The organism is Oceanobacter sp. 4_MG-2023 (assembly GCF_030689165.1).
Taxonomy (GTDB): domain Bacteria; phylum Pseudomonadota; class Gammaproteobacteria; order Pseudomonadales; family Oceanobacteraceae; genus Oceanobacter.
On sequence record NZ_JAUYVV010000027.1, the window covers coordinates 1 to 41,171 of the forward strand.

Annotated in this window: 45 protein-coding genes, 3 tRNA genes and 1 pseudogene; 10 read left to right on the top strand and 39 right to left on the bottom strand. The window is 53.3% G+C overall.

Annotation, left to right across the window (positions count from 1 at the left end; all coding sequences use genetic code 11):
- The 8 genes from Q8W24_RS14840 to Q8W24_RS14875 all read right to left on the bottom strand — a co-directional run.
- The coding region (locus tag Q8W24_RS14840; RefSeq protein WP_305475820.1) for a GTP-binding protein at window positions 1-545 on the bottom strand (545 nt) is incomplete at its 3' end.
- An 89-nt stretch (window positions 546-634) separates the two neighbouring features.
- A tRNA-Thr gene (locus Q8W24_RS14845) sits at window positions 635-710 on the bottom strand.
- A gap of 13 nt (window positions 711-723) precedes the next feature.
- Window positions 724-797 (bottom strand) — tRNA-Gly (locus Q8W24_RS14850).
- Window positions 798-870: 73 nt separating this feature from the next.
- A tRNA-Tyr gene (locus Q8W24_RS14855) sits at window positions 871-954 on the bottom strand.
- A 104-nt stretch (window positions 955-1,058) separates the two neighbouring features.
- Window positions 1,059-1,715 (bottom strand): hypothetical protein, encoded by a 657-nt coding sequence (locus tag Q8W24_RS14860; protein ID WP_303433691.1) that lies wholly within the window; start codon window positions 1,713-1,715, stop codon window positions 1,059-1,061.
- Window positions 1,688-2,401 carry a type III pantothenate kinase gene (locus Q8W24_RS14865; RefSeq protein WP_303433689.1) on the bottom strand — a complete coding sequence of 238 codons (714 nt, stop codon included), beginning with the start codon at window positions 2,399-2,401 and terminating at the stop codon, window positions 1,688-1,690. The genes Q8W24_RS14860 and Q8W24_RS14865 overlap by 28 nt, the downstream gene beginning before the upstream one ends.
- Complete coding sequence (locus tag Q8W24_RS14870; RefSeq protein ID WP_303433687.1) at window positions 2,382-3,338, bottom strand: biotin--[acetyl-CoA-carboxylase] ligase; 957 nt, start codon at window positions 3,336-3,338, stop codon at window positions 2,382-2,384. The genes Q8W24_RS14865 and Q8W24_RS14870 overlap by 20 nt, the downstream gene beginning before the upstream one ends.
- Window positions 3,339-3,548: 210 nt before the next feature.
- Window positions 3,549-4,676, bottom strand: a complete 1,128-nt coding sequence (locus Q8W24_RS14875; RefSeq protein ID WP_305415623.1) for a potassium channel family protein — start codon at window positions 4,674-4,676, stop codon at window positions 3,549-3,551.
- A gap of 165 nt (window positions 4,677-4,841) precedes the next feature.
- On the opposite strand from Q8W24_RS14875, the gene Q8W24_RS14880 reads away from it, so the two are divergent.
- Window positions 4,842-5,837, top strand: coding sequence for an adenosine kinase (locus Q8W24_RS14880; RefSeq protein WP_305415622.1), 996 nt, complete (start codon window positions 4,842-4,844; stop codon window positions 5,835-5,837).
- A gap of 950 nt (window positions 5,838-6,787) precedes the next feature.
- On the top strand, window positions 6,788-7,330 hold the full coding sequence (locus Q8W24_RS14885) for a flavodoxin (RefSeq protein WP_305415621.1): 543 nt from the start codon (window positions 6,788-6,790) through the stop codon (window positions 7,328-7,330).
- 339 nt (window positions 7,331-7,669) lie between these two features.
- On the opposite strand, the pseudogene clpX reads toward Q8W24_RS14885, so the two are convergent.
- From clpX to Q8W24_RS14980, 19 genes and pseudogenes are all read right to left on the bottom strand, one after another.
- A pseudogene (gene clpX, locus Q8W24_RS14890) lies at window positions 7,670-8,899 on the bottom strand (ATP-dependent Clp protease ATP-binding subunit ClpX); the annotation flags it as partial.
- A 58-nt stretch (window positions 8,900-8,957) separates the two neighbouring features.
- Window positions 8,958-9,827, bottom strand: coding sequence for a nitrogen fixation protein NifM (gene nifM / locus Q8W24_RS14895; RefSeq protein WP_305475822.1), 870 nt, complete (start codon window positions 9,825-9,827; stop codon window positions 8,958-8,960).
- Entirely contained in the window at window positions 9,824-10,312 is a 489-nt protein-coding gene (locus Q8W24_RS14900) for a nitrogen fixation protein NifZ (protein ID WP_303433676.1), read from the bottom strand. Before Q8W24_RS14900 ends, nifM begins: the two co-directional genes overlap by 4 nt.
- A 21-nt stretch (window positions 10,313-10,333) precedes the next feature.
- The gene (gene nifW, locus Q8W24_RS14905) at window positions 10,334-10,672 is read right to left on the bottom strand and encodes a nitrogenase-stabilizing/protective protein NifW (RefSeq protein WP_303433674.1); all 339 of its coding nucleotides are present in this window, start codon (window positions 10,670-10,672) and stop codon (window positions 10,334-10,336) included.
- A gap of 175 nt (window positions 10,673-10,847) precedes the next feature.
- Window positions 10,848-11,375: a hypothetical protein gene (locus Q8W24_RS14910; protein WP_305475823.1), complete on the bottom strand. Its 528-nt coding sequence runs from the start codon at window positions 11,373-11,375 to the stop codon at window positions 10,848-10,850.
- A 5-nt stretch (window positions 11,376-11,380) separates the two neighbouring features.
- On the bottom strand, window positions 11,381-12,130 hold the full coding sequence (gene cysE / locus Q8W24_RS14915) for a serine O-acetyltransferase (RefSeq protein WP_368501386.1): 750 nt from the start codon (window positions 12,128-12,130) through the stop codon (window positions 11,381-11,383).
- Between the two features lie 14 nt (window positions 12,131-12,144).
- Complete coding sequence (gene nifV, locus Q8W24_RS14920) at window positions 12,145-13,350, bottom strand: homocitrate synthase (RefSeq protein ID WP_303433670.1); 1,206 nt, start codon at window positions 13,348-13,350, stop codon at window positions 12,145-12,147.
- A gap of 26 nt (window positions 13,351-13,376) precedes the next feature.
- On the bottom strand, window positions 13,377-14,585 hold the full coding sequence (gene nifS / locus Q8W24_RS14925; RefSeq protein WP_305475824.1) for a cysteine desulfurase NifS: 1,209 nt from the start codon (window positions 14,583-14,585) through the stop codon (window positions 13,377-13,379).
- A 2-nt stretch (window positions 14,586-14,587) separates the two neighbouring features.
- Entirely contained in the window at window positions 14,588-15,508 is a 921-nt protein-coding gene (gene nifU, locus Q8W24_RS14930; RefSeq protein WP_305415618.1) for a Fe-S cluster assembly protein NifU, read from the bottom strand.
- Between the two features lie 67 nt (window positions 15,509-15,575).
- Window positions 15,576-15,899: an iron-sulfur cluster assembly accessory protein gene (locus Q8W24_RS14935; protein ID WP_303433665.1), complete on the bottom strand. Its 324-nt coding sequence runs from the start codon at window positions 15,897-15,899 to the stop codon at window positions 15,576-15,578.
- A 437-nt stretch (window positions 15,900-16,336) separates the two neighbouring features.
- The gene (locus tag Q8W24_RS14940; RefSeq protein ID WP_303433663.1) at window positions 16,337-16,747 is read right to left on the bottom strand and encodes a hypothetical protein; all 411 of its coding nucleotides are present in this window, start codon (window positions 16,745-16,747) and stop codon (window positions 16,337-16,339) included.
- A complete protein-coding gene (locus tag Q8W24_RS14945; RefSeq protein WP_303433662.1) occupies window positions 16,738-17,064 on the bottom strand; it encodes a ferredoxin in 327 nt (108 codons plus the stop codon). Before Q8W24_RS14945 ends, Q8W24_RS14940 begins: the two co-directional genes overlap by 10 nt.
- Before the next feature lie 5 nt (window positions 17,065-17,069).
- A complete protein-coding gene (gene fdxB / locus Q8W24_RS14950; protein ID WP_303433660.1) occupies window positions 17,070-17,375 on the bottom strand; it encodes a ferredoxin III, nif-specific in 306 nt (101 codons plus the stop codon).
- A 190-nt stretch (window positions 17,376-17,565) separates the two neighbouring features.
- Window positions 17,566-17,787, bottom strand: coding sequence for a CCE_0567 family metalloprotein (locus Q8W24_RS14955; RefSeq protein ID WP_303433658.1), 222 nt, complete (start codon window positions 17,785-17,787; stop codon window positions 17,566-17,568).
- 61 nt (window positions 17,788-17,848) lie between these two features.
- A complete protein-coding gene (locus Q8W24_RS14960; protein ID WP_303433656.1) occupies window positions 17,849-18,316 on the bottom strand; it encodes a NifX-associated nitrogen fixation protein in 468 nt (155 codons plus the stop codon).
- A 36-nt stretch (window positions 18,317-18,352) separates the two neighbouring features.
- Window positions 18,353-18,826 (bottom strand): NifB/NifX family molybdenum-iron cluster-binding protein, encoded by a 474-nt coding sequence (locus tag Q8W24_RS14965; RefSeq protein ID WP_303433654.1) that lies wholly within the window; start codon window positions 18,824-18,826, stop codon window positions 18,353-18,355.
- A gap of 28 nt (window positions 18,827-18,854) precedes the next feature.
- Window positions 18,855-20,291 carry a nitrogenase iron-molybdenum cofactor biosynthesis protein NifN gene (gene nifN / locus Q8W24_RS14970; protein ID WP_305452067.1) on the bottom strand — a complete coding sequence of 479 codons (1,437 nt, stop codon included), beginning with the start codon at window positions 20,289-20,291 and terminating at the stop codon, window positions 18,855-18,857.
- A complete protein-coding gene (gene nifE / locus Q8W24_RS14975) occupies window positions 20,288-21,715 on the bottom strand; it encodes a nitrogenase iron-molybdenum cofactor biosynthesis protein NifE (protein ID WP_305452069.1) in 1,428 nt (475 codons plus the stop codon). The genes nifN and nifE overlap by 4 nt, the downstream gene beginning before the upstream one ends.
- A gap of 393 nt (window positions 21,716-22,108) precedes the next feature.
- Window positions 22,109-22,567 carry a hypothetical protein gene (locus tag Q8W24_RS14980; protein WP_305475826.1) on the bottom strand — a complete coding sequence of 153 codons (459 nt, stop codon included), beginning with the start codon at window positions 22,565-22,567 and terminating at the stop codon, window positions 22,109-22,111.
- Window positions 22,568-22,794: 227 nt separating this feature from the next.
- Here Q8W24_RS14980 and Q8W24_RS14985 point away from each other — a divergent pair, with 227 nt between their 5' ends.
- From Q8W24_RS14985 to feoB, 3 genes are read left to right on the top strand one after another with little or no spacing between them, the layout of a single operon-like run.
- The gene (locus Q8W24_RS14985) at window positions 22,795-22,929 is read left to right on the top strand and encodes a hypothetical protein (RefSeq protein ID WP_303433648.1); all 135 of its coding nucleotides are present in this window, start codon (window positions 22,795-22,797) and stop codon (window positions 22,927-22,929) included.
- 23 nt (window positions 22,930-22,952) lie between these two features.
- Complete coding sequence (locus Q8W24_RS14990) at window positions 22,953-23,189, top strand: FeoA family protein (protein WP_303433646.1); 237 nt, start codon at window positions 22,953-22,955, stop codon at window positions 23,187-23,189.
- Window positions 23,186-25,486: a Fe(2+) transporter permease subunit FeoB gene (gene feoB / locus Q8W24_RS14995; protein ID WP_303433644.1), complete on the top strand. Its 2,301-nt coding sequence runs from the start codon at window positions 23,186-23,188 to the stop codon at window positions 25,484-25,486. The genes Q8W24_RS14990 and feoB overlap by 4 nt, the downstream gene beginning before the upstream one ends.
- Window positions 25,487-25,504: 18 nt before the next feature.
- Here the strand turns inward: feoB and Q8W24_RS15000 are convergent, their stop codons facing one another.
- The gene (locus tag Q8W24_RS15000) at window positions 25,505-26,116 is read right to left on the bottom strand and encodes a flavin reductase family protein (protein WP_303433643.1); all 612 of its coding nucleotides are present in this window, start codon (window positions 26,114-26,116) and stop codon (window positions 25,505-25,507) included.
- Between the two features lie 191 nt (window positions 26,117-26,307).
- Between Q8W24_RS15000 and Q8W24_RS15005 the strand changes: the two genes are divergently transcribed.
- The gene (locus tag Q8W24_RS15005; protein ID WP_305452072.1) at window positions 26,308-27,258 is read left to right on the top strand and encodes a bile acid:sodium symporter family protein; all 951 of its coding nucleotides are present in this window, start codon (window positions 26,308-26,310) and stop codon (window positions 27,256-27,258) included.
- On the opposite strand, the gene Q8W24_RS15010 is transcribed toward Q8W24_RS15005, so the two are convergent.
- On the bottom strand, window positions 27,246-28,130 hold the full coding sequence (locus Q8W24_RS15010) for a class I SAM-dependent methyltransferase (RefSeq protein ID WP_305475828.1): 885 nt from the start codon (window positions 28,128-28,130) through the stop codon (window positions 27,246-27,248). The genes Q8W24_RS15005 and Q8W24_RS15010 overlap by 13 nt on opposite strands.
- Before the next feature lie 443 nt (window positions 28,131-28,573).
- On the opposite strand from Q8W24_RS15010, the gene Q8W24_RS15015 reads away from it, so the two are divergent.
- Both Q8W24_RS15015 and Q8W24_RS16955 read left to right on the top strand, forming a co-directional pair.
- Window positions 28,574-28,783, top strand: a complete 210-nt coding sequence (locus Q8W24_RS15015; RefSeq protein WP_303433637.1) for a cold-shock protein — start codon at window positions 28,574-28,576, stop codon at window positions 28,781-28,783.
- A 185-nt stretch (window positions 28,784-28,968) separates the two neighbouring features.
- Entirely contained in the window at window positions 28,969-29,391 is a 423-nt protein-coding gene (locus Q8W24_RS16955) for a DUF1289 domain-containing protein (protein ID WP_370693339.1), read from the top strand.
- Window positions 29,392-29,420: 29 nt separating this feature from the next.
- Here Q8W24_RS16955 and Q8W24_RS15025 read toward each other — a convergent pair whose 3' ends face one another.
- The 9 genes from Q8W24_RS15025 to Q8W24_RS15065 form a co-directional block, all read right to left on the bottom strand.
- A complete protein-coding gene (locus Q8W24_RS15025) occupies window positions 29,421-30,164 on the bottom strand; it encodes a hydroxypyruvate isomerase family protein (RefSeq protein ID WP_303433635.1) in 744 nt (247 codons plus the stop codon).
- Between the two features lie 31 nt (window positions 30,165-30,195).
- The gene (locus Q8W24_RS15030; protein WP_305475830.1) at window positions 30,196-31,086 is read right to left on the bottom strand and encodes an NAD(P)-dependent oxidoreductase; all 891 of its coding nucleotides are present in this window, start codon (window positions 31,084-31,086) and stop codon (window positions 30,196-30,198) included.
- A gap of 267 nt (window positions 31,087-31,353) precedes the next feature.
- Window positions 31,354-32,406 carry an alpha-L-glutamate ligase-like protein gene (locus tag Q8W24_RS15035; RefSeq protein ID WP_370693340.1) on the bottom strand — a complete coding sequence of 351 codons (1,053 nt, stop codon included), beginning with the start codon at window positions 32,404-32,406 and terminating at the stop codon, window positions 31,354-31,356.
- Window positions 32,399-33,928: an inactive transglutaminase family protein gene (locus Q8W24_RS15040; RefSeq protein WP_303433632.1), complete on the bottom strand. Its 1,530-nt coding sequence runs from the start codon at window positions 33,926-33,928 to the stop codon at window positions 32,399-32,401. The genes Q8W24_RS15035 and Q8W24_RS15040 overlap by 8 nt, the downstream gene beginning before the upstream one ends.
- On the bottom strand, window positions 33,925-34,593 hold the full coding sequence (locus Q8W24_RS15045) for an ATP-dependent zinc protease (protein WP_305475831.1): 669 nt from the start codon (window positions 34,591-34,593) through the stop codon (window positions 33,925-33,927). The genes Q8W24_RS15040 and Q8W24_RS15045 overlap by 4 nt, the downstream gene beginning before the upstream one ends.
- A 255-nt stretch (window positions 34,594-34,848) precedes the next feature.
- Window positions 34,849-35,970, bottom strand: coding sequence for an extracellular solute-binding protein (locus Q8W24_RS15050; protein ID WP_303433629.1), 1,122 nt, complete (start codon window positions 35,968-35,970; stop codon window positions 34,849-34,851).
- 265 nt (window positions 35,971-36,235) lie between these two features.
- Window positions 36,236-37,324, bottom strand: a complete 1,089-nt coding sequence (gene alr / locus Q8W24_RS15055) for an alanine racemase (RefSeq protein ID WP_305415611.1) — start codon at window positions 37,322-37,324, stop codon at window positions 36,236-36,238.
- A gap of 34 nt (window positions 37,325-37,358) precedes the next feature.
- Entirely contained in the window at window positions 37,359-37,742 is a 384-nt protein-coding gene (locus Q8W24_RS15060; protein WP_303433626.1) for a RidA family protein, read from the bottom strand.
- Between the two features lie 167 nt (window positions 37,743-37,909).
- The gene (locus Q8W24_RS15065; RefSeq protein WP_305475832.1) at window positions 37,910-39,166 is read right to left on the bottom strand and encodes a D-amino acid dehydrogenase; all 1,257 of its coding nucleotides are present in this window, start codon (window positions 39,164-39,166) and stop codon (window positions 37,910-37,912) included.
- A 241-nt stretch (window positions 39,167-39,407) separates the two neighbouring features.
- Here Q8W24_RS15065 and Q8W24_RS15070 point away from each other — a divergent pair, with 241 nt between their 5' ends.
- Both Q8W24_RS15070 and Q8W24_RS15075 read left to right on the top strand, forming a co-directional pair.
- The gene (locus Q8W24_RS15070) at window positions 39,408-39,908 is read left to right on the top strand and encodes a winged helix-turn-helix transcriptional regulator (RefSeq protein ID WP_303433622.1); all 501 of its coding nucleotides are present in this window, start codon (window positions 39,408-39,410) and stop codon (window positions 39,906-39,908) included.
- Between the two features lie 80 nt (window positions 39,909-39,988).
- A complete protein-coding gene (locus Q8W24_RS15075) occupies window positions 39,989-40,564 on the top strand; it encodes a TetR/AcrR family transcriptional regulator (RefSeq protein WP_305475834.1) in 576 nt (191 codons plus the stop codon).
- Window positions 40,565-40,594: 30 nt separating this feature from the next.
- On the opposite strand, the gene Q8W24_RS15080 is transcribed toward Q8W24_RS15075, so the two are convergent.
- On the bottom strand, window positions 40,595-41,029 hold the full coding sequence (locus Q8W24_RS15080) for a universal stress protein (protein WP_303433619.1): 435 nt from the start codon (window positions 41,027-41,029) through the stop codon (window positions 40,595-40,597).
- Window positions 41,030-41,171 lie beyond the last annotated feature (142 nt).

Here is a 41,171-nt window from a genome sequence, read left to right on the forward strand (position 1 = left end):
GGGATGATTGGTGTGTCGTCACCTGGGAAGTCGTATTCAGACAGCAGGTCACGCAGTTCCATTTCAACCAGTTCCAGCATCTCTGCGTATTCTTCTGAGTCTGCGCCACCGCAGTCTTCAGCCAGCAGGTCTGCCTTGTTCAGGAAAACGACGATGTAAGGTACGCCAACCTGACGGGACAGCAGGATGTGTTCACGAGTCTGAGGCATTGGGCCGTCAGTAGAACCACATACCAGGATAGCACCGTCCATTTGCGCAGCACCGGTGATCATGTTTTTCACATAATCCGCGTGTCCTGGGCAGTCTACGTGGGCGTAGTGACGGCTTGGAGATTCGTACTCAACGTGAGAAGTTGAGATAGTGATACCACGCTCACGCTCTTCTGGTGCGTTGTCGATACCGTCGAATGCAACGGCTGCGCCGCCCCATACTTCAGCACATACGCGAGTCAGAGCCGCTGTCAGAGTGGTTTTACCATGGTCAACGTGACCAATAGTACCTACGTTTACGTGGGGTTTGGAACGTTCAAACGTTGCCTTAGCCATGACCTTCTCTCTCTTACGTGGTAGTAGATTTCAGACCGTCAGATACACAAAAAGGCAGGCATTAGCCTACCTTTCTGCAATTTAATCAATGGTGCTGATACCCAGAATCGAACTGGGGACCTCATCCTTACCAAGGATGCGCTCTACCGCCTGAGCTATATCAGCAAATTTTGTAACCTGGAGCGGGTAGCGGGAATCGAACCCGCATCATCAGCTTGGAAGGCTGAGGTTCTACCATTGTACCATACCCGCGAACCTTCAGGCCGAAGCCGGGACTGTAGGCCTCGCTCCTGTCAAATCATCGACATAGCGCTGATTCTGAATTTGGTGGTGGGGGCTGGATTCGAACCAGCGAAGCTTTCGCGTCAGATTTACAGTCTGATCCCTTTGGCCGCTCGGGAACCCCACCGAAGTGGCGCGTAATATATGACTGGAACCGATAGCTGTCAACACTTTTTGTTATTTATATCCATCTTTTTGTCTTCTCCGGTTATGACACCCGGATGGACGTCTCTACTGGCACTGGCTCATTTGCCAGCTGACCGCTTTATCGTCTGCCATGATACGTTGTCGTAACCGCTCGCCCATCTCATCACTGACAGGGATTTCCAACCAGAACTCTTCTACAACATCCAACACTTCACGCAGGGCAACCGGAATATTGTATTGCTTGACCCGTTCCACCAGCCTTTCTGCAGACTCCCGTTGCCGGAACAATCCCAATGACACCCCTTCAGACAACTCACCCTTGGTAATGATGTAGCTGTCGATACCACGCCGCTGTAACTCTTTCAGGATCCGCATCGCCGCATCCCGGCTTGCCCGGGGCGGTACGTGCACCCAGAACTCACGAGGTTCCCCGCCCGGCAACTCGGTTCTGCTGGTCCGGCCATTCATGCCGAGCGCAGCCGCACGGGCTTTTGCATGGCGCGCACTCAGCTCATCCTTATAAGGGCCAAGAACAAAGCAGTGCCTGTTGCTCCTGGTCTCCTGACTACGGATGTCTTTCGCCTTCGGCAGAGTCACCGCGGCTTCAGAAATCAATGTCAGCCGCTGTCCCGAGGCTATTTCAAGGCCAGTGGTTGTCTTAACCGGCACCGACTCCTGCTGCCAGAACACAGCCAGAGCTAGCAAGTTACCTGTCACCAGGCAGAAAAATATCCAGCGCATAGGGTATCCAGTCCGTCAAAGATAAGCTCAGGCCAGTAAGGAACGTCGAGTGCGACGGCCAGCCATTCTCCATCACCACCGGTAAAAAAGGGGATATACCCCTCATAGTCTTCCAGCACATTACGCACAAAAGCAACCTGCTGACGCCGCACCCCGGCGGTGACGCATTGCACCGTATCACGACCGGGTTGCAGTTGTTCGCTGGCCATTTCGTCCAGGTACGGGCGTACCCGTTCGGTATTCTGCCAGAGCATCTGTTGCGCCAATGTGAGCCCCGGCACAATAAACCCGCCTTCATGCTGATTGTCTGACAACAGAAAATCAACCGTCATCGCAGTCCCGGCATCAACGACCAGTACATCAGCATCGCTGTGCTTGCGAGCACCCAGCATCGCCAGCCAACGATCAACGCCCAGGCGCTCAGGGTTGGGGTAACAATGCTGGAAATCCGTATAGTCCAGTAGTGGGTGAGACAACCACACCAGTCGATCGGCAAATTGCTGCTGCAGCTGCTGATGCAGTCCGGGGTTATCATGCACACTGGCCACCAGCGCACGCCCAACCGCAGGCCATTGCTGGGCAGCCACGTCCGCATGGGCGCAACCTCCACGATGAACAACACCACCGTCGCCCTGATAACGCCACTTTATACGGGTATTCCCCGCATCAATTAACAGGACGGACACTCAATTCTCCTGCAATAACCACTTCAATACCGCGGGTGGTTTGCAACAGCAATTCCCCTTTGCGATTCACACCTTTTACGACACCATAACGTGGCTCGGCCAATCCGCTCAAAACAACCTCCTTGCGGTAAAAGACATCCCGTTCAGCCCAATACGCCATCCAGGGACCAAAGCCATCGCGCTGGAATTCATCCACCGCCCAGTTCAGTTGTTGTAACAGCACCGCGGCAACCGTATTGCGTGACAGACCTGGTTGATAATGGCGCAAGGCGGTCCAGGGCTGTTCGATACGCTCCGCATCCTGCGGGTTCAGCGCCAGATTAAGACCAATACCAATAACAATCTGACAAAAACCAGGCTGTGTCTGGCAACCTTCCAACAGAATACCAGCTACTTTTTTATCCTCGATATACACGTCGTTCGGCCATTTCAGCCCAGCCCCTTCAATACCCAGCGCCAGCAGTGCTTTCTCGAGGGCAATGGCCACCATCAGGCTCAAGCCTTCCTGTTCAGCCAAGGTACCTGGCAGCGTCACCAGAAAAGACAGGTAGATATTTTTTCCAAACGGGCTGACCCAGTGGCGACCGCGTCGACCGCGTCCCTGATGCTGCTTCTCTGCCAGAACCGCATAACGCTTGCCCAAATGATCCGGCGCCCGCTGATACAACCAGCTGTTGGTGGAATCCACATCCAGCAAGATATCCAGCCGATCCAGCCGATCTGACATCTGCTGCTCGATACTGGCCTGATCGAGCAGCTCGATGGCATCCTGCAGCCGATAACCTTTACCTTTAACAGAAGAATAGGGAATATCCAGCTCATCCAGCTTTTTCATCTGCTTCCATATGGCGGCCCGACTGACCCCCAATATCTGCCCCAAGTCGTCCCCGGAATGAAAACGACCATCGGACAGTAACGCCAGTAACTGACTGAGCATTGGCACAACTCCCGCTAAATAACCGGGCGACTATAGCAGAAGGTTCGCGGCGCCAGAACGTCAAGCCTCATCGGGAAACAAGACAGTCAGCCGGAAACAGAAAGACAGCCAGGCATCGGTGAGACAACAACAATCGCATCCCTCCGTTACCACACACATTCAGAACAGGATAAACGGCCCTGACAACGCACTGTGGGAACCACGGAAAAGCTATTCGATATCAGCCAGGCCCTGATTAAAATGGATTTCGATTGCGTGCTGGATATCGCTCACGGTAGGAGGTTTTTCCGTGTGAACCAGGACGATAATCGACTGCGCCTGGACGTGTTCATCTCCATCCGGGTGGGTAAATACCTCCCCTTCCTTTGAGACAAACGCCAACGGGGTACCGAGATTATTTTGTACCACCGCATTCACCACATCAGCCCAACGTTCTCCCTCCAGCCAAACGGGATAACGCACGGCATGATCATCCTCATGGGTGAACATATCTTCAATAATCCGCTCAACGCCGGGGGCCACCATCGCCCGGACAATAATTTCCGGATATGAACGAATGGGTCGTAACAATGCCTTGATCTTCAAGTCCCGTAAACGCGCCCGATTGGCGTCGTCCACAACTTCGGCAATCACCCGCGGCCCCAGATGGCGCTCATACAGACGATAGCAGACATCAAAAGAATAGCTGTCGCTATCCGGAGAATATTCATCCCGCGACAGCACCACAATATGCCGTGCCCGCTCAACACCGGCCCGGGCCAAATCTTCCGGACGACTGGCCAACCCGGTCACATGCACCACCCCCAGCCGTCGTAAACTGTCAGGCAGACCATTGGCAAAGTCCTGATTCAACAGCATGATCGGCGTATCCGTATACTCGCCACTTTCCCGTATCTGGCTGACCATCCTCAAGAAATAGGCTTCATAATTGTACTTCGGTGAATTGATGATCAAAATGTGGTCAGCCATATTCCAGTCCCAGTGTCCGGTGCGGATACGTTCCCGCCGCGCCATTCGAAAATCGACATAATCACTGATCAGGAAAGTCATCAGTGTGATGCCACAGCCATACATCAGCACAATCGTCATCAGCTGCCCCAGCGGGGTTTGTGCCGACACATCCCCATAACCCACCGTCGCCAGCGTGGTCAGCGTCAACCACACCGCCTGCCAGGGGGTCATGGACTCCAGCCACATCATCGCTAACGCATGAACACCCACAAACAACAGCAAGGTTGATGCGGTACGCGTCATTGAACGAAAAATATTCGACTCAGTCTGATACACCGCATGACGAACACGCTGATGCTGACGGATAAAGCGGGAAACAGGATTCATCGCCGTATCATAAACGCAAACCTCAACCGACGGCATCAATAAACCGACGGTCGAACACCGGGTCAGCCACACCAGAACCAGCAGCGGCAGAGAGCCGCGGCCCATCGTCCGTTGTCGCTGTCATTTGTTACACTGCGGCCTCTTTGACATAACACGAGATACACAATGGGATACCACATTTACGGCATCGGTAACGCACTGGTCGATAAGGAATTTGAGGTGGATGACGCCTTTTTTGCCAAAGCGGGCATAGAAAAAGGCCTGATGACCCTGATTGACGAAACGCAACTGACCGGGCTGCTCGGGCAACTGACCGACACCTATGGTCTGAAAAAACGCGCCTGTGGAGGGAGTGCTGCCAACACTATTATAGGAGCCAGCTATTTTGGTGCCAAAACCTACTACACCTGTAATGTCGCCAACGACGAATCAGGGGATTTTTATGTCACCGACCTCAAGGCAGCTGGCGTAGACACCAATCTGGGCGACGATCGTGAAACCGGCACTACCGGCAAATGCCTGGTTATGGTTACCCCGGATGCCGAACGCACCATGAATACCTTCCTCGGTATTACCTCAGACCTGCACGCCCGACATATCAACGAAACCGCCATCGCCAGTTCCGAGTACGTTTATATAGAAGGCTACCTGGTGACAGGAGATACCTCGCGGGCAGCCGCCGTTCAGGTACGCGAACTGGCGCGCCAACATGGCGTCAAGGTCGCCATGACCTGCTCTGACCCAGCCATGGTGCAATACTTTCGTGACGGTATTCTGGAAATCATGGGCGACGGTGTTGATCTGCTGTTCTGCAATGAGCAGGAAGCCCAACTGCTAACAGAAACCAGCCATCTGGATGACGCCATTACGGCTTTAAAAACCAAGGCCCACACCTTTGCGGTTACCTGTGGCAAAGACGGTGCCCTGGCCTGGGATGGCGAACAACTGCACCGCATTGCGCCACACAGTGTCACCGCCGTCGACACCAACGGTGCCGGAGATATGTTTGCCGGAGCTTTCCTCTATGCATTGACCCATGGCCATGACTTTGCGGCTGCCGGCCGCTTGGCATCCGCGGCATCAGCACAGGTTGTCAGCCAGTTTGGACCGCGCCTTGAAGCGGCACAGCACGAACCCTTAAAAGCATCACTGACTCAATAATCCGCCAAAGACCCAGGCTCCGGGGATCATTATGTTGTTTGCCTGGCAATCCTGTTGCCCTGCACGCTCCCCGGATCCCACCTGCACGGCAGCACGACGCCCACTATCTGGTTATTTTTTGTACAATCTGACAGTGCCCGCCCACTCATCATGCCTGAACGTATTTTTCTTCAACTTACACCCAAAGTTATCCACAAAATCTGTGGATAATCTGTCATGTTATTTTCATTTTTACCGGGACCTATAAGCGATATCAGTAATAATCACTCAGATTATATGATAACCAACTGATTCTCTTGCTGCTAAAAGCTATTCAAAAGCCAATAAAAAAATAAATAATACCTTGTTTTTAAAGAACAAAATAAAAAACCAACAGATTAAAAGACAACACGGTTAATCCATATCATCGTCCCTCATTAGCTGACAAAAAGCATGCCATATCAAAAATTTTATACACAAGATCTGTGGATAAACATTGATTAAGTTGAGGATCAAAGCCTTATAACTCTGTATATATAACAGAGGATATCTATTTAATCCGGTGCTCACTCTTGGCCTCCGGATGGTTTCGAATCACGAAGCCGACTTGCAGGCCTGACGGGTCAAGTCAAAAGTCGGCGACACCGAGTCGAGATCATCCGGCAGCCCCGAAGGTCGCGGGTTGCCGCCGTGCAGGAGTAAATAGATGTCCCCGACAGTCAGAGACGGCTTGAGCAGTCAATAGCAGGGTTTGTTGGAAAAGCTACAAAGCAGCAAAGATCTACCGATTACGCTTGTCTGGTTTCCGACACATACCGACACAAAATAAAAAAAACCAGAAAATTCATAATGTTACAGCTCCGACAAACTGGCACAACGCCTGCAAAACCCCGGTATGAGCAACAGCCGTTAATGATATCGAAAATGATCAACGGCAAGTGCCTATTTACCGTCCCAAAAGGAGAACACGCATGGCCAAAATAGGGCTGTTTTTCGGCAGCAACACAGGCAAGACCCGTAAGGTTGCCAAAATGATCAAAAAGAAATTCGACGACGACATCATGGCCGCACCGCTCAACGTCAACAGAACCGAGCCTGATGCCTTTGCCAGCTACGAATATCTGCTGATCGGCACTCCGACTCTGGGCGACGGCGAATTGCCAGGCCTGTCATCAGACTGCGATGCAGAAAGCTGGGAAGAATTTTTACCCAAAATCGAAGATATGGATTTCAGCGGCAAAACCATAGCCATCTATGGCCTGGGTGATCAGGTAGGTTACCCGGATGAGTTTCTGGACGCCATGGGAGAGCTGTACGAGTTTTTCACCGAGCGTGGTGCCAAATTCGTTGGCAGCTGGCCAACCGATGGCTATGAATTTGAACAGTCCGCCGCCTTGTTGGACGATAAATTTGTTGGTCTGGCGCTCGACCTCGACAACCAGACCGGACTGACCGAAGAACGCCTGAATGCCTGGTTAGGCCAGATTGCCCCTGAATTTGGTTTGCCGCTGTAAATTTGCTTTTCCTTCCTCAAAGCCTTGCATGGCCAGTAATCCCCACTGGCCGTGCCTTTTTTTAGTCCTGATCTTAATCCTGATCAAACCTTTCAAGCCTTGTTTCTGACCCTTGCGGCCAACAAGCGGTAACTGGTTATCCCCAAACCATAAAAAAAGGCCGCCAGAGGCGACCCAAAAAACAAAACAGCAGCTCCCGTCAAATCATCAAACGCTTTGGGATGCTGCGGGTAGAGCTTCAGATTTATCTGCAACGTCAACGGTTGCCGTCGGTGTCGGTAAAGGCTCCTGTACCACTTCACCATCACCATATTCTTCCCGCACGCTGAGTTGCGCCGACTCCTCTTCTCCCGACACCTGAACGGTGCACGAAGCCAGATTAGTACGGGATGGCAAGTCAAACATGGTCGACAGCAGCATGGATTCCATCATTCCTCGCAATCCCCTGGCTCCCGTCCCCCGCTTCACGGCTTCCTTGGCAATAAAGGTCAGCGACTCTTCGGTAAAGTCCAATCCGACATTCTGGAAGGCAAACAGCTGGCGGTACTGCTTGGTCAGGGCATTTCTGGGTTCGGTCAAAATCCGTTTCAGGCTGTCGACATCCAGATCCTGCAAAAAGGTAATCACCGGGAAACGGCCGATAAATTCAGGAATCAGGCCAAATTGCAGCAAGTCATCCGGTTGCAAAGCCACCAATAACTGCTCATTACTGATTGCTGAGGCGGTATTGATCGGGGCACTGAAACCAATCCCGGACTTGGGTGGCTGCAACCGTTTGCTGATCAGCTCTGTCAGTCCAGGGAAAGCCCCACCAACAATAAACAGAATATTCTGCGTATTCAGCACCACTTCCTCGCCCCCTTCCCTGCGGCCGGATTTGGAAATGCGAACTTCACTGCCTTCAACCATTTTCAGTAATGCTTGTTGCACACCTTCCCCGGATACGTCCCGGGCACTGGCACCACCACTGCCGCGGCTGGCAATCTTGTCGATTTCATCGATATAGACAATGCCCCATTGGGCTTGCTGGACATCCCCTTCAGCAGCTTCCAGCAGGCGCTTGAGCAGGCTGTCAACATCTTCACCGACATAACCGGCCTGGGTCAGAGTAGTGGCGTCACCGATCACAAAAGGCACACCAATAATCCGTGCCAGGGTTTTGACCAGCAAGGTTTTACCGGTACCAGATGGCCCGGCCAGCAGGATATTGGATTTTTCCAGCTCGACCATATCGCTGCCACCGTTAACCGGTATTCTGGCTTCGGCCTGGCTGTCCTGGAACTTCAAACGCAGATAGTGGTTATAGACGGCGACCGATAGCGTTTTTTTCGCTTCATCCTGACCAATAATGTATTCGTCCAGAAAATCCTTGATCGCCAGTGGCGTTTTTAATTCCGGCTCGGACGGATTCTGGGTACGACGCCCCCAACTGCTAACAACCTGATAGGCCAGCTTGACGCATTGCTCACAAATATGACCGTCGTTACCGGCTATCAGGGGAACTTGAGGGGATTTTTCGATCCCGCAAAATGAACATGTAGGCTGTGCGGAGCTTGGGCTGTCTGCCATGGTGACCTCCTGGATCAGTGCGCCACGCCGACAGTCTCCGGCGCGGCAGGTAATCGACTCAGACGCTGGCGGCGCGCTGTTTCAGCCAGAGCTTCTGGGTACGCTTGTTCTGACGCTGTTGCAATTCCTCTTGCAGGCGAGGCAATACCTCATCCAGAGGCATCAGGGTGGCCGGGTGGATTTTTTCACACCACAATAAATGCCAGCCCAATTCGCTTTCAATCGGACCTCGCAACTCGTCTTCCGACATCGAAAACAAGGCCTTGTCCAGCTCAGGGAACAGGGTGCCGGCACGAACCTCCCCCAACAAACCGCCATTCAGGCTGGTCGGACACTCGGAGTGTTTCAGTGCCTGCTCGGCAAAACGCTTGGGCGAACGCTTCACCCGACGCGTGATCTCCTCCAGACGCTGGTAAGCCGCGTTGCGTTCGTTCTCGGCAAAGCCTTCGTTCACGGTAATCAGAATATGTCGGGCGGTACGGATTTCGGGCTTGGCAAAACGTTCTGGATGCAAGTAATAAAACAAGGTCGCTTCGGTCGCATCAACATGCACTCCCCGGCTACCCACCAACTCCATCACCGCTTCGACCGTTAACTCCCGCAACAGACCGTCACGCAAGTCATCAGTCCCCAGCCCGTTATGCTCCAATGCTTCTTCAAATTGCGCATCGGACTCATACCGTTGGCGAATCTGATCCAGAGCCGCGTCCAGTTGTGAGGTCGGAACACTCACCTGTGCCGATTCCGGGCTGGACAGTATCAACTGTTCCAACGCCAGCTCATTACTGGCGATACGTTGTAATTTGCGCGCCTGTTCAGGCGTGAGCTCATGAGGTGAACAACCGAATTGCTCGCCAGCAATCCGCAGCTCACGGTAACCATTCAGTGGTCTGTCCTCATGCTCGACAGATCGGGCCAGTGCACTCATGCTGCTCCCCCTGCTATTTGTGAATCCTCATGCTCCACCGGCGGACGATCATCATCCGGAGCTTCAAGTGCCGCTTCTGGAACCTGAAAGGTACGACCGTGAAAACGAGCGTGATAAAACAACTTGCCGTCTTCACGGATCACCCGGGATATTTCTCCCAGATCCCCTGGCTGAACCACCGCCTCCCCCTGACTCGACATCGACACAGTCGCCACCACCGCATCCCGGAATTCAAAACGGTTGCTGATCCAGTATGCATCCGCCGGGATCAACTCTTCCTCGCGGCAGCCAACCGTGCAGCCGGTATCCAGAAAGTGCACCCGATAGATCAGCTGGTCTTGCAAGTAGGTGCCGACGTCGTAAACACAACCAATGGCACCTCGCTGAATCAGCAGCTCCCCGACGTCCTTGCCGGGGTAAGTACCATCGTTACGGACGTTGCGAATCAGCCTTACTTCATCGCCATACTCATAGGCAGGTTTCACAGGCTCCTCCTTTTGCTTGAATTACAGCAGGCTATCCAATGGTACAAAGCCGGTTTGTGGCTCGTGCATACGGAACACTTTGAATACCTTTTCGGTCAGGGCATCAGATTCCACAAAATCGGAATAAGCACGTTCAAGCAGTGCCCGATAGACAGAGCGCAAGGCTTCGTCATTACCCAGATGTGTTGCCATGGAGTCTTCACTCTGACTCAGGTAGTCGTGATAACGCTGCATGATATGCAGCCGGTTCACATGAACCACAGCCGGATCAAAAGGTACGCCGAAATACTCCAGAAAGTCCTCCGCCGACACCAATTCATCCAATGCGTCTTCCAGGCTCAATTCGTCTTGCAGTTCCATAGCGTTACCCCTCTGTTAGGTCGCTGTTAGATAGCTCTCGTCATCAATCACGTTATTCATCACGTCTTGTCAGCTCATCGTCGGGTCGTCGTCGCACAATGGCCGGACACCCGCCGATGGTCGCAGCAAGTCAGTCGCAGCAAGTCAGTCGCTTGCTGTCCGTTCTTCTCTATTCTTATGATACTGCCGGGCTGGCTGGCTGGTTATTGACCACCACGGCCGGGCCAATCGATTGCAGTAACGATCGGGCACCCAACCGGTCGCTGGTATCAAACTCCACCACCTTGTTCAGCATCCGTATCCCTTCGGCCATATCACCCAGCCGCAGTGTCAGATAGGCGGCTCCTTTCAAGGCCAGCAGGTAAAAGCGCACCCGGGTAAAAGATTCCAGCACACCCCGTTTCAAATCGTCGGAGGTGAGCTTTTCCCAATGGTCCGGAAAGCCGATTCCAGGGGCAATCTCAGCCATCACTTCATGGGCGACGGCAATCGCTTCAGGCAAACGATGCTGGTAGTAATAAAACCGGTACAGGCCAACCAGAACCGTCATATGAGCAGGAGCCCGGGCATAGGCTTTTAACAAGTAGCCTTCTGCATCCCCATCGCCGTATGCATATGCTGCCCGGTTCATGAGCTCTTCAACTTCCACGGTCAGCGGCTCGTCGAAATACATCATCTGGCCTTTGAAATCCTGCAAGTCCATGCTGCTTACCTCACCGTCCCCAATGACTGCCGGGCCTTGATCACCTGTCCACCAGGGCAGTCCTGTTCACAAATCTGATTATCTGTCTCGCAATGGCTGTAGCGCTCTTCGGCATCCCGGCTATCAAGGCGGGATTCCAACAGGTCAATCCGGCTTAACAAACAGCTGATCGCTTTACCAACAGGGTCTGGTATCAAATGATGGTCCAGATCGATGCCATAAGGGTTGAGCAAGCCCGCTTCGCGCAGTTTGACTACCTTGCCTGGAATCCCTACCACGGTGCATTGTTCAGGAACGTCCTCGACCACAACGGAATTGGCCCCAACCCGACTGCCGCTACCGACAGTAATATTGCCGAGAATCTTGGCTCCGGCTCCTACCATCACGCCATCTCCCAAGGTTGGATGACGCTTGCCCTTGTTCCAGCTGGTGCCTCCCAGCGTCACGCCGTGATAAAGCGTGACATCGTCACCAACGACGGCGGTTTCGCCGATCACCACACAAGCGCCGTGGTCGATAAAAAAACGGGCGCCGATTGTCGCTCCAGGATGAATATCCACATTACTGAGCAAGCGGGCAAAACAGGACAGCCAGCGGGCAGCGTAACACCAGCCCCGCAGCCATAACCGGTGCGAGATACGGTGAAAAATCAGCGCGTGTACACCAGGATATGTGGTCAACACTTCGAAGGTCGTGCGGGCTGCCGGATCTCGTTCAAACACGCTGGCAATGTCTTCACGCCATTGCGACCACAACGATTGGCGAGCCGTTAGCTGGCGACTGGATGTAGCTGACATACGTTCATCTCCTCTGTCGGGCCATTGGCGCTATGGCCATGGCCCATGACTGGCTCCAACGCAAGATACAAGTCCACCAACTGGCTGGCCGATGGCACCTGCTTGGAACGAGTGACCCAAATGCGAAGCTGTTGCAGTAACACCGGAACCTGCCAACTCAGCAGCTCGATACCAATGTCCTGGTAGGCCCGGATCAGCCCGTGTTTACCGGAATGCTTGCCCAGTACCATCTGGTGCTGGCGGCCCAGCTCCAGAGGATCAAGGCCCTGATAATTCAGTGGATCCTTGATCAGGCCATCAACATGAATACCGGCTTCATGAGTGAAGACGCCTGCCCCCACAATGCTTTTGTTCCAGCTGACGCTACGTCCTGAAGCCTGTTCAACCAGGGCAGACAAGCCGGGCATCAACAGGGTATTCACGCCGGTTTCAAGCTGGTGCAAGTGCTTCAGCGCCAGGACACATTCTTCCAGCGGCGCATTCCCTGCCCGTTCACCCAGACCATTCACCGTTGTATTGATATGAGTGGCTCCACCCATCACCGCCGCCAGGGTGTTGGCGGTGGCCAGGCCGTAGTCGTCGTGGGCGTGCATCTCCAGTTCCAGGTCAGTACGACGACGCAGAGTGCGCATGCTGTCGAGTACCGAGAATGGCTGCATGATGCCAACCGTATCGGCAAACCGCAGACGCCGGGCACCGGCATTGGCGGCGATATCGGCCAGGCGGGCAACAAAGTCGGCATCGGCTCTGGAAGCATCTTCACAGCCCAGGCAGACTTCGAAACCGGCATCACCGGCGGTGGCTACCAGACGCTCGACCTGGCCTTCGACCCAGCGCCGGTCGCGACCCAGCTTGTGGGTAATCTGTTGATCCGATACCGGAATCGACAAATCCACCATATCCACATCCAGACCCCGTACCGCATCCAGATCCTGATCAAACAAACGGCACCAGGCCAACAGGCGCGACGACAGTCCCAGCTCGGCAATGGCTTGCATCACCTCTCGTTCTTCATCTCCCATCGCAGGAATGCCGATTTCCAGCTCCGGCACACCCATCGCCGACAGATGACTGGCAATGGCCAGTTTTTCATCTGCGGTAAAGGCAACGCCGGCGCTTTGCTCGCCATCACGCAACGTGGTGTCATCAATAACAATGGCAGGAAGTTCTGTGGTCATGGTCGCGCTCCTGTGCTCAGTCAAACTCAGGCGTAAACAGGCGCAAAGGCTTGTTCAGGGTTTTCCACCGGACCGTTTTCATCCCAATAAGGTGACAGCTTGCGCAACTTGGCGACAATCGGTGGCACAGCTTCGATCACCCGTTCGATTTCTTCCGGAGTGTTATAACGGCTGAGGGAGAAACGTACCGTGCCATGAGCTGCTGTATAAGGAATGCCCATCGCCTTCATCACATGGGATGGTTCCAACGAACCAGAGGTACAGGCAGAACCAGACGACGCCGCAATACCAGCCTTGTTCATCAGCAACAGGATGGCTTCGCCTTCGATGTATTCAAAAGCAATGTTCAGCGTATTTGGCAGACGGTTGGAGGGATCTCCGGTCACAAAGGAATGCGGCACAGCGGCAAGGATGCCGGCCTGCAAACGGTCACGCAGCTTGGCCACTTCGGTATTTTCATACTCCATGTGCTCCATCGCCAGGTCACAGGCTTTGCCCAGCCCAACGATTCCCACTGTGTTTTCGGTGCCGGCACGACGACCACGCTCCTGATGGCCACCCCGCAGCAGTGGACGAAAACGTACACCACGGCGCAGATACAACACGCCTACGCCTTTGGGAGCGTGCAACTTGTGCCCGGACAACGACAGCATATGGATGCAGGTATCCTGCAGGTTCATGGGGATCTTGCCCACGGCCTGCACCGCATCGGTATGGAACAACACACCAGCGGCATCAGCCAGCTCGGCCATTTCCAGTACCGGGAAAATGGTACCGGTTTCGTTATTGGCCCACATCACAGAGACAATGGCGACCTGGTCTATCAGCAGCTTTTTGTACTCTTCCAGATCCAGTCGGCCCTTGTCATCGACGGCCAGCTTGTGGACGGTGTAACCCTCGGTGGCGAGGTAATCGCACAGGTTCAGTACCGCAGGATGTTCCACCACCGTGGTGATGATTTCCTTGCGTTCCGGCTGGGCTTTCAGTGCCGACAGGATAGCGGTGGAGTCCGATTCAGAGCCACAGGAAGTGAAGATGATTTCCGAATCGTGCTCTGCTCCCAGAATGTTCTGTACACTTTTGCGGGCAGCCTTGAGGGCAAATCCAACCTTGTTGCCAAAACTGTGCATGGAGGACGGATTACCAAACTGCTCACTGAAATACGGCATCACCGCATCAACCACTTCGGGATCGCACATGGTAGTGGCGTTATTGTCGAGGTAAATATCGGCCATGATCAGACTCCTGCAATTTCAACGGGACGTTCGGTGTGAGGGATAACCTTGATAAATTCACCCAGTTCTTCGATCAGCTTCTGCTGCACGCCACCCAGTGTCATGGCGGCCATCTGGCACCCGGAACAGGCTCCGACCAGCTTGACGTAAACGTTTTTGCCTTCCACATCCAGCAGCTCGACATCACCACCGTCGGCCTGCAAGGCCGGGCGCAATCCTTCCAGGACTTGTTGGATTTTCAGGATACGTTGCACCGTGCTTAGCTTGGCGGGCGGCGTTGGCTCGGCCTTTGTTTCTGCCAGATTCACAAAGCCTTCTTTTTTACCGATTGCACCTGGCGCAAAGGTTTCACCACGAGCAGCCAACTCTTCGGAGAGAATATTCTCGATGCCTTCGTGACAAGAGGAGCAACCACCACCGGCTTTGGTGTAGTTTGTGACTTCTTCCACGGTGCTGAGGTTATTGGCCTTGATGGTGTCACGGATCATCACGTCATCGATCGCAAAGCATTTGCAGATCAATGCACCTTCTTCATGATCATCGGTCCAGACTTCGCCACGATAATTGGCCACTGCCGCCTGCAAGGCTTCACGCCCCATCACGGAACAGTGCATTTTTTCCGGAGGCAGGCCGTCGAGGAAATCCGCGATATCCTGATTGCTGATTTCCAGCGCCTGATCCAGGGTCTTGCCTTTCACCATTTCGGTCAGGGCAGAAGAAGAGGCGATGGCGGAGCCACAACCGAAGGTCTGGAACCCGGCGTCCAGAATAATCTCGGTATCGGGTTCAACTTTCAGTGTCAGGCGCAGGGCGTCACCACAGCTGATGGAACCGACGTCACCAACCGCATTGGCCTCAGTGACCGATCCGGCGTTTTTAGGGTTGTAGAAGTGTTCTTTAACGGTTTCAGAGTAATCCCACATAATTCTGCTCCTGGTATCGATGCCGGATTGCGGCGAGTCTGGATCGGATATAAATCAGCGATTGCATTCAGGCGCTGAATGATTTGCCACAACCACAACTGTTGGATGCATTCGGGTTTTCAAACTTGAAGCCACTGCCTTCAAAGCCGTCGACAAAATCCACCGTCACGCCCTCCAGCAGCGCTGCACTGTTTTCATCAACCAGTACGGTAAGGCCGGAAAAATCCAGTACCTCATCCCCTTGGGTAACGTTCTCTTCCAGCTTCATGCCATATTGAAAGCCGGAACAGCCGCCACCTTCGACCTTGATGCGCAGACCCGCCATCGGGGCCTCGCTGGACTGCATAAAACGGCGAACTGCGGAAATTGCACTATCGGTCATTGTGATCATGATGTTGCCTCCTGTGGCTACGGCCGCTCCCGGCAAATGACTGGAGCCGGCTGGAAAGGGTTGCCTGAAGAGAAAGTGCAATCGATATGCCACGCCAAATACGTATAAAAAAATGTTTATAATTCAGTCAGTTAAAGACAATGTCGGGAATGAAACGATGTAGCGAACACAACGCAGGCAAGGCTTTGTCGTAGTTACTACAAGCGCTTGTGTTGGGTTTATACGACAAGCGAAAGCGAACCTTTGCCAGACCTCGCGCTTGGCAACTGGCGTATATCCCGGCACAAGATAGCCACCAGGAAGTTGCGCAATCGGGCAAGAGGAATGATGAATAACCAAAAATGGCAGGGATGTATCAGGAAGGGAGAATGGAAGCAGGGAACAAGGGCCAGTGAGTGCTTTCCTGGCCACTTGTTTTATAACGTTCTGAGCATTGCTCAGGGCACCGGGATCAGTCGTAATTCAGTCTTGAGCGTGCTCGCTTGCCCCCAGGCCGTCACCGCTTCGACAAACCAGGCCGGTTTGTCTGGATGAACACACAACACATCGTATTCTGCGAACAATTGATCATCTGGCAGTAACTGCACCGTTCCCTGATTCATCCCCAAGGGGGTTTTCCAGTAACATTGCAGCGACTCACTCTGATCAAACGGATCGATGCGGATCTCGGCAGCATCAAACGCCGCCGTAATACCCGGACAATGCTCAGCCAGGCCGATCTTGCCCAGTTCCGCCAGTAACGCCTGCTGAACGGCGTTGATGCGAGCCTTTTCCTCGACCAGGCGCTCGGCCGCTGTCCCGGAGACAGCGTCGTGCTGTAACGAGCTGGCCAGCAGGCTCACTGCCATACCTCATCCGGGGCAACCTTGTCGAGCCATGGCTCGCCACCGATCAAGTGCTGGTCGATGATCTGGTCAATATCCTCCGGGGCAACCTGTATATAAAGTGTACCGCCCGGGTACACCAATACATTGGCTCCAGCCCGGCATGGTCCCAGGCAGCCTGTCGCGACCAGCGACACTTTGCTGAACAAGCCTTTGGCAATCAGGCGTTCAGAAAAAGCCTGCATCAAGGGCGCAGCGCCTTTTTCTCCACAACTGGAACGGGGATGCCCCGCTGGGCGCTGCTGACCACAAACAAAGACATGATATTCTGGTTTTGGCATGACGATTACCCCGCTAGTGCTTCATGTGTGTGACAGCTTTTTGGACAAACACGAGCGCAGGAGACACAGCCAATACAGTCATCTGCATTGGCAATAGTCATTACCTTCATCTCGTCATCATCATCGTAAAAGTCGTCGTCATCCTCTTCGGCATCGACCACATCCGCACGATCAACAAGATCAAATACATCTCGTGGGCATACCTTGTAACAACGGCCACAGCCGATGCAGGTCATCGGGTCCAGTGCCGTGACAAATTCAGGCGTCCACTCTTCTCCGCCTCGCGTGCGGCCAACGATAGTGTCAGTCATGGCCGATCTCCTCTCTCTGGTTATAAGTGCTAATCACGGTTGCTTTGTTGTGCCGGGTTCCCCCAACACCATGACGACTCCTGACATGACAACAAGACGAGACGAGCTCTTGCTGGCCCATTACTCGACTGATGGATCCGGGACGGTTAGCCCGACAGCCAGGAAAGTCCGGTTATTCCAGCGCTATGCTTCAGGCCGTTTCGGCCGCTTTGGTTTTTGTTTCATATTCCGCCTGAGCTGCTTTCCAGGCCTCACAGGCCGCGATCGCTTCCTCGGCCAGGGCTGGCAAGGTCTGGTACTCAGTCCAGAAAGTGTCTTCAACCACGTCGTGTATTTTTGACGCTATTTCAGTCGCCATACGTTTTTTGGCGCTCACGTTCTTTTTCAGTGCCTTGATCTCTTCGGGAGTCATAAACCGGCCTCCATTTATCCAATACGTTCATCGAGCCACGCTCGGCCGTGACCCGGCCTCGTTACATTTCGGCAACATCCCGATGATTGTTAATCATTGAGACGGCCTTGCCGCTGACCTTTTCGATCTCGGCAATCATTTTTTCAAGCGAATCAAAACCGAAGCGGTGCACATCACGCAGGGTTTTATCCAGTACCACCAGCTTGCCCACAATGATCATGGCGCGACCAAAACCTTCGTGAGTAATATTGATAACAGGGACAGCCATTAATCCGGCTTCCTGTTCAATGGTTGTCGCCAGGGCGTTGTAATACGCCTTGATGCGTGACACGGTGGTTTCGTCCGGATCACCCACTACCGGGATTTCGCGGCGGCGTTCCTTGGTCAGGATCATGGGGTCCAGCACTTTGTCGTCACTCCAGGTGTCGTAAGTGCCGTAGCTGTCCATGGCGCGCAATTGCACTACAACCTGACGCACCAGCGGGTTGGCCAGCTGCTCGTGATCAGCATCAATGACTGTGTCGTTCATGGTGTTTCTCCTGAGGATGAAATAGTAGCGGGCGAATTATTCGCTCCAGCCTTCCGATTCCATGGTGTCAAAACGGTTGGGGTTAAGGTGTTGCTGACTACGAATCGCTTTGGCCAGCCAGGCTGATGGCCCTTCTCGCAGCTCCTGCTGCAAGTTGATCAGCATCTCGCTGATTTCGGTGCCGTCGCTGACCTTGACCGGTTGAATGCCCAGCACCAGTAGCTGCCGCACCGCCGATGCGCCACACGCCCGGCAATACACCGCAACACACCCCCGGAGCATCTCCAGTTTTTCAGCCAGCTTGTCTTCGTTGCCATCCTGTTTCAGGTCGCCAAACTCACTGACCTCGAGCAAATAGGCATTCTCGGGATTCACGCCATAAATCGAAAAGGCATGCGCTGAGCCAAAATGCTGATCAACCGTTATCTGGTCTGATGTTGCAAAGGCAACTTTCAACAGCGTGCCGTCTTCGTTGTCATCCACCACTGCCAGTTTGCGAGTAATACTCATGCATCTGTCCTCTTTACTGATCAGCGACTCAATGAGACGAGACATCACCAGGGTATGACCCGGCTGGTACAGCATCGTGTTTTTGCGAATAACGGGAATGATATGGCTCCAGCTCGTGATGCTGACTCAAGACAAGATTAGCCAGATCAAACAGCGCCTGGCTGGTACCGCGATAACCAAACCAGCAGCGCTGAAAGCCTCCCACCACGTCGTATTGGGGAAAGCCAATCCGGAACAGCGGGATACCCAGTCGCTCGGCACTCTCGGCACCATGACTGTTGGTAAGCAGAAGCTGTGCCCCGGACGCGGCAGCAGCCATTTCCAGGTCTTCCAGATCACCAACTTGCACAGGTACATCGTGCAAGGTTTTCAAGGCCGGTCCCTGAGTCGGTACTACGGCGGTCACTACCTCAGCTCCCATGCCTTGTAGCAGACGCGTGAAACCGGTCAGCATGTCCGGGTCGGAGGCTATCGCCACCCGTGACAGTCCCAGCATAAAATGGGTATCCAGCATGGCATCCTGCAGCTGTTTGCGCTGACGCACCCAGCGTTCAGGTACTGGCCGGCCGCTGAGTTGCGACAAGGTGTGGAACCACTGATCGACGCTTTCCAGCCCCATCAAATGACCAAAACAATGTGTCGGTACTGCCGTGTGTTTTTCCAGCCATTGGGCACAGCTGTGCAAGCTTTCGCCAACAGCCAGTGTGGCCAGGCTTTCACCAGCCGTAGCGATATCAGCAACAGTGACCCCACCGGTAGTGACCGGGCTGAAAGGCTCATCGGCCAGGTGGCCATCCAGAGAGCCGGACAAATCCGGAATCAACAGCGGCCGTAATCCAAAGCTTTCGATACTCTCGGCGACAAATTCCAGGTCGGTTGGTGACAAATTGGCACCACAAAGGACATTGATCTGTTTGTGACGCAAACCGGCACGCGGTGCCTCGGGGTCGACTTCAGGCACCAGGGTTTGCAGTATCCCTTTAACGGTAAGCGCAAAACCACTTTCAAAAGATCCACTGAAGTCGGGGGTATTCACCGCGGTCACGGCCGTGCCAACAAACTGGGGGTACTGTTTCCGGAATTCCCCGACGGCGCGCTTGATATCAGCTCCCTGGGTTTCTGCCAGGCCGGTTGTCACCAGGCCAATCAATGCGGGGGCACTTTTTTCGCAGATCACTTTTAGCGCTTCGACAATATTGTCGTCGGCCCCCATTACCGAGCTGACCTGATCCATGGCGGTAGTTTGTAGTGGCACCGGCTCGCGAAAGTGGCGCACAAAAAATACCTTGGCAAATGCGGTACAGCCTTGAGAGCCGTGCATCAGCGGCACCGCGCGTGCAACACCCAATACCGCCAGTGCCCCACCAACCGTCTGACTGGTTTTCAGTGGGCTGACCGACAGCGCTTTTTTACGCTTTTTAATCACGCCGGACTGGCCTGGTGCCATCTTGACAATATTATTCATAATCCTGCCCCCGCTTCCTGTACCGATAACAGATCACCCTGGCTGGCAGTAGCTTCCCACGGTGCTGGCCGACGAACCGATTGCCACACTGGGCTTTCTATCGTTAGCGCCAACTGCCGTACCAGCTCCAGCATGCCGTCATAGCCGGCATAGCCAAATTCACGCTCCTGGTTGATATCCAGAAACGGGATACGGGCTTTCAGGGCGGTGTACATATTGCGACCACCGGCAATCAGAATATCGGCCTGGTAATCCCGCACAGTGGTCAGCAGGGCTTTGGGGTTGCCCTCATCCAGCATTTTGACGTCATCCCCCATCAACTCACGGATGCGGGCCTTATCTTCTTCAGTGGATTTTTTGGTACCGGTAGCGACCACTTTCATACCCAGATCCTGCAGTGCTGAAATAACAGACCAGGATTTCACTCCGCCGGTGTAGAGCAGCACACGCTTGCCGTCCAGCCGTTGACGCCAAGGTTCCAGCGCTTTACGGATGCGCTGCTCTTCCCGTTCGATCAGGGCTTCTGTGCGTTGGCTCAAGTCGTCATCACCGATACACCGTGCAAAATCACGCAGGGCCTGTGAGGTATCGGTAATGCCGTAAAAGCTACCTTCAAACCAGGGGGTACCAAAACGTTCCTGAAGCTTGCGCGCCACGTTCAGCATCGCCTTTGAACACACCATCATGTTGACTTCGGCACGATGCATGGTTTGCACTTCATGGAAACGGGCATCACCGGACAAGGTACACAGCACTCGGATACCCAGCTCATCCAGCAACGGCAAGACGTACCAGAACTCACCGGCGATGTTGTATTCGCCAATCAGATTAACGTCGTGCACCTTGATACCGGGACGCTGTACCGACTCCGGTAATGGTTCAGGCTCACGATGCCCGATCACATACTTGACCATGGCATCGCCAGCGATGCGGTTACCCAGATTCTTGGTGCCGTAAAAACCAGCGGCATCAACAGGAATCACCGGTACTCCCCAACGGGCCTCGGCCGTTTTGCAAACGGCATCGACATCATCACCAATCAGAGCCGGTACACAGGTGTTGTACACAAATACGGCAGGTGGGTTGTAATCTTCGACAGCCTGTTTGATGGAATGAAACAGACGTTTTTCACCACGTCCCATGATCACGTCCTGCTCGGTCAGATCGGTGGTCATGCCGATGCGATACAGGGTGGGGCCACTGGAACGGGTGCCCCGGTTATCCCAGGAGCTACCGGCACACGCGATTGGGCCATGCACCACATGAGCGACATCGGCAATTGGCAGCAGGGCAATCTGGGCACCATCAAATGCACAACCGCCGTCTGTAGCACCGGGCTTGGGCTTGGCACATCCAGACTTTTCCTTCTTGTTGTGTTCACAAGCTGGCTCGTCCATCAACTCGGCAATGTCTTTGGCTTTCATGCTTTGCCCTCATCTGCGCATCGGTGTCTTTAGCGTTCCAAAAAACCAGCTGCAAACCAGAGGCCATCACCTAACTTATTGATTTAAATGGATTAATTAGCAAGCCACGATGTAGCAAACACAACAAGACAAAACGATTGGAGGGGATATGACAATGACAGGCAGCAACCGTAAGCGTGTCACCGGCGGTAGTCGTTCACCTATCAAGGACACCGGAGCGCCAAAGTAACGTTCTGGGACATGTGCACAGGGGCAGTGTTTCAGAGGCAATGTTTCAGGGCCACGTGATACAAGGTATGGAATTACCATCGTCATCAAACATGGAATCAGGAAGGGATATTACGGTGGATAATAAAAACAATGGGCAGCGAATATATCCGCTGCCCACTTATATCAAGATTCTTTCCAGGATTTTACAGTATCAATACCGTACTCTGCGATCCATTGATCCAACAGACGAGGATTACGTTTGATTTTGTCAACCCTCTCATCAGTGTTTGGATTACGATAAGTACCAACTTCCAGTTTTGGCTTCGCTTGAACCACTTTCTTTTCTCGTTTGCTACCACGCGCTGCAGCACGCTCAAAATGTTTGAGCAGGCTATTGTAGATAGCTAATGGTGATTCCTCGCGAGACATTTCCAGAATCCATTTCTCAATTTGTTCTGAACGGGCAATATATAGCTCAGACTCAGACAAATCATTTTGCTCGCACAGACGCTTGATCTCGACATCGAATGCCTCCAGACCCTTGAGTTTCTTCTCGTGCTCTTTTTTCATCTGCTCAAGTTCAACAATTTTTTGTTGATGCAGCTGAATTTTCTTATCGATATCGTTATCCAGAATGCTCACATTCACCTCGGCTATGGTATGGCAACACATAGAAAATCGCCCGAATGACCCTGAAAATCATAATCTGGCATGTGCATTGGTACATTCTATGTGTTTTGGTTAGTGTTAACGCCAGTATAGACCCGCCACTGTCAGAACTCTACACCGAATATGTAATAAAATATCCTATTTAATCCAGACGACCAGCCTATTTATTTTATTATTAGTTCCCGCTTAGAAAATATCGAATGAGTTTATTGACGCCAGAAAAGTTCCACCCATATTGGCAGATAATACGAGCTGCTGAATTGATCCAACAACAGCAAACCATGCAAACAGCACTTGCCCATCAAAATGATACACATTATCATTTTTCTCCTTGAGCTTCGTTCGGACGGAAAATTCTATGACCATGACACTGGATCAGGTAGGTATGGGTGAACATGTACGAGTAACCGGATTCGCCGCGACAGAAGCCCAGTTCCGCCGCAAACTACTGGCACTGGGTGTTGTTCCTGGCGCCGAGATTGAAGTCCGCCGTGTCGCCCCTCTTGGTGACCCCGTTCAGATCCTGCTTCGTGGCACATCGGTAAGCCTGCGTAAACAAGAGGCGAGCATTCTTTTGGTGGAGAGTATTACGTGAAACCTGCTGTAATCGGCCTGATTGGCAACCCTAACTGCGGTAAAACGACCCTGTTCAACCAGCTGACCGGGGCGCGTCAAAAAGTAGGCAACTGGCCAGGGGTCACGGTTGAACGCAAGGAAGGTATCGTACTGATTCGCGAGCAGTATCAAACGCTGGTTGATCTGCCTGGTACTTACGCACTCGACTGCCAGGATGACGACCTGTCCCTTGATGAACAAATCGCCCGTGATTTTGTCATCGGCGGCGAATCCGATCTGGTTATCAATATTCTTGATGGCTCGAATCTGGAACGTAATCTTTACCTGACGTCCCAATTACTTGATATGGGTGTCCCCATTGTCTGCGCCGTCAATATGCTCGACGTCGCCGAACGGGAAGGCATACATGTCGATACCCAGCAGCTCTCGACATTATTGGGCGTACCGGTGGTGCCGATTATTGCATCTACCGGCGATGGTATTGAAGAATTACGCCGTGTAATCGGCCATGCGCTCCAGCATGCGGCCGTGCCAACCCCCATGTGGAAAGTCTCTGGTGAGATCCAGACGGCTCTGGATGAGCTGATCGAAGTGTCCGGACAAACCCTGTCAAACCCCCGCTGGATGGCTGCCCAGGCGCTGGAAAGTGATTTTCACGCCAGCGCCAATATCGGAGAAGCCTATCGGGATGCCTTTGTGCAACGGGCGACCGACTGGCGTCAGCGTATTGAAAAGCAACAGGGCCAGCCCATTGATGTCCTGATCGCCAATTCCCGTTTTGAATCTATCCGGCGTTTAACCCACCAGGTCATCAGCCTGCATCACACCGGACAATCCTTAACGGAACGTATCGACAACTGGGTAGTAAACCGTTTTCTTGGTATCCCTTTCTTTCTCGGCGTCATGTATTTGATGTTTACTTTCGCCATTAATTTTGGCGGTGCCTTTATTGACTTTTTTGACATGGCATCCTCTGCCATTTTTGTTGAAGGCAGTCGCTATCTGCTGCATGCCATATCGGCTCCGGAATGGCTTATCACCCTGATCTCCGACGGCCTTGGTGGCGGCATCCAGCTGGTTGCCACCTTTATTCCGATTATCGGCGGCTTATACCTGTTTTTATCCATTATTGAAGACTCAGGCTATATGGCGCGGGCCGCCTTTGTTATGGATCGTCTGATGCGTGCGGTTGGGCTGCCCGGAAAATCGTTTGTACCGCTTATCGTTGGCTTCGGCTGTAACGTGCCATCCGTAATGGCAGCCCGAACAATGGATACCCATAAAGATCGTTTATTGACCATTGCCATGGCTCCCTTTATGTCATGTGGTGCCCGACTGTCGGTATTCGCCCTGTTCGCCGCGGCCTTTTTTGCTGACAACGGTGCCACGATGGTGTTTTCGCTTTATATATTAGGTATCGCCATGGCCCTGATTACCGGGCTGGCCTTGAAGAACACTCTGTTCAAACCGGAATTAACCCCGTTTGTTATGGAACTGCCGGCCTACCATATCCCGACAGCCAAAGGTGTATTGATTAAAACCTGGGAGCGCCTGAAGTCTTTTTCAATGCGAGCCGGTAAAACCATTATTATTGTTGTTACTGTACTGAGCTTTCTCAACTCCATCGGTACGGACGGTTCCTTCGGCAATCAGAATAACGAAAAATCGGTATTGTCTGGCATTGCCCGAGTAGCTACTCCGGTATTGGCGCCCATGGGAGTTCAGCAGGATAACTGGCCTGCAACCGTTGGTATCATTACCGGTATTTTTGCCAAGGAAGCCGTCGTTGGTACGCTGGACGCCCTGTATACCCCGGACATCGAAGAAGATGATCGTCCGTACTATTTACCAGGGTTATTACTGGAATCCCTGCAAACCATTCCTGCCAACCTGGCTGACGTTGCCAACAACCTGCTCGACCCCCTGGGACTGAATCTGATCGGGGCCGACCAGGCTGAAGAACAAGGTGTACACTCCGGTACCTTCAGCGCGATGGAAGTGCTGTTTGGTAGCCAGCTGGCTGCTTTCTCTTATCTGGTCTTTGTCTTGCTGTACACACCTTGTGTTGCCACTCTGGGCGCCATGGTGCGGGAGGCCGGTATCAAGTGGATGCTGTTTGTTGCAGGCTGGAGTACCGGCCTGGCGTACACTGCCGCTGTTCTGGTGTACCAGATTGGTAGCAGCCCCAGCCACCCTCTCAGCTCCGCTCTCTGGTCGCTCGGCTGTTTGGGCTTTATTGCCGGTTGTTTAATGCTGATGCGGCGGCACGGCAAACGCCGCGACGCGCTGTTGATTCCCATTGTCCAAATCAACTGAGCCTGGTTATCTGAATGCTCAGCCGGGTCTGACCCGGCTGAGCAGCTCGCCCAATCCGGCATAGTCCTTGCCGCCCAGACGGCTTAATGGATCCAGGGCTTCAGCATTGATTTGCTGCCTCTGTTTGACGGTCTCCAGCACCGCCTCATCGGCGTAAAGCTGATCTACTTGCAAAAACACCAGATGCTGTGGTCCCGGCCCCAGATCAACTTGTTGCTGGTAATGACAGGCGAAAGCCAGGGGAACATCGGCCAGCCTCGGCAAACCGCCAGCAACAAATCCAGTCACCGCCAACCCCAACTGATCGACCTCACTGTCTCCCAGAGCCAATGTTGCGGAACTGGCATTCACGGCATCCAGATCAGCAACACGGGGAATATGCACCACGCACTCGCCTGTTCTGCGCAAGTTTTCATAGCTGTCTTTTTCCACCCCTGTCGGCTTTTGTCCCATCGAAACCACCAGGGTTGGCGGGTTCGAGCAAACCGGCGCAAAAAAAGAATACGGTGCCAGGTTCAGGCTACCGGAAGGATTGCGGGTCATTACCCAAGCGATAGGACGCGGCAGTATCGCCTGGGTCATTAAAAAATAGCGTTGTGATGCTTCTATCCCGGCAAAATCAATAATCATGTCAGATCCACTCTGGTCGCAGCGATAAGGTAAATACAACAGAACAATGAGCCATAAGCCCGGCAGCAAACCGCTGCCGGACGGGTTTACACCGGCAGAATGGCACCTTGCAACACGTCTGTCACCAAGACCCATACCAGGATTCCTGATATGGTCGCGACTTCTGAATCAGCGTTACTCAGGTACACAGCATGCTGTCATTACAAAGTGTCTTTCCTCTCCTTGCTATCGCCGTCAGCTGGCTGGCCTGGAGCGACCCACAACCGTTACTGGGCTGGAGCGGCGCAGTGATTCCCTTACTGATGTTTATTATGTTTTGTATGGGACTAACGCTGAGAGTGCAGGATTTCCGCCGTATCTTGCGCAAGCCAGAACCCGTTGCCATGGGGGTCACCCTGCAGTATTTACTGATGCCACTACTGGGCTGGTTACTGGTGCATCTATTGGCCCTGCCAGCAGAGGTTGCACTGGGAGTGATTCTGGTAGGAGTCTGCGCTGGCGGCACCGCCTCCAATGTCATGACGTATCTGGCCGGTGGTGACGTTGCCCTGTCGGTCAGCATGACACTGCTGTCGACCCTATGGGGAGTAGTGCTCACCCCCTGGTTGCTGGTTTTCTATGCTGCAGAGAGTGTCAGCATCGATATTCTGGCGATTCTGCTCACCATGGCCAAAATCGTTATTTTACCCATTGTCGCCGGGATTGCTGTCAGCCATTACCTGCCGGAACTCCGTCAGGCCGTCAATAAACACCTGGCCAATGCTGCGACCATTGCCATCCTCGCGATTATTGCCATTGTGGTTGCCCTTAATGCCGATGAAATCGCCACCGTAGGCGTCATGACCTTACTGGCGGTGATGCTACACAACCTGCTGGGCACAGCGCTGGGTTATGGACTGGCGCGCTGGCGCGGGTTTACCGAAGTCGAATGCCGCACCATAGCAATCGAGGTCGGCATGCAAAATTCCGGGCTGGGGGCGGCACTGGCACTGCAGTTCTTTACCCCACTGGCTGCCTTGCCCGCCGCTCTGTTCAGCGTTTGGCATAACATCAGTGGTGCCTTGCTGGCGTCGTTCTGGAGCTGGCAGACCCGTCGCCGGATTCGCCAGCTACAATCGGCCAAACGCTGTCACTCCGACTGATAACGTAAGACCTTGAGCCCTGCCGTTTCATCCACCTCAATAAAGGCGGACGGATTCGGCAAGCGCTCAATATAGCGCCACTCCGGGCATTCATCAGCCACTTGCTGACGCAAGAACGCTTCCCCCAGTTCCGGGGCATTCAGACACAGCAGCAACTCGGCAGAAGGGGCGAGCATTTCCCGCAAACGACGTAATAATCTGGGATAGTCCTTGCGAATATCGACACTGCCTTTCTGGAAGGTCGGAGGATCGGCGATGACCAGATCGTATGGGCCATGTTTTTTCAGGCGTCCGAATGAGCGAAAAATATCCACGCCTTCAAATACCACTCCCCCAAGATCATGACCGTTGAGGCGATGATTCTCTCGGCCAATCGCCAACGCCCGGCGGCTCATATCAACATTCACCACCCGCTGCGCCCCTCCGGCGACGGCAGCCACTGAAAAACCGCAGGTATAGGCAAACAGATTCAATACCCGTTTGCCCGCGCTGTGCTCCATGACCCAATGACGGCCATTGGCCATATCCAGAAACAGGCCGGTATTCTGGAACTGGCCAAAACTGAGTTCATAACGCAAGCCATGCTCAGTCACTTCCAGACGGGAAGGCAATTCACCCACCACCGCCTCCATCGGTGCCATAGGACGACAGCGGTACTGTATCCCGATGACTTCGGCCTGGGGCAGAGTGGCGATCAGCCAACGTGACAACTGCTCGATCCAGCCGTCTGCCGGCTCCCGATAGACAGTCACCAGCAGCAGAGGAGCATACCAATCGATATTGATGTGTTCGAAACCGGGTTCACTATGACCCCGGCCATGAAACAAGCGCTGGGCTTCTTTTGATACTGGCAAACGAAAATCAGGAATCATAAAGGCTGTTTTATCCGGATCGATCCATTTAAGCGGTCACGGCAACAAGGCCAAAAGCCTGTCGTGTAACCCCAGAGAGGCAGCGACCAAGGCATGATAAACAAGACATTTCTGCTGCAATTCTGGCAATTATCTTGCTAAAAAGACAATAATCCAAGGCAATTTGAGCCAATCAGATTCCTCTGATAGACAATCTCTCAATTCAGGCTCAATTCATGGCCAACTATTTTGCATCAGTCCTTGGTCAGCAGAACTTACTGAGCTACTATGACGGTGAGCTTGTCGTTTCAAGCTCTATTGGCGAGTGCTCCAAATTCACCCAATGTGTGCAGGATACTGGTCGATATCGGCATTGATTGCTCACCGGATGAACGGCCAGTAGCGCAGTGCCAGCAAAATCGCATTAAATTGGCTTTGGCCAACATCAATTTCAGGAAATACAAATGGCAGATCAAGTTCAGGGCACTGTTAAGTGGTTCAACGATGAGAAAGGATTCGGCTTTATTGAGCAAGAATCTGGTAAAGATGTTTTTGTTCACTACAGTGCTATCAACGGTGCAGGCCGTAAGTCACTGCAGGAAGGCCAAAAAGTGACCATGGAAGTAACCATGGGTCAAAAAGGTCCTCAGGCTGAAAACGTCAACCCTCTGTAACATCCTGGGCCGTTCTACGGCCATGGCCCTGTTATCTGTTTGGTCACCCTTTGTGTTTTCACCAGGCGTGTCACCCTTCAAGATTCGCTGGCCAAAAGTCCGCTGAAGCCTCTGGCTTCAGCAGACCCTTCTTTTCTATCTCGCATACCACGCTCTCCAGCCATTCTCAGTGACGCATTGTCCCCATGATTGACCAAGGCGAACTGTTCGACATTCCCAATCCGTGCCGCGGCATCTGTACGGTGAATAACAAGGGATACTGCAAGGGTTGCCTACGCAGCCGGCAGGAACGTTTCCACTGGAATGACTTCACCCATTTTCAAAAACAGCTGATTATCAATCTATGCGAACGCCGCCGTCTGAAATTAACAGCCGGACGAGCCCGACCGGTCGATGCAACGCAGCCAGAAGAGACTCCGCAAAAGGATCTGTTTGCCAGCGCCAGCAGCGCGACAAATTTGTATCAGGATGATACACACACAATACCGACTCCCGCCGTAGAGGCTGAGACTCCACCACTGGAGCGCGCCTCCAGAACCACACCGCAGCAAGCCAGTCAGATTGGGCTGTTTGATGGCCAGAACCAGAAGCCATCTGCTACGGAATAAACAGCACCGGCGCCTTATCTGACCCGGATTCAGCCCGGCAAGCGCAGGGCTTCAAATCGAGCCATCCAGTCCAGAGTCGTCGAGGTTGCCCGACTGGGTCGATACTCCGCCCCAACCCAGCCGTCATAATGACTGTTCTCGATCGCAGCAAATACTTCATCAAACTTGACACGCCCGGTACCAGGCTCCTGCCTGCCAGGCATATCGGCAAACTGAATATGACCAATCTTGTGGCCATGACGACGGATAAAGCCAGCCACATCCACCCCCATACGCGACATATGGTAAATATCGAACTGGGCCTTGATGTTGGGGTGCTTCAGTTCCACCATAATGGCCAGCATTTCCCGCCCGGTGCAGACCAGAAAATCGGGCATATCAAAACGGTTAATCGCTTCAAATGTCGTGGTAATACCAAATGGAGCAAAGCTGTCGGCGGTTACCTGCATATTGCGGAGAAAGGTCGCCATATATTCATCGCGACGCTCAGGATGGCGACAGCGCCCTGGCAACACATTCACGGTAGGAATTTTCAAGGCTCGGGCATACGACAGGCATTCAACAACCGCTGCTGCGTATTCTGCTGTTTTGCCCGGCACACAGGCCAGGCCTTCGCCGCCCTTCAACAGATCGCCAGCCGACACATTGATCAGTACACATTCAAGGTCGTTGTCACTTAACTGGCGCTTGAGATCAGCGATCGGATAGTCATACGGAAACTGGATTTCAACCGCTCGGAAGCCATCCCGACGAGCCGCGGTAAACCGTTTCATAAAGGGTAATTCTGTATATAAAGTGGATAAATTAGCGCTTGTCTTCACCTGACAATATCTCCATATACAAGTGAATCAATGTAGCAGGATCTTGCTCTCCAAACCCTCTACCTGCGTGTTGGCGTAATAATTCAACGCCCAGCCCTGCCATCGGCACGGCGCTACCCAACGACTGCGCCAGATCACTGGCCATATTCATATCCTTGAGTAAAGTGTTGACCCGCCATTTGATATTGTCAAAATCGCGGACTGCCATTTTCGGGCCCGTCAGTTGCAGTGGTGTCGTATCCGCAAAGCCCCCCTGTAAAGCCTGCGGTAATAACGATGTTTGTACGCCGGCCTGCTCTGCCAGGGCAAAAACTTCCGCCATCACCAGCACATTGCAGCTGACCAGCATCTGGTTGCAAATCTTGGCAACCTGCCCGGTACCGGTTGCTCCCATATGGGTCAGTTGCCGCGACAGCACAGCCAGGACAGGCCGCAGTTGATCTATAACGGCTCCATCACCACCGGCCATCATTGCCAATGTGCCCTGCTCGGCACCAACAACACCACCGGATACCGGAGCATCAACCCAATTCATACCACAGCAAGAGCTGAGTTCTGTGGCCATTTCCCGGGTTGCTTGTGGTGCAATACTGGAGAAATCCACCAACACCTGACCTTGACGTCCGGTGGCAGTCACCCCCTGGGGGCCAAAAACAATATCACGAACGGCACTGGTATTGGTGACACAGACCATTAACACATCACATTGTTGTGTCAGTTCTGCTACCGATGTCGCTTGCTGGGCACCTGCTGCTACCACTGTCGCCATTTTTTCAGGCGTTCGGTTCCAGACCCGTACGGAATAGCCAGCCTGTAGCAGCCGTAACACCATAGGGGTACCCATGAGACCCAGCCCGACAAATCCGATCTTCACTGCCTCATCCTCGAAAAATAACCATCAATACTATCAAAGACTTATCGAGTTTAAACCCGCTTCCAACGGATTATTATCAGCAGACTTGATCTGAAAACAGTGTCGGTCAAAGGACCCTTTTCAACATTCTTGACAGCCGTCGGATCGACCCGCACTCAACAATCACAAGCCGGAACAATCAACCTCTTTGTTCATCCGGCATACTCACGCTACCGCCTGATCCACAGGCCATTCAGCCGTGTGTCATGTGCTTGTACCTGCTGCATGTTACAGTCTATCGGTGCCTGATTCGAAGTGATCTTCCATACCGCAGGCGGCGCCTGGATGACCAGCACCGAACCACTGCTGACAGAGCGCCACCCGCTCTTCTGCCGGGCGCTGCAAATCTGCAGCAGCTAATGCATCAATAACTTTCAAGCGAGGCAATAGCCCGGCACCATTCGCCAGCTGTATCGCCAGCCCCGGACGCGCGTTTAGCTCCAGCAATAACGGGCCATGCTGGCGATCGATAACAATATCGGCACCGAGATAACCCAACCCGGTCATGTCATAACAACGGGCGGCCAGTACCAGCAGATCTTGCCATTGGGGAATAAACAGCTCTGACAGCTTCTCCTGGGTATCCGGATGTTGCATCATAGGCAGGCCATTCTGTACTCCATGTAACGCCTGTCCATTTGCCAGCCCAAGACCGACACCGACGGCACCCTGGTGCAGGTTGGCCTTGCCATCCGAGGCTCGGGTCGCCAATCGGGTCATCGCCATCACCGGATAACCACGACAGACAATCACCCGGACATCCGGTACCCCTTCATAGGAAAACCGTTGCAAGGAGTCATCAAACTGGATGCAACGCTCAATAATGGCGACATCCGGTGATCCGCCCAGACTGTGAAGGCCGGCAAGAATGTTGGAGGCATGGCGCTTGAGCTCACTCAGCATAATCGGACTGCCATTGGCCCGCACCCAATAATCCCCCTCACAGCTCTGAACCACCACAATTCCTTTACCGCCAGAGCCTTTGGCCGGTTTGATCACAAAAGCCGGGATTCCGGATAACTGCTGCCCCAATGTCTCGACTTCATGTTGTGACTGAATGGTGCCAATCAACTCTGGTACCGCAATGCCCGCCTGCTCTGCCAGGCGCTTGGTTTTTAATTTGTTATCCACCAGTGGGTACAACGTACGTGGATTATAACGGCTGATATACAAACGATTACGGGCATTCATGCCCAGAACCCCTGCCTGATGCAATTGCAACGGCAGCATCAAGCGTCGCCGCAGTGCCTGCCAAAGCGGCCGAAACGCCAGCTTACTCATGGCGCAGCGCCACAAAACGACGTAACTCCAACAGGCGATAGCCAGTGTAGGTGCCCAGCATCAATACCAGTGCCAGAATCACCAACTGCACACCAATATAGTTAAACGTCAGGTGGCGTATCAGCGGGTCACTCATTGCCCAATAGGCAACAACCGCGGTCAGCAAGCTGCCTCCGCCTTGACGCATCACTTCTCTGCCGCCTTCTTCTTCCCACAGAATCGACATCCGCTCAATCGTCCACGACAGAATAATCATCGGGAAGAAAGTGATTTTTAAACCTTCGGTCAGACCCAACTTGTAAGATGCCACACTGAACAAGCCGATAATGGCAATCACCGTAATAATCACCGCCGATATACGCGCCACCAGTAGCAGGTTAAGGCGCGACAGGTAACTGCGAATCACCAACCCGGTAGCCACCACCAGCAGGAATCCCACCAGCCCGGTAACCAATGAGGTCTGAATAAAGGCCACCGCAATCAGTACCGGCATAAAAGTACCCGAAGTACGGATGCCCACCAGAATGCGCAACAGACACACCACTAACGCCCCTATCGGCAACAGCAGAATGGTCTTGAACATGGCCTGCTCTTCTACCGGCAGACTGTGTATGGAAAAATTCAGTAACTCGTGCTGATCCGACAACCGGTTGGCCACACTGGCAAAGGTCGACTCCTCGCGCCGAATCATGGCAAAACGCACCTGCGAATCATAACCACCCGACACTTCCAGCACCGGTTCCCCGCGCTGCTCCCACAGCAGCAGCGGCGCATTCCGATCAAACAAGGCCGGGTTGCGGGCCTGTAAGGGGATATCAAACACCTGGCTGCGGTTGTCTTGCCAGACCCGAATATAAGGCAACAGCTGCTGTTGTCGACGACCGTCCTGCAAGCGCAGGCCATATACCAGCCGTGCTGGCACACCCGCCTTGTTGAGCATGTCTACCAGCAACTGCGGCAGGCTCTGATCAAATTCACTGATCAACAACTCCACATGCTGGGCACGAGGTTCCGCTGCAAAAGCTTTCAGTAACTCTCGCGCCAGACTGAAATTATCCGCTGACGTCCGATGTGCCAGCGCCAGCAATTGCCCCACGGCACTGGCGTAAGGTTCCGGCCAGCTGCTTTCCGTTACCGCCGGTGCTGGCTCTGGCATCAATTCGTAAGCATCACTTTCCAGCACATCCGCACGATAGAACAAGGTCTGCCGCCCGCTGGCGGTACGCTTGGTCCACTCGGCAACCGGATTGCCCCCATCGATAAAATTCAAGCCATAACCGGGAGAGGCACCACTTTCACGCAGCAGCATAAATCCGGGCTGATTGGACGGCCGAGCCAGAACAGCCCGCACCGGATCACCGTCAGTACTGAGCTCAACCCGGGCTTCAACCGACCAGACCACTTGTGATTTCCCTGGTAGCAGGGGCACGTCATACACCCAGTGACGATGAAGAATCTGTGCAATTCCTGCACTTAACAGCAGCAGTATCAATGCAATATAAGGCCAGCGAGATCCGTTCATTGCTCTTCACTCACAACAGGTATCTGCAAATCGGGCTGATATTTACCCAATAGAAATTTTTTCCCGACATCAATCAAGGTGACATCTTGCAGAAATGATCGCCCCAGCAAAATCGGATATGTCATTTGCGAGCGATCAGCCAATGAGAATTCAGCTTTTTGCTGTAGTTGTTGCCCCAGGTGCACCGTCAACTCCACCACCGGCCGCCGATCCAGATCGGCATTTGACGCCTGCCGGATCAACACGTTACGTACCAGTTTGGCTTCGATCTTCCGGGGTTCCGATTCATCATCGTGTTGTAGCAGAAAACGCACCCAGGGCTGACCGTTACGTTCAAAGCGGGTGATATTGCGAGCACTCAGTGACGACGTCGCCGCACCACTGTCAACGCGGGCACGATAATGATGCCCTGGCGGAGTGAGATAAATCCATTCGGTGGCGCCGACGACCAGCTTATCAGTATGGGTATCGGTTGTGGTCTCAGCACCAGTGGTTGGACAGCTGACCGGAGCCGGGTTAGCGGCGGTCAGGCGCCGCACCTGCCGCTGTAATGCCTTCAGCTGGGCCTGTTGCTCCTGTTGCCCGGCCAGCACCGGATCCAGTTCCGGACAGCTCAAGTCAATATCCGGATTATGTCGAGCAACCACCTCTTCAATCGCCGCCATGTTAACGGCTCGATGCTCAGGTCCCGGCCAATGACTGCAAGCGGACAAGAGCCCACCGATCATCGCTATCAACCCTACCCGCCTGACCCAGCTGGACATACAGAACTACTCCACCGCACAAAAATCCAGTATTGAACCATAAAGGCGGATAAAGTTGCGTTCTACTGTTACCCAGACTGTCATAAATAACCGTTGGCCCACCCGCTGGCCAGTATCACACGCGCGGAGCGGTTTTTATTTCATAAAATATTTGCCTCAGAACATCGAGCTCATCGGCACCGAACACCAGTTACCCCGGGCACAAATGGCATCCACCCATAAGCGCTGCATCACCCGGCTACTGCTGCGGCCTCGGGGGGCCAGTGCTTCCATTTCATGCAATTGAGCCATGGCCGGATAGATCACCGGATTGTTCAGGATCTCCGGCTCCACAAAACGATTAGCCGATGCCATCGCGGTGGGATATTCCAGATAGTTGGAATTCTTTGCAGCGATGTTACCTCGCATCAGGAAACGGATCAGTTGGTACGCCAACTCTGGCGAATTGGCGTTGGTCGGAATCGCCATGACATCAATCCATAACGCCGCCCCCTCCCGGGGAATAAAATACGACAAATCGGCATTGCCCGCTGCCGCTGTCAGCAAATCACCGGAATACCCCACAGCCACACAGATCTTGCCGCTGGCCAGGTCATCCAGATACTGGGTTGTGTGTAAATAGCTGACCTCACCCAACGAATCTTTCAGCAATTGACCAGCCTGTTGCAGCTGCTCTTTGCTCAGACTGTTGACGGAATACCCCAGATACGACAGCGCTGCCGCAAAAATCTCATCCCGCTCATTCAGCAACCCGATACCACACTGGGCCACTTTTTGCCGCACATCCGGATCAAACAGCAAGGCCCAGGAATTTTCATAATCAGCCAGGCCCAGCTCCGCCAGCGCCTTGCGGTTCACGCCCAATCCGGTCGTCCCCCACATATACGGCACGCCGTTCAAGACACCGTCATCCTGCTGGCTGTAGTCACTCAGAATATCCGGACGCAATGAATCCCAGTCCGGCAGCTGCTGAGTCATCAGAGGCCGAACCAGCGACTTGCTAGCCAGCGTGTTCATGATACGGCTGGGTGGGAAAATCAGATCAAATTGCTGACGATCATCAAAATACAAGGTAGCGAACTTATCCAGACTGTCGAACTCGACGTAATCTATCTCGATATTGAATTCTTTCTCAAAAGCTTCCAATACACCCGGTTCAATATAATCACTCCAGTTCAACACCCGTAACACTGGTGTTTCTTCCTGGGCCTGTACAGCCAATCCGCCCAATGACAAAGCGCACACCAACAGCCAACCGGCCAATCTCGCTAGCATCATGATTCTGATTCCATGGTTCATCGTTTTTACCGGTGCTGGCATAGCACCAAGAGATGGAACAGAGAGAGGATCAAGCGGTGTGATTACAACACCACAGCACTTGACCTCTATCCACCCGGAGCCAAGTGTTGTGGCTCAGGCAGGTAAAAAGACATACCCCCTAGAGGGTAGATATTTCCCCTGGCCAGAAAAGGCCGGGGACAGGAAGCCGCCAAGCCGCAAGCCGTTGGCTGCCAGAGAGCCAACTTGCGCTGCAACAGGGTTTTTAACTGGTCAAATAAATACGTGGGACACGTCGGGTAACACCCGTAAACAGGTGATAGGAAATGGTATCGCAATGAGCGGCCACTTCATTGGCATCCAGCTGAGAGCCCCATAGTTCAACGGCATTACCTACCGCCGCACCGTCCACATCGGTCAAATCAACGGTCATCATATCCATCGACACCCGACCCAGAAGACGCGTGCGCTGACCGTTCACGATCACCGGCGTCCCCTCTTCTGCCTGACGTGGATACCCATCGGCATAACCCATCGCAATCGTCCCGATCCGGGTTGGTTTGGTTGCCACAAAACGACTGCCGTAGCCGACACTGTCGCCATTCTGAACCCAGCGGGTCGCAATCACCTCGGTAACCAGCGACATCGCAGGCTGTAACTGCAACGCAGTCTGGTTATCAAAATCCAATGGTGAAGCACCATAAAGAATGATACCTGGCCGCTGCCACTGCTTGTGCGCCATCGGGTGCACCATCAGTGCCGCCGAATTGGCCACACTCATATCCAGACCCAGCGCCTGAGCAACTTCAGTCAGACCCGTCAATTGAGTCGGTACATCAATACCGGGGGTGACCCGGGTATCGGCATTGGCAAAGTGGGTCATCAATGTGACCTGCCCCACCTGGGGCAAGGCCAACAGCTGCCGACTCACATCAGCCACCTCATCCAGCGCAAACCCCAGGCGATGCATGCCGGTATCTACCTTCAACCAGATATGCAGCGGTTCAGCGACACGAGTCGCTGCCAGCGCCTGGATCTGGTCGTACCGATGAACTGCGGTCCAGAAATTCTGTTCGGCGATCACCGGTAATTCGTCATTGCTGAAAAAACCTTCCAGCAACAAGACCGGCTGAGTCATTCCCGCCGCACGCAGTTCCAGCGCCTCCTCAATACAGGCCACCGCAAACGCCGGAGCGTAAGGAGCCAGTGCCTGAGCCACCGGGACAGCGCCATGACCATAGGCATCCGCCTTGACCACTGCCAACGCCTGACCGGCGGGATGTAATGAACACGCCAACTGGTAGTTGGCAATAATATGATCCAGACGAATCCGGGCCTGCGCAGGACGAGACATGTATAACTACTCCACAGTGACGATCAGCGGCTGGTTACAGCGCCAGAATCGCCTCAACTTCAATATCAGCTGCTTTTGGCAGCGCCTTTACGGCATACGCCGCACGAGCGGGATATGGCTCATCAAAATAACGCGCCATCACTTCATTCACTTGCGGGAAGAAGTCCATATCCGACAGCAAAATGGTCAGCTTGGCGGCATCATTCAAAGAACCACCAGCCGCTTCAGCTACCGCTTTCAGGTTCTCGAACACCCGTACAGCCTGAGCTTCAAACGACTCGGTCACCATTTCCATGGTGGCAGGGTCCAGCGGAATCTGACCGGACATGTACAGCGTATCGCCCACCTGAACGGCTTGTGAGTAAGTGCCGATGGCAGCCGGAGCCTGATTGGTTGCAATAATCTTCTTGTTGCTCATAAAAACCTCATTATTCATTGAACGTCGCCTGATCGAACATCCGGCGACCAGGACAAATAGTACTGCCATAAAGCCACCGGCCGCAGTAAAAACAAGGTAACGGCCGTTAACTTGCTTGCTGCAGACCGGTGCCAGAGCCAGCTCGGAAATACCCGCTCAGGGCGCGACTAGAGATAGCGATGGACTGACAAGCCTTCGGTGCTGATATCAGGATCACGCTCATTCACAATATCGGCCAACAAACGTGCCGAGCCTTGTGACATGGTCCAGCCCAGGGTGCCATGACCGGTATTCAGATACAGATTATTAAACGGCGTTTTACCGATAATCGGCACACTGTCTGGTGTCATTGGCCGCAGACCACACCAGAACTCGGCCTTCTCCAGATCCCCGGCCCCTGGAAACAGATCGCTGACAACAAAATCCGCAGCCTTGCGACGGCTTTCTTTCAGGCTCAGGTCGAAGAAGGCAATCTCAGCCGTACCACCAACCCGGATACGCTCATCAAAACGGGTCACCGCCACCTTGTACTCTTCATCCATCACCGTGGATTGGGGAGCCTTGCTTTCATCCAGCAATGGCAGCGTCAGTGAGTAGCCCTTGATCGGATAGATCGGTAACTTGATGCCTAATGGATTCATCAACATCGGAGAATAGCTGCCCATCGCAACCACATACTTATCAGCGGTCAAACGTCCTTTGGAAGTCACGACCCCATGGATTTCACCACCAGACGCTTCCAGTCCCTTGACCTCGGTATCCATCATGAAAATCACCCCGAGGTCACGGCAAGCCGCCGCCAGCCCCTGGGTAAACTTGCGACAGTCACCGGTACCGTCGTTCGGGAACATCAAGCCACCAACAAACTTCTGGGAAACATTCGCCAGCGCTGGTTCATGCTGGATACAAGTCGCATGATCAATCACCTGGTGCTCCACACCGCACTCACGCAGGGACTCAAGGTCGGCACCGATGGAATCCATTTTTTCCTGATCCCGGAACAGCTCAACCGTGCCCTGATGGCGCTGGTCGTAATGGATCGGGCGGTCCTGCTGCAACTGATCAAAACAAATGCGGCTGTACTCCGTGATACGCAGCATACGATTCTTGTTAATGCGATAAGCATCTTCACCACACTGGCCGAGCATCTTCAGCATCCAGGCCGAGGTGCTGACATTAAATGCCGATGGACTGACCATAATCGGTGCCAGATCCTGCATCATCCATTTAACCGCCTTAAAAGGGATACCCGGTGCTGCCCATGGGTTGCAATAGCCATAAGACAACATGCCGGCATTACCGTAACTGGTTTCATCTGCCACACCAGAGCGGCGTTCCACCACCGTCACCTCATGCCCAGACTTGGCCAGATACCAGGCAGACGAGACGCCCAACACACCCGCGCCCAACACCAGAATTTTCATAACGACTGCCCCCACAAGATCACTGCATCACAAAGTCCGGTGCGTTATTCCGCGCTGCGATAGCAACACCGACAGGAAAACATCACCGCGTTTAATGGTGAAATTCTAGCGATAAAATCATAGAAAAAGCCTTTAATATTTACTCAAATACAGTATATTTCACTGGAAATTAAAGACTATTCAGAAGATAACCCTGAATAAATAACATTCATGACAATCTGATTTCAGGGAGATCAGCCCGATGGCAGCCACCAGTGATTACAAGCGCAAACCACTCGACAGGCTCGACCGCCGCATTCTGCAAGAACTGCAAAAAGAAGGCCGCATCAGCTACGTTGACCTGGCCGAACGAGTCAGCCTCAGCTCCACTCCCTGTATAGAGCGCGTCAAACGCCTGGAAAAAGACGGTTATATCGAGGGTTATTACGCCCGGCTGAACCCGGCGCTGATGGGTTACGGCATGCTGGTCTTTGTCGAAATTTCATTGTCTTACCAGTCACCAGACGCCTTCCAGCGCTTTAATCAGGCCGTCGATACCCTGCCTTACTTACTCGAATGTCATCTTGTCTCCGGCGACGCCGACTACCTGATCAAGGCACGTATCAATGACATGTCCGAATACCGAGCCTTACTCGGCGATATGTTACTGACCCTTCCCGGCGTAAAAAACTCCAGAAGTTACATTGTTATGGAAGAAGTCAAAGAAACAGCCCAATTACCGGTACAACTGCAACAAAGCTGATTCTGGTTGTGCCGTGCCGACAACCCCACACAGTTGCTACCGACAGACCCGTTTTTACCCGCTACGCAGGATGGTTTGGGATGGATATTCGCAGAGAAAAAAGTCGAAAAAAGTTAAGAAATGCACTGGCTGAGCTACTCAAGAAGCGGCCTCTGGAACAGATCAGCATTGAACAAATTGCCGACAAGGCCGGTGTCACCCGCCCGACCTTTTATTCCAATTATCAAAATCGCCAGGACATTATCATTGAACATATTGAACAGTGGCTGGCGCGGCGCGAGCAACTGTTCCAGAACTTTCTCGAAGATGAAGGCACCCCGGAACCGGATCGCCTGGTGGACTTTATCCAGCATCTGCTGGAAACCCTCTGCCCGGACGATACCCTGCTACAACTGGCATTGTCCGGCCGGGCCGGAGAGCAGGCCCTGCAACGGATCCTGAACCAGAACACCGATTTCTTCTGCCGCGGGGCCAGTCGCAGCTTCAACGAACCACCCAGCGAAGATGATATCCTGCTGATTTCTACCTTCTATGGCTCCGCCACCATCGGCATTATTTCCGGCATTATCTCCGGTAACATCCGCCAGCAACCAGCCGAACTGGCGCAGCAACTGGCAGATATGATCTACAACGGTATTGGCCATCGCCTGCTCTAGAACTGGCCGACAACCTGGGCGGTACAGGCACTAGCCTTCTCGCACCACCATCACGCTGCACTTGGCATGACGCACCACACGCTCAGCATTCGAACCGATACTATAACGACCCTGACCGGGTTTCTGCGCCATCATCACAATAATATCGGCATAGCGGCTACCCGCTTCCTCAAGAATCTTTTGATGCACCACACCACGACGAACCCGACTGCTGTAATGCAGGGTTGCTGGCATCAAATTACGCAGCAAGGCCAGCAACTTGTCTTCGTTATCACGCTGGCGCAACGAGTTAAATTGCTGATCCGGGTACAGCACCACCACGTTATTGTCTTTGCTGTCATCGATATACAGAAAAATAAAATCCACATGAGGATTGTCACTGGTCAGTTCTCTTGCCGCCTCAATCAACAACGGCAGTTCCTGTGGATAGGCAAGATCCACAGGAATCAATACTTTGTAAAACATAAGCCCTTCTTCCTAATGGGGACATCGATTTAATCCTGCACGGCTCTGCGTGAGTGTTGCCGTTATTCAGGGCAAGGCGACGAATGCAGCGAAATGACGAGTCCTTTTCAAATTCGTCAACACCGCACTGGACGGCGGCAAC

Coding starts and splice junctions, on each gene's coding strand:
- Q8W24_RS14990 (WP_303433646.1), top strand. CDS start 22,953: ATGACCATGACACTGGATCAGGTAGGTATGGGTGAACATGTACGAGTA.
- Q8W24_RS14860 (WP_303433691.1), bottom strand. CDS start 1,715: ATGCGCTGGATATTTTTCTGCCTGGTGACAGGTAACTTGCTAGCTCTG.
- Q8W24_RS14880 (WP_305415622.1), top strand. CDS start 4,842: ATGGGATACCACATTTACGGCATCGGTAACGCACTGGTCGATAAGGAA.
- nifU (WP_305415618.1), bottom strand. CDS start 15,508: ATGTGGGATTACTCTGAAACCGTTAAAGAACACTTCTACAACCCTAAA.
- Q8W24_RS14885 (WP_305415621.1), top strand. CDS start 6,788: ATGGCCAAAATAGGGCTGTTTTTCGGCAGCAACACAGGCAAGACCCGT.
- Q8W24_RS14960 (WP_303433656.1), bottom strand. CDS start 18,316: ATGAACGACACAGTCATTGATGCTGATCACGAGCAGCTGGCCAACCCG.
- Q8W24_RS15050 (WP_303433629.1), bottom strand. CDS start 35,970: ATGATGCTAGCGAGATTGGCCGGTTGGCTGTTGGTGTGCGCTTTGTCA.
- Q8W24_RS15035 (WP_370693340.1), bottom strand. CDS start 32,406: ATGAGTAAGCTGGCGTTTCGGCCGCTTTGGCAGGCACTGCGGCGACGC.
- Q8W24_RS14955 (WP_303433658.1), bottom strand. CDS start 17,787: ATGACTCCCGAAGAGATCAAGGCACTGAAAAAGAACGTGAGCGCCAAA.
- Q8W24_RS14965 (WP_303433654.1), bottom strand. CDS start 18,826: ATGAGTATTACTCGCAAACTGGCAGTGGTGGATGACAACGAAGACGGC.
- Q8W24_RS15000 (WP_303433643.1), bottom strand. CDS start 26,116: ATGATTATTGATTTTGCCGGGATAGAAGCATCACAACGCTATTTTTTA.
- nifW (WP_303433674.1), bottom strand. CDS start 10,672: ATGGAACTGCAAGACGAATTGAGCCTGGAAGACGCATTGGATGAATTG.
- Q8W24_RS15025 (WP_303433635.1), bottom strand. CDS start 30,164: ATGAAACGGTTTACCGCGGCTCGTCGGGATGGCTTCCGAGCGGTTGAA.
- nifM (WP_305475822.1), bottom strand. CDS start 9,827: ATGAGTGCACTGGCCCGATCTGTCGAGCATGAGGACAGACCACTGAAT.
- nifS (WP_305475824.1), bottom strand. CDS start 14,585: ATGGCCGATATTTACCTCGACAATAACGCCACTACCATGTGCGATCCC.
- Q8W24_RS15015 (WP_303433637.1), top strand. CDS start 28,574: ATGGCAGATCAAGTTCAGGGCACTGTTAAGTGGTTCAACGATGAGAAA.
- Q8W24_RS14985 (WP_303433648.1), top strand. CDS start 22,795: ATGAGTTTATTGACGCCAGAAAAGTTCCACCCATATTGGCAGATAATA.
- Q8W24_RS14875 (WP_305415623.1), bottom strand. CDS start 4,676: ATGAATCCTGTTTCCCGCTTTATCCGTCAGCATCAGCGTGTTCGTCAT.
- Q8W24_RS14940 (WP_303433663.1), bottom strand. CDS start 16,747: ATGGCAGTGAGCCTGCTGGCCAGCTCGTTACAGCACGACGCTGTCTCC.
- Q8W24_RS15065 (WP_305475832.1), bottom strand. CDS start 39,166: ATGAAAATTCTGGTGTTGGGCGCGGGTGTGTTGGGCGTCTCGTCTGCC.
- Q8W24_RS14945 (WP_303433662.1), bottom strand. CDS start 17,064: ATGCCAAAACCAGAATATCATGTCTTTGTTTGTGGTCAGCAGCGCCCA.
- Q8W24_RS14910 (WP_305475823.1), bottom strand. CDS start 11,375: ATGGACTTGCAGGATTTCAAAGGCCAGATGATGTATTTCGACGAGCCG.
- Q8W24_RS15005 (WP_305452072.1), top strand. CDS start 26,308: ATGCTGTCATTACAAAGTGTCTTTCCTCTCCTTGCTATCGCCGTCAGC.
- Q8W24_RS16955 (WP_370693339.1), top strand. CDS start 28,969: ATGATTGACCAAGGCGAACTGTTCGACATTCCCAATCCGTGCCGCGGC.
- Q8W24_RS14870 (WP_303433687.1), bottom strand. CDS start 3,338: ATGCTCAGTCAGTTACTGGCGTTACTGTCCGATGGTCGTTTTCATTCC.
- nifE (WP_305452069.1), bottom strand. CDS start 21,715: ATGAAAGCCAAAGACATTGCCGAGTTGATGGACGAGCCAGCTTGTGAA.
- Q8W24_RS14935 (WP_303433665.1), bottom strand. CDS start 15,899: ATGATCACAATGACCGATAGTGCAATTTCCGCAGTTCGCCGTTTTATG.
- nifN (WP_305452067.1), bottom strand. CDS start 20,291: ATGAATAATATTGTCAAGATGGCACCAGGCCAGTCCGGCGTGATTAAA.
- Q8W24_RS15070 (WP_303433622.1), top strand. CDS start 39,408: ATGGCAGCCACCAGTGATTACAAGCGCAAACCACTCGACAGGCTCGAC.
- alr (WP_305415611.1), bottom strand. CDS start 37,324: ATGTCTCGTCCTGCGCAGGCCCGGATTCGTCTGGATCATATTATTGCC.
- Q8W24_RS15010 (WP_305475828.1), bottom strand. CDS start 28,130: ATGATTCCTGATTTTCGTTTGCCAGTATCAAAAGAAGCCCAGCGCTTG.
- fdxB (WP_303433660.1), bottom strand. CDS start 17,375: ATGACTGACACTATCGTTGGCCGCACGCGAGGCGGAGAAGAGTGGACG.
- Q8W24_RS15075 (WP_305475834.1), top strand. CDS start 39,989: ATGGATATTCGCAGAGAAAAAAGTCGAAAAAAGTTAAGAAATGCACTG.
- Q8W24_RS15060 (WP_303433626.1), bottom strand. CDS start 37,742: ATGAGCAACAAGAAGATTATTGCAACCAATCAGGCTCCGGCTGCCATC.
- Q8W24_RS15080 (WP_303433619.1), bottom strand. CDS start 41,029: ATGTTTTACAAAGTATTGATTCCTGTGGATCTTGCCTATCCACAGGAA.
- nifV (WP_303433670.1), bottom strand. CDS start 13,350: ATGACCACAGAACTTCCTGCCATTGTTATTGATGACACCACGTTGCGT.
- Q8W24_RS15045 (WP_305475831.1), bottom strand. CDS start 34,593: ATGGCGGCGATTGAAGAGGTGGTTGCTCGACATAATCCGGATATTGAC.
- Q8W24_RS15040 (WP_303433632.1), bottom strand. CDS start 33,928: ATGAACGGATCTCGCTGGCCTTATATTGCATTGATACTGCTGCTGTTA.